This window comes from Rhizobium sp. BK376, assembly GCF_004341625.1.
Taxonomy (GTDB): Bacteria; Pseudomonadota; Alphaproteobacteria; order Rhizobiales; family Rhizobiaceae; genus Rhizobium.
The window spans coordinates 1-57,671 of sequence record NZ_SLZG01000014.1; the positions used below are offsets into that span (position 1 = coordinate 1).

The window sequence follows — 57,671 nt, forward strand, 5'->3', positions numbered from 1 at the left end:
TCCTGAAAAGCCCGGTTACTACAGGCAGCGCGAAGGGTTGGCCTCGGTCGTACAAGCTGCTGGAGAACGTAGCACGGGCGTCAGGAAGACCGCAGCGTTGGCTCAGGCGCCTGGTTCCAATATCACTTATCTCTTTGCAAAGACGGGTGAAGAAGGCGAGTGAACAGTCGTGCGATCGCGCCGTTTTCCATTTAGGGTGTCACGGGTGGGGCGGCGCGATAGGTGAGTATGTGTCATTGCACGATGGGACCTCTGCGACGATGACCAAGCATCTCGGAAGATCACCAAATCGAGCAGGCGTGAAAAGGTTTGAGCGATCGGTCACGATCCGTAAGACTGAAATTCCCTTCATGCTTCATGTATTCCCAGACGGATCTTTCGGCACCAGCAGCCGATCCGGAGGATGAGCGTCGTCGCGTTTGAAGATTAGCGTGTTTATCGGTCCGACCTACAAACCTTCAAGGCCGCGAAGTCAAACATCCCGATTGCAACAATCGAGGTTATCAAGAGGCTTGAGCGCGCGACGCCTTCGATAAGCCTGCTGTCTACAAGTGTCGGAACAGTAAAGGGCATTTTTGCCCAGCGGACTGAAAACCTTTAGGCAGAAGAGGCATCGTCGATCGCGAAGGCACTCTTCGATACTCGGTACTCCGCGGCGCCTGAGGTAAGCTTTTTGTTTGCAGGTTTTGGAGCAGTAGCAAGCGGTCTTTCGGAGCGATGTGAAGGCTTCACCGCATAACTTGCAATGGGACACGATAAGCGATCGGCTTCGACTTTCCGACCTATGAATTGTATTGTGGCGCACCTTGCATTTCCGGCTACAGACGTAAACGACAGGAGCAACATACCGCCGATGAGTACGAACCAGCCTACCGCAAACCTGGCACGGCAAGGGTTCGCGCCATTCGTCGTCGTCATGAGGATGGCAGGAAGAGCAAAAGAAAGCATTGCGCTTGCGAAAAACGACACTGTCCGAACCGACCGTTGCAGAACACTGGGAGTTCGAGCATTGCATCGCAATCACCGCTGTTATTGCCTCCTACAGAGTTGGCAGCATATCTTTCAATAGTTTCCTGGGGAAGGTTGCTTCAGGCGGAAAGCCGCCGGGACCTGAGCTAAGGGCCAGTGATGCGTTATGTTGCGGCTTCTGATGATCTCAAAACCTCCCAATGTAGACACTGGATTAGTCGATGCGTTCGCCGCCCGGATCCTTCCTGAAGAAGTCACACTCCTAGGCGAAACCGTACGAACATCTAACCGTTTCCCTTTCATGACAGACGGGCACAGCGAAATGAACGAGGCGGTCGAACCGTCGCAGGAAACGGTATCCTTCCCGTTCGACAGGATGACGGTCTCTAGGTTCCGGCAGACGTTTCCCAACGCTCGCTGGAACGACACTCTCCTGGCATGGACGGTCCCCGGCAAGACTGCGCGAAAACGTATCGACCGATGGCTCGCGTCCGAAGCCGACCGCCGGGCGCCATACGAAGAAGAGCGAGGCCGCGATGCCTACGAGTTCGAGCCGATTCTCAGCCCATACTTGCAGGTCTATGACCGAGGTTTCCGCATTAGGACCCCGTTCTCTCGAACGGTTGTCGACGAGATCCGACAGATACCCTTCTCCCGCTGGAACGGCGAGGAAAGGGTTTGGGAGATCCCATTCGCTTCCTACGACGATCTTCAGCACCGCTGGCAAACGATAGAGGAGGCGGCTAAGCGATCTGAACCGGAAGAACGGCGACGACGTGCTGAGGCTCGCAAGGGAACCGAGGAGGAGGCCAAGGCCAAGAGGAAGACGTCCGAGCGGAGAAAGAAGCGACTGCCTGTCCCGAGCGACGATTTTCCGCCGTTGGAGCGGCCGGTCGCAACGACGGCATACGGGATCGTCGTCCTAACTGAAATCACGGGAGAATTCGTCGATGCCGACCAAGTGGCCGAGCATTACCCTGATGTCGCCGACGATCACGTTTGGGCACAATGGCGGGCGGCGACGCTGGAAGAGCTCGTCCACACATGGCCGGCGCGCACGGGACCGGGCGATTACGAGAGGCTTCGCGGGTGGTGGCAGCCGACACTCGACGAGCTGCGGGCTGCCAGGAGTTCCGCAAAATACAGAGAGCGGCGGCCCGGCCGTCGCAAGATCATATAGGACACGATCGCGTTGAGCGCGTCGACCCGTCCACGAGGTTCGATCGCCGAGACGGTTTGATGCAAGAATACAACAGCCCGCGGGATCGCGCAGACAGTTCCCTGGAATTTAGGGGTAAGCGACTATTCAAACTCGACCGTGGTATTTGGTAGGTTATGGCTGTCCGTGTCTCCGCGAACGCTCACACGCCTGGGACCTGGACGGCCATTTTTTCTTACGAAGGTGTTTTGCCTCATGGAGCGAGTGGCGCGCAGCTTCGGGCATCATCAAAGTCGAGTGGGTGTTAGGCGTTATCGCAGGGATTTGCAATCGGTGTTGGGAGATGTTGAATGACCAGACTTGCGGACACGGTAGCGGTCGTAACAGGCGGCGGCAGAGGTATCGGCCGGGAGATAGCACTGCAGCAGGCCCGGGAGGGTGCAAGGGTAGCGGTGCTTGCGCGGACGGTTCCCGAGATCGAGGAAACCGCTTCGCTTATCAGGGGAAATGGTGGGACAGCAATTGCTCTTGCGACTGACCTGACACAGCTTTCCGAGGTGCAGAACGCCTTCGCCCGCATTGCGACTGATTTGGGACCGGTAGACATTTTGATTAACAATCATGGCTCGTTCAGCGCTTTCGGCCCAATATGGGAATGCGATCCCGCTGTCTGGTGGCAGGACGTGGAGATCAACCTGCGCGGAACCTTTCATGCTTCCCGCTCAGTGGTTCCGACGATGCTGACCCGGGGCAGGGGACGGATCGTAAACCTGGTCGGCGGAGGAACGGGCAACAGCTTTCCGCATGGGTCCGGCTACGCGTCGAGCAAGGCCGCCATCATGCGATTCACGGAATGCCTGAACGATACGACCCTCTACCGCTGCGTGCGTGCGTTCGCGGTAGACCCTGGTCTGGTTCGCACCTCCATGACAGAGCAGCAACTGTTCTCAGAAGAGGGGAAGATGTATCTGCCGGGGATCCAGCAGCTTTTCGACGACGGGGTCAACGTAGAACCGTCGCGGGCTGCGCTTCTGATCTCCGACATCGCTGCGGGCCGCTTCGATGCCCTTGCAGGTCGGCTCCTTCGAGGAGTTGATGATCGCGATGCGCTCGAAAGCGAGATGGACGACATCGTCGCGATCGACGGGAGAACGCTTCGTTTCAGCGCTGTCGAGCAACAGAAGCTCTAAGTCTGTTCCTCGCCGTTCATGCCGGATTTCCCGGTATCGGCGTCAAACCGTTGGAGCGATCGCATCGCGCCTCGCAGCCGGAGGGCCGACACATCGGCATAGGGGAGGCAACGGCGGAGTTGAATGCTGCTATTTTTATGATGCGCGAAATGCCAGGCGTGTCAGCTATCGTCTTTTGCTCCGATGCCGTCGTCTGGTACCTATCTCGCCGAGCGTGCGGTCGGCTACGCAAGGAAGGCCCGGCCCACTCGAGCACTTTTCCTGGAGTTGCGTAGAGGCGCCTATGCCCCGTTGGGCCCTCATCATTTCCGTCGCGCCCACTCGGAACGCATCACGGAAAGCAGGACCCTGGGGGGGCCAGCCGGATACCCTTGATTAGCAGAGCTTTTAAAAGCGTGACGTATCTGAGCTAGTCAATCGTGACACGATTTCCGGGATTCGCACCTTTGACCAGCGGGCTACTCACAAATCCGCTCAATAGGTACCCGAAGCCTAGTCGTTCGGGTATTTTTGCGCTTCCCGCGCATTGCTCAGGGCGGTAATGGCATCGTGATTGCCTGTTTCCGCTGCCGCCTCGAAGATCCTGATCGCATCTGGATAGCGCTTCATGTTGAGGTAGGCATAGCCGCGCAGTACCATGAGGTCGATCCGCTCGGGCTGGATCTGGCGAAGCTGGTCGAGATAGAGAATGGCCTCGCGATAGCGCTTGGTACCGAATGCGTTGGTCGCGCGGTTCGTCAGAATTGCGGTTTGAAGCTCGAGGGCGCGCTGGCGGTTCTGTGGTGCCTTGGCTGCGGAGACTGCCGCCTGGTTGGAGAGGCCAAGCCGGAGATAGGCGAGGCTCTGGCCGTAGGCGGCGTCCTCGCGCGCCTGGGGCACGTTGCTGCGCAGAGCGACATCGAAAGCCGCCGCGGCCTCTGTTGGGCGGTTGAGGTTCATCAGGCACCAGCCGCGCGGGAGCGCAGCAGCAGGGGCCAGCGTTTCGGGGTCGATCGTGGTCGAGCAACCCTGTGGAATTGCCGGACGTGACGTACGGGTGGCGACGACCCTTGCTACGCTACGCGAAGCCGCAGTCCCTGATACATCCGGCGATTGCGGCGCGTTATAGATCGCCGGCGTCGAGGGCTCACGGACTTCCACCCGCCTCAGATTTTCGATTGCCTGCGTATGGTCGCCATCGACATTTGGCCTGGGCAGCGGAATTCTCAGGTCCTGCTTGGGTTGCTCGACTTCGCCGAGATGCTCGATGCGCGCGGAATGTCCTGCCCAGAGCCGCTGGATCTCGGTGACACCCGCCTTGTCGTTCAGCTGCTGTCGGGTTATCGCCAATCCATAGGCGGAAGGTTCATCATCCGGCTTCCAGCGCAATGCGGTTTCGAACCATTGCGCAGCTGTCGGAAACTGCTTGAGCGTGCGTGCATACCAGCCGAATTGCTGTGCCGTCGGAACATTGCTCTCCTTCAGAACAACGGCCGCGATCCGTTGCAGGATCTCCGGCTGAAGCGCTGGGGGCGGATCGAGTGCAAGCAGGTTTGCCGTGGCTGCGAGATAGGTCGACGTCGCATCCTTCGAGGCATCACGCCAGCGGTACATGACGTCCTCGGCCTCCTGCGGGGACTTGCGTGCAATCAGCGTCAGAGCAAGGCCTTGAGAGGCCGATGCGGTATCCTCTTTCGCACGCGCGGCGCGGAACCACTTCTCGGCTGTCGGCATGTCTTCGCGGCGCAGGGAATACCAACCGAGCAGGAGCGCGTCGGAAGCAAGCCCCTGGGTCTGGGCGATCTGCTCGACACGGCTCAGGTAGTCCGGCGAAATCACGAGCTTCGGATCATCGTTGGCTTCCGCTACGAAACGGCGCGCGAGATCGTCCCTGATGGCGTCGAATTCGCGGCTGCCGTTGGGCAGTGGCCGTTCCAATGCGACAAGGTCCTGCATGGCAGTGTAGGGCAATAATGCGGATGCCTTCTGGACGGTCGCCAACCGCTCGGAAGGATTGTCGCAATTCTTCAGGATATAGACATAGGCGTCCCGTGCCCTCGGCAGGCGATCGGTGTGAGCAAAGGCTTCTGCCACGCGCCAGAGCACGTCCACTTCGCTGCAGGTCAGTAAGCTTGGCGTCGCAGCACCGAGTTGCACGACCATTTCATACTGCTTCTGGTCCGAGGCGGTGATGAGGTGCGCTCTTGCCTCGGCCACGCTCAGACGGTCAAGCAGATCGGCTGGCGGTTGCCAACCGGCTTCTGCGGCTTGCCTGTTCGCGATCGCCTTGCGTAGATCGGCATAGCGGGACTCGGAATAGAGTTGCCACATCGCCTCCAGCTGCTGATCCCGATTTTGCGGAACGGCAAGCGGATCGGTCGGCGGCGTCCAGGTGGGATAAAGTGCGCGCAGGCGCGATATCTCCGCCTGCAGGCGGGCCTTGTCACCGCGGCTTGCGAAATATCGCAGCGCACTTTCATCGACAGTAGGCTGTTGCGCATTGGCCTGGGTCGGGGTTCCGGCTGGAGCGGGCGCGGCGGGCTGAGGATTGGCCTGGGCGACTGCGGAGGCGTCAGCGTCCGCAGGAGCTGTGGTTTGCTGATCGACAATGGCTTCCGCCCGAGGCTTTGCATCTTGCTGCGCATCGGGCTCAGATTGCGCCTGGTCCGCTTGGGCTAGTTCCTGCTGATCTGATGGCTTTCTATCGAGCGAGCTGAAGTCGGGACCGCTGATCCGTCCCATCCGCATCAGTTGAGCATTCTGCACAGGCTCGCTGCTGCCCAGAATTCTGTCTCTCCATTCCGCTATCCGCTCACCATTTTTCAGGCCGACGAAAGCGGCCGTTCCGATGACGGCGACAGACAGCAGAATGAAGGACAGCTTCATAGGCACCTCGATATTTTCCCTCAAAGGCGAGCCCAAACCGTTGAAGTGCGGACAGACATATGTGCGTCGAACGAATGACCTGACGGACGCAGGAGGTTCCGCCCCGCTACCTAAAAGGTCATAGTATGGTTAATGATCCCCTAAGATTTCGGCGTTGCACACGACTTGCATTTGATTTCGCTACTATAATCTCCGACCGGCATTTTCATCGGCGCCTGCCGAGGTTGGATAGAAGCGCTGCCGTCGCCAGCCCGAGCAATATGGAGGAACCGACGAATAGCACGGCATAGGAGAGAATGTTGGTCGACAGCCAGTTGGCAGCGATCAAGCGATAATTTGCCAGAGATGGTTCCTGCGACGGGATGAAATCGAAGCGAGTGACCGGCACTGCGGCGATCTTGTTCGTTCCCGCCGTATAGGTGGTGATATGCCCGGCGATCTGCGGCCAGCTTGTCTCGGTCGACATCGCCGACAGACCGTCCTTGAGATCTCCGCTTGTGGGGGCGGCCACAACCGTCCAGGTGCCGCCGCCGTTCGGGCTTGCGCCTTGGGCGACCATCAAAGTCGTTGCGTTCTGCGGCGTGAACGTCTCTTCCGCGCTGGGCACGAATCGCAAGGAACTTAGCGATATGTCGAAATTCCTGCGCATCCAGTCTTCGAAGACCGATATCTGGCCGGTCCAGCTGCCGCCCCTGACTTTTGAACGCCACTGGTCGAAGGTGGCACGCGTATCGGCGTCAGCCGTTTGCCCGCTCGCGGCGGGCCGCCAGGAAGCCTGGGTCGTCGTTGCGATATTGAGTTGCGAGAGCGCGATCGATGGTATTTGCGAAATTGCACCGATAAACAGTGCATTGCGATCGCCGATCGCAGCGGGCGACGCCACGGCATCGACCGAAATGGGTCCGCCGGCCATCATCGCCAGCCGCCCTAAAAAGGTCGCCGTCGCCGAAAGCGTGTTCTCATCGGCTCTGTCGATGAAGAGCGGCAACTCGTCTGTCGCGCGGTTATAGGGATAGGCGGTGCCTGCCATCGCCGCCAGATTGGGCCGCTGTCCCACGCGAGCAAAATCCGGCATGTGAAAGACCGAGGTGTCGAATAGCGCGAAGCGCGGCTCGGTGGAGGCGGTCGCTCCCGGGATGCAAGCCTTGTCGTCACTGGTTTGCAGCACCGCCTCGAACGAAATCGCATTCAGACCGGGCTTGAAATGGCGCAGCGTCACCCGGATCGGCAGATGGCGATAGATGCCGCCCCCGGGATTTGTAATCGGAACGGTCGAGGCAATGCTGCCATTGACGTAGATATCTATATGGCTGCCCGGCAATACAGAAGGTGCGTAGGCCGCGTCCAGCAGGATCGTCGCCTCGCCATAGGCGTTTGCATAGAAGTCGGAAGGAACTGCGATCTGGAAATCGGTACGGAAGCGTCGGCCCGAAAATTGCGTGGTGGCGACGCCAAGCTGTGAAAAGGGAACATCCGTATCGGAAAACAGAAATGGCGCATCCGGAGCCCGCCACCGTTGCGTTACCAGGACATCCCGGCGCACGTTCGGAGAACGGTCGGCGGGTTGGACAAGGCTTTCAATCGCCGAGCCGATGGCCTGCCAGGAAGGGCCGCTGACCAGCAGCACGGGCGCTCCGGTGCGCGGATCATTGATGAAGGTGACAAGCGGCCCCGCTTGAGCCGCAACGGGCAGAGGGGAGATCAGCGGAGCGATCTCCTGGCTCGTCCCGACAATGACAGCAAGTCTTCCTGATCCGGCCGAAGGCATGCCGCTACGATGGAAAACGAAGGACTGGTTGGGCATGCCGCTGAGGACCGCGATCCCTTGAACCAGCCGCATCAATGGCTTCGTGGTCCCCGGCTGCTCGAGGGCCGGCACGATGAAGTCGAATTCGGTCTTGCCCTTCTCGTCCACCCCGATGGCGCGCACGCCATCGACACTCGATAGCCTCGCGGCGTCGGGCCCCCCAAAGCTCAGATAGGTGTGGGCCGGATCGACGGCGGTCCACAGTTCGTAGGTGGACTCAATGCTGCAATCTGTCCTGTGGCGCTGATCCGCCATCATAGTGATGAGATTGGATCCCGCCTGAAGCAGACCTGCGGGAACAGCAAAACCGACCTGCGAGGGGCCATCCGGCGACCGGATCGGCACGTCGCCGACCTTCTGGTTGTTTATCATAACGGAAAGCTTTGAGATTTCCGGCGCCACCACGATGGCGTTCTGATAGGCGAGATTGAGCTTTGCTGGCGCGCGCGCCTGCTCCGGCGTCAGATAGATCGTCCATGTTCGCCGGTCCAATTCGCCACCAAGGCTGAAGTCAGCGTCCGGGATCAGAAACCGATGAAACTCGCCTGCCTTGGCCACTGATGCGGTATTTTCGGCAGGCGGCGCGGGAATGACCGGCGCGGGCCGCGGTTGAGCCGCAGGAGGCGGTGGCGGCGGAGCGGCGGGCTGCTGAGCCTGTTGCGCTTGCGGACGAGGAGCCACGGCGGGCGCAGGCGACGCGGGAGCCGGGGGGGGAGCGGCAGGCTGCGGCTGTGGAGCCGGGCTTGCCTCCTTCGGCCGCTCGGTCGACATGTCAAAAGGCGCCGGCTGCTGCTGGGCCATGGCCGGCGAGCAGATCAGCACAGTGTTCAGCGCGAGTGCCGAGACAAGGACGATCGCCTTCATTCGCCCGGTACCCCTACGGTCTGACGTTGATCCTCCTCCTTCGGCTTGAGACTGCGGAAGAAGTAAACGAGCCCTCGGCTTGTCTGATAGAAGGCGACGCTCAGGAACCAGATAGTGCCGCGTATCAAGCCCGGATTGCGGCGCCGCGACAGCTGGAAGCGAGTCCACTGATCGGAGTTGGCGAATATGAGATCGGCGATCAGCCTGTGGTCGCGGGCGTTATGGGGCAGATAGAGGCAACCGATCGACGTAATCTCGCCGGACGCCTTTATATTACGCACCGCGATTGGCAGCGTCTCCTCGTCGGCCCCGCTATAGGGCCTGAACTTGATGGCGCCGCGGGCATCGATTTCCAGCGGATCGAAGGTCTTACTGAAGACATGAAGACGGGCGCCATGCACCGATACGTCTTCGATGGAGGCCGGATGCCACTTGTCGCCGATGCCGAATTCGCAGCGGCGGTTGACGCGCACGCGGCGGGAGGACGATCGCTCGCCTCGCTCCGATACCACACCAAGCGCACAGCCGGCCATGATCAGGTTGAGCAGCGTCCAGCCTCCGACGACAAGCGTCACATCCGCCTTGTAGGGTTCGGCATAGACGCGGTAGATCGCGACACAAAAAGCGACGAGCAGCACACCGAAGATGACGAAGAACGGCCGGCTGATCTCAGAGAGGCGGCTCACCGAGATGGATTCGTCCTTCGCCGTCACTTTGAAGGTCGGTTTCCTCGGATTGAGGATAACCGACACGACCGCCGGCAAGAGGTGCACGGTCTGCACATATTCGTAGAGCTCGGAGATCCACGGCCAGCGGAACGAACCATAGAGATAGTTCTGCATCATCAGGTTCACGAGCATGTAGGTGAGCGTATAGGCCAGAAACTCGCCGCCCGACGACGTGAAGATTTCGAGGTTGAAGAAGAGATAGAAGAGCGGTGCGAAGAGGAAGATCGTTCGCGGGAACGGAAACAGCCAGAACAGCGTCGACGACATGTAGCAGAGGCGCTGCGGAATGGAGAGGCCGCCCTTCAGCAGAGGGAAGCGGAACCGCAGGATCTGCATCATCCCCTGTGCCCAGCGGCTACGCTGACCGATGAAGCTTGCAAATGTCGCCGGCTGCAATCCTGCGATCAGCGGCTTGTCGACATAGATGCTGTTCCATCCGCGTGAATGCAGCGCGATGGCCGTCTCGCAATCCTCGGTAATGCTGATGCCGCTGAAGCCCTTGGTCTCCTCCAGCGCCGTGCGCCGCAGGACTGCGGCAGAGCCGCAGAAGAAGGCTGCGTTCCACTTGTCGAGCCCGCGCTGAATGATGCCGTAGAACATTTCGTTCTCGCTCGGCATCTTGTCAAAGGTCTGCAGGTTGCGCTCGACCGGATCCGGATTGAGGAAGAAATGCGGTGTCTGGACTAGAAAGAGCTTCGGATCATCATCGAAATAGCCGACGGTCTCGAGCAGAAAATCGCGCGCTGGCGCATGATCCGCGTCGAAGACGGCGATCAGTTCGCCCTTCGAGTGTTTCATGCCGTTGTTGAGATTGCCGGCCTTGGCATGCTCGTTGCGGTCACGGGTCAGGTAGTGTGCGCCAAGCTCCTCGCAAAGTTGCGATAGCTGCTCATGCCGGGCGGTGGCAGCCTGTGATTCCAGGAGATTGTGGGCATTGCGCTTCTGCAGCGTGCCACCGTCATCGAGAAGCCAGACATCGATCCTGTCCGAGGGATAGTCCATGCTTTTGGCCGCAGCGAGCGTATTGGCAAGCAGCGCCGCTTCCTCGTTGTAGCTCGGCACGAAGACATCGACATGCGGAAATCTGTCTTCGGATGCAGCACGAGAGGGACGTGGAGGCAGGGGCATGGCGACGACGAAAAGGCTGAGCGCGCCCATCATCACGCTGTACATTTCTGCAAGATAAAGAAGGAAGCCAGGAATGAAATTCTCCGGCTGGTTCAGCGGCGGCAGGGTGCTTGTCGTTCGCCAGAAGACATAGCGCAGAATGATCGAACTGCCGAAAGCGAGCGCTATCAGCCGCCACGAACCCTCGCCCTTCATGAACTTGATCAACGCCATCAGGATCACCACCGAAACGCTGGTGATCAACTGGGTCTGAAGATTGATCGGCAGCGTAATAAGGGTGACAACGCTGATCACGACTATGAGCCAGACGATGACACTGCGGACTTTGCGCATCTCATTTCCCTTTGCTATCCGAGGCGTTGTCGTTCGAAATCAATGCTCCGGGCGGGTGGGATATTTTGGATGACAGGTGGCGAACGATTAATCACTTGCATGCAGTTCCCTCCGCCGCGGTCGTCGCACAACCCGGTCCGGGAACGACGACCGAGGCCGGCTTGGCGCCCTGCGCCGCCGTCGTCGGCAGTGGGACGATCGGGCCCGTCGGAGAGCTTGCCGCTACCGGCTGTTGCCGTGCGGCGGATGGCGTCGATACTGCTGTCGCCTGCCTGTAGATCACGGGCGCTGTCTGTGGCTGAAGAGCAGGCGGCAGCTGGCTGGCATTGCTTGATGGTATGCCGGGATAGATGGGGCTTTCCGTCCCGCCGAGAGACGCATCGATCTTGGGCGGCGCGTCATACGGGTTCCATCCCTCTGCAGGAAATGTGCCCGTTATCGTGTAGCGGTACATGACGCCCAGCAGCTGCTGCTCGGTCGAATGGGCATCGCAGAGCCGCAAGCGCACCTGGATCGTCCCCCGGTTCTGGAAGGCCGACTGGGAATTCGCATTCGAACGGATTTGCTGCCAGGCATAAAGGCATGTGTCGCCGGTCCGGCTTCTGCCTGTAGCGTAACCGAATGGCCCATAATTGTTCTGCACATAATAGGGCGAACGGGACATAACGACGCCGGGGAACTCATGGCGCATTTCACTCGCGATGCTGGAGTCGCGTATCGCGGTGTAGGACATGCTCTTCTGGTCGTCATAGTCGAGACCGACCGGACCGAAGAAGGATATGCGCAGCACGTTCTGGCCCGGAGTAGAGGCCGATGTGAACAGGAAAATATCCTGCCGTACCGCATTGTTGAAATGGTGCTGAATGACGTTGACGATCGCCGGGCCGCCCGGGGGAGGCAGAGCGAAGGCCTGATCGTTGGACACGGTTGCGGCCCCGTCGGGAACGCGGATACCATCTTTCGATGCACAGCTTGAAATTGCAGAGGAGGCGGAGACAAGAAATACGCCGCACAACAAGCGCGCCGCCATACCCTTCGCTTTATCGCCAATCGTCCGCCGCGACGAAGGCTGTCGAATCAGGTGGTGCAAGTTCATGCCGTAGACATAACTAATTACGCTTCATAAGCAATTGCGAAATCACATCAATTCGAAGTCTGTCCCTTCAAATCCGTGACGTGGTTAGGCGTAGCCGATCACTTGGACGAATTGTTCTATTTTGAAGCGAACCGATCCGCTGAAGCCATTTTCGCGATGCGAGGCTGCACCCGATGCCTGAGGCGCGGATTTCTTGACAAGCCCGTCGAGAAAGAGAAGATGCGTGCTCGTCAATTCTTCGCCTGTCCCACAGAACGAAGGACGGCGCGGTTTCGTACTTCCGGAGGAAATACATAGATATTGGATGCTCACCCGTGATTGGGGTCTGGATGAGCATGATACGCCGCGACTGATATTGGGCCGTGCGCTTTCACTGAAACACAAATTTTGAGACGGCATTCGAGGAGAATTTGGAAATGACAAGCGGGATGGAGATTTTCGGCACTGGCACATTCGTCGGCCGTGTCTGGCGATCGGACGTAAGCGGCCCTTCGGTCGTGGTGGTACGGGATGGTGCAGTTGTTGACATCACCTCGAAGGAAGCGCCGACCGTGCGCGATCTTCTGGAGAAGGATGATCCGGCCGCCTTTGTGCGCCAACAGAAGGGCGGGGCTCTCGGCAGTCTTGAGGGGCTGCTAAACGGCACGGAAGTTTCTGTCCGGCTGCTGGCTCCGGTCGATTTGCAGGCAGTCAAGGCCTGCGGCGTCACCTTTGCCCGCTCCATGGTCGAACGTGTGATCGAGGAGCGCGCGGCCGGCAATCCCGATCTGGCGTTGAAGATTCGTGAAAAGGTGAGTTCCATTATCGGCGACAGTCTGCGCAATCTGAAGGCAGGGTCGCCGGAAGCAGCAAAGGTCAAGGCTGCACTCATCGAGGAAGGCGTGTGGTCGCAATATCTTGAAGTTGGCATCGGTCCGGATGCCGAAGTCTTCTCGAAATCGCAGGTCATGTCGTCAGTCGGCCATGGCGCCGATGTCGGCCTGCACCCGATTTCCAGATGGAACAATCCTGAACCGGAAATCGTGCTCGCCGTCGACAGCCAGGGCCGCGTCAAGGGCGCGACACTGGGCAACGACGTCAACCTTCGCGATATCGAGGGTCGCTCGGCGCTGTTGCTCGGCAAGGCGAAGGACAACAACGCCTCTTGCTCCATCGGTCCGTTCATCCGGCTCTTCGACGAGACCTACTCGCTCGACGACGTGCGCAATGCGGATCTCGCCCTTAGGATCGAAGGTGAGGACGGCTATGTGCTCAACGGCTCGAGCTCTATGAAGGAAATCAGCCGTGATCCGCTCGACCTCGTATCGCAGACGATCGGTCGTCATCACCAGTATCCGGATGGTTTGGTGTTGTTCATGGGGACGTTGTTCGCCCCCGTAGAAGACCGCGACACACCCGGTCAGGGGTTCACCCACAAGGTCGGCGACGTCGTCACCATTTCGAACGACAAGCTCGGTGCACTCCGAAATCGAGTACTCTTGTCGACTGAATGCGATCCCTGGACGTTTGGGACCTCTCATCTGATGCGGAACCTCGCTCAACGCGGATTGCTCTAAGCCTCCCTCAAGTACCGCCATTTGCGAATTCTCACGCCGAATAGGGGACCAGACTGTCTGGTCCCCTATTTTTTAAGGGGCATCCAGATTCCTCTGGAACCATTTGGGACCTGCAGCGTTGTTTGGGGCTTGAAGTGTAATTGTCAAGCTCGACGGCAAAACCGATGACATGAGAGCGGGGGGCATTCAAAGTAATGAATATGCGACACTTCATATGAATCGCAATGACATGGCTGTTGGAGTTGCCTGGAGCGTGGAAGACCGTTTCCGGCTGTTGGTCGATACGATCACAGATTATGCGATCTATATGCTCAACCCTGAGGGTTATATAGCGACCTGGAATGCCGGTGCGGAGCGCTTCAAGGGCTACAAGGCTGACGAAATCTTAGGTGAGCATTTTTCCCGCTTCTATCCCGAAGAGGATCGGCAGGCCGGCCTGCCGGCCAGGGCTCTCGCCATTGCCAAGGCCGAAGGCCGATTTGAAAATGAGGGCTGGCGGATCCGCAAGGATGGAAGCCGTTTCTGGGCGCACGTCATCATCGATCCCGTGCGTACCCCTGATGGCCTCCTGGTCGGATATGCCAAAATCACACGCGACCTGACCGAGCGCCGGCAAGCGGAAATGGAGATAAAGCAGAGCCAGGAGCAGTTTCGCATCCTTGTTCAGGGGGTCACCGATTACGCCATCTATATGCTCGACCCGGAAGGCAAAATCGTCAGCTGGAACGCTGGCGCTCAACGCATCAAGGGCTATTCGTCCGAAGAAATTATCGGCCAGCATTTTTCCCGCTTCTACGCCGAAGAAGACCGGCTGAGCGGCGAACCGCAGCGGGGGCTTGCGATCGCTACACGTGACGGGCGCTTCGAGAAAGAGGGTTGGCGCCTGCGCAAGGACGGAACTCGCTTTTGGGCGAGTGTTGTCCTGGATGCCATCCGCGACGAGAGTGGCCGCCTTATCGGATTTGCCAAGGTGACGCGGGATATCAGCGAAAAGATGAAGACACAGCGTGCGCTGGAGAAGGCACGCGAGGAACTTTTCCAAGCCCAGAAGATGGAGGCGATAGGTCAGCTGACCGGTGGCATCGCCCATGATTTCAACAATCTTTTGATGGCCGTATTGGGCAGTCTTGAAATCGCTCGAAAGCGCCTGCCACACGACACGTCAGTCATTCCGCTGATTGATAATGCCATCCAAGGCGCGCAACGTGGCGCCGCCTTGACGCAGCGCATGCTGGCATTCTCCCGGCGTCAGGAGCTTCAATTCGAGCAGGTGGATGTCAATGCGCTGCTCAGTGGGATGAGCGAGCTGCTGCAACGATCTCTCGGTCAGACCGTATCTGTCGACATGGATTTGCCGGATCAATTGCCACCGATATCCAGCGACCCCAATCAGCTTGAAACCGCAATCCTCAATCTTGCCCTCAACGGTCGCGATGCCATGTCCGGCAAGGGACAGATCCGCATTTCTGCAAGGCAGCTGGCGATCGCTCAAGACGCTTGCTCCGGACCGGTGTCGCCTGGTCATTACGTCTGTATCGCGGTTGTCGATAGCGGGGAAGGGATGGATCCGGAAACCCTCCAGCGAGCAACAACTCCCTTTTTTACGACCAAGGGAATTGGCAAGGGAACCGGCCTTGGTCTCTCGATGGTGCTCGGATTGACGGAGCAATCCGGGGGAAAGCTTCTGCTGAAAAGCGAAAAGGGCCAGGGAACGACGGTAGAACTCTGGTTTCCCGTCAATGAGTTACCGGTTCTGGCTGAAGTTCCAGACGAGTCGCCGCTGGTGCGACCCCTGATATCAGAGATGCGTCTTCTTACCGTCCTGGCGGTCGATGATGATGGCCTCGTTCTCATGAATACGAAGTTGATGCTGCAGGATCTCGGCCATCGGGTCCTAGAAGCCGATTCCGGCCTCGATGCACTTGCCATATTGCAGCGGGAGCCGGTCGACCTGGTGATTTGCGACCATGTCATGCCGCGTATGACGGGGTCGGAGCTCGCGACCGCCATCCATGACCAATGGCCTGATGTGCCAATTATTCTCGCGACTGGCTACGCGGAATTGCCGACAGAGGTCCGGGAAGCGTGGCCCAGACTTGCCAAGCCATTCTCACAGAGCCAACTGGCCGAAGCCATCGCCCGCACCATCCATTGACGGGCATCAACTGTTGGCAAGCAGCGCGACGGGGAGGCGATCCAGGATTGCCGCCAACGGAAATTCCCGCCCCGCATCGATCTCATTTTCCAGAATGACATTCCGCATGCCCTGACCTCGGCAGGAGGCTGGGAGCAGGACAGCTGTGTCGCCCCAGAAATCAGCGCAGGACCATTCGTCGTCCCCTAGGTAGAAAACCAGACGTGGTGCCAAGACTATGACGAACTGATCGCCGAGCCGGCGCAGGAAAGCGATGACATGCTCGCTCCCCGCGCCGCGAGCCTGCAACGGTTCATAGTTTCCGTCACGAAGCAGGGCGGCGTTCTCTCGCCGGTACCGAAGCGTGCGAGCAATAATTTGCTGTTTCAACACGCCGCTCGACAGTGCCGCCTCATTTGTCGAGGTTTCCGATGTCATCAAGTGCCGAGTCAGTCTCGGGAGATCGGGCATGCGGCGATTGTCGGGATCGACGAGGCTGAAATCCAACCCTTCCGAGCCTTGATATATGTCCGGCACACCTGGAGCTGAGAGCTTGATCAATGTTTGCGACAGCCCGTTGAAAAGCCCGGCGCGAATGAAGGGGCGAAGGGTTCTGCGGAAATCCAGCTGGAACGCGCTGTTTTCAGATGACAGCAGGGACCGTGCGTAATTCTTGACGGCCGTCTCATATGGTTCGTTCACGGCGCTCCAATCGGTGCGCAGCTTTGCCTCCCGGAGCGCCTTTTCGACGTAACCCAGGAATCTGGCCTCAAAATCCGTCGGCAATTGGTGTCCGCTTTCCAAACCGGCGGGCCAGGCGCCCGCCAACGCCTGATAGAGCATCCATTCCGTCTCGGCATCCGGGGCAGGGCCGTCGGACAGATGCCGAACTCTGGATTTGTTGATCTCGCGCCATCGCCGAACTGCCGCTTCCCAGACATCAGGAGCTTCGCTGATGGCGTAGAGGCGTGCCCGCGCGTCCTCTCCGCGTTTCGTGTCATGAGTAGAGGTTGCCGAGAGGCCATGGGGTTGAGTGGCTATCCGCTCAATCATCAATTGGTGGAAACGGTCGAGACCGAAATCTCCGCCATCCACCTCACCGCCGACTTCATTCAACCCAAGCAACCGATTGAAACGATAGAACATTGTGTCTTCGATCGCCTTGGCAGTCAGCGGCCCCGTCAGTTGCTGCAGGCGGCGGCGGAATTCAGCGGCTATCTCCAGGTCTGCCGTCGGTGTTTCACCGCGAAAAACACGATCGAGGAAGGCGAGAGCTCGAGGGTCCGGTGGCTGCCGCAATTCACGGACGCTGATGATGACGTTATTCCAGAGACAGAGGTTCGCGTCATCGAGCCCATTTTTCGTCCCGTAGGTGCGGTAGACCGGGAAGGCGATCAGGATCTCCATTAGCGCGTCTTGGATCGCTTTCTCCGATGGGCCGTCTTCCCGCTGCGTGCCGGCGATATCGAGAGCCAGCTTGAGCAGGTTGTTTGCCTCGACCGCAAGATTTGCGGCAATGAGCTGCTGTTTCGCCTGCCGGGCGCCATCCTGAAAATTCAGCCTCTGGCCTGTGACGTCGGCATAAGCCAGATCCAACCTGTCCAGGCCGCGAGTGTCGACCAAGGCGTTGCTGAGAGCTGTGATGAATTCGTAGCCAGTGGTGCCGGAGATCGGCCAATCAGAGGGTAGTTGTTCGTCGGCCGCCAGTATTTTTTCGGCGACAATATAAGTGTCTGGGCCGACCTCCTGCCGAAGGCGATCGAGATAGGCCTTCGGATCGACGAGACCGTCGATATGATCGATCCTCAGTCCGTCGACCTGACCGCTTCGGACCAAATCGAGGATGAGACGGTGCGAGTCTTCGAAGACCTTCTCATCCTCGACGCGCAGTCCTGCCAGACCGGTCACCTCGAAGAAGCGGCGATAGCTGAGTTCATTCGGTGCATCAAGCCAATAGAGCAACTGCCACGACTGGCGATCAAGGACGCGCTGTAACGCTTCGCGATCTCCCGACAGATGATCGAGTGCCGTCTGAAGAGACGCGGTTACTCCCTCTCTCGCAAAGAGGTCCCGCAAGCTCTTATGAAAAGTTGCCGCATTCTCAGGAGTGGCGGCGACGGCTCGCTCGAGGATTTCTGCGGGAAGGGGTAACCCTGCATAGGTGGCGGGATGGAGCGGAATGAGATTGTCGAAATAGGCGATCGTCAATGCGCCCGCGGCTGCGTCGAGAGCAAATTTCAGATCGCCCGCTTCGATGACCTTATCGAGTGGCTGCCCAAGGATCGGCAGGGTGAGACGACGCCTCCAGTTGATGTCGAAGTAATCGGAAAACGGGCTTTCAGTTCCCCATTCCACGACGCTGCGCCACCAGGAGTTTTCAAGCGACGCCGCCATGTGATTGGGGACGATGTCGATGATGAGGCCTAGTCCGGCTGCGTGCAGGCTGTTTGCCATCGCCTCGAAGCCGTGCCGTCCGCCGATCGCTGGATCAATCTCATTGGGATCGATGATATCGTAACCATGGGTCGAGCCCGCGGTCGCAGTGAAGACTGGGGACGCATAGAGATGGCTGATGCCGAGGCGCTTGAGATAGGGTATCAGCGCGGTCGCCCGGTCAAAGGTCATGCCGTTGCGAAATTGAATGCGGTAGGTCGAGCTCGGAATGGTCATTGCGCGTGCCGCAAGACAATTGCCGATGGGAAGGTGCGCTCAGTTGCATGCGCACGCGGCAACTGGCGCGCAAGCTTCGGCGCCCGTGTTTTCAGTGGCGGATGGGACATGTTCCAGGATCGCTCGACGGTTAACTTCGAACGTAGAAACTTGCAGCCCTGATTTAAGTTCCCTGCGGCAAGGGACACAGAGATGGGCGCGACGCCCTTGGGCAGCCAAAATTCAGTGGGTCGAAACCGGCTGAAGTTGCGATTGGCGGCTGCGGGCGGCGGTCAATTCGCTGGTGGTGTGGTTCAGCCTGTCGGCCAAAACGCGCATGATCTCGACCGCCATTTCCGGAAAGTCGCTGAGCAGCTTCAGAAAATGTTCCTTGCTGATACGCAGCGCTTCGAGACGCGAGGTCGCCTTTACGGTTGCCGTACGTGAGACGTCGCAAAGGATTGCAATCTCGCCGACAATGGAATTCACCTCGACGTCAGCGACCTTGATCTGGCCGGCCGGACTGTCGACTAAAATATCCGCTGTGCCGGTAAGGATCACATAAGCAGCGTCGGCCATGTCGCCCTGATGGAACAACGTCTGACCGGACTGATAGGTAACGCGATCGGAGGTGAAGGCCAAAAGTTTGAGCTTTGCCGGTGCAATGCGGGCAAAGATCGGCACCCGCTTCAGCATTTCAACTTCATCTTTCAGAAGCATAGACGTTCAAACCCCCAGTTTACGCGCTCTTCTAGATTATTACGATAACAGTTCTTTGAACATACCGTTCTTCTCTAAAAGATCGTTGCTTGTGCCGCTTTCGACCAGGGCCCCATGATCGAAAACGAGAACGCGCTCGAAGAGTTCCGCCAAGGTCGGATTGGAGAGAACCCAAATGACCGCCGGCTTGTAGTCGTCCCCGTGCAGATCGTTCAGAACGGTACGCACGATCTGGTCCTGAAAGCGGTGATCGAGGCCAAGCAGTGGACGATTGAAAACCATGTAGTCCGCGCGCTTCAGCAAGGCGCGGGCAAGATTGAGCTTTTGCCGTTGGACGATCGTCAGCCGCTTGCCGCCCGAGCCGACATCGAAGTCAAGGCCGATGGACAATACGCTATCCTGCAGCCCAAGCCGATCGAACAGATCGCGCATGATGGAATGAATTCGCTCCGGCGCATCCGCCTGCTGATGAGCGATCCTTCCGAAAAGCACGTTATCCATCAATGTTGCCGACGCGATGAAGCGTTCGGGATCGTAGCGCTCTATGACAGCATTGAGATCGGCGGGGATATGTTCATGGAATTCGGCGCGCGCTGCGACGATCTTTGCCATCAATGCGTCGGTTAGCAGGCCGAAGCGATGCCGGGGTTCGATATAGGAAAAACTCAGGCGGATGATCGCCGCGCGTTCTTCGGGCGTTGCCACCTCGAAACCGCGGCCGTTGAGCTTCTGCAACAGCGCCTGATAGTCCGGAATATCGTCAGCCGTCATGAATGTCAGTTGCTGGAAGAACGGATGGTCCGGCGGCAGATCGTTGAACAGTTCCACCGTGTTCTCGGCGATCTCAAGACCCATCGTATAGAGCTCGACGTCGAGCCCCGTCTTCTTGAAGAGTGCCTGAAAATAGGGATGGGCTGCCAATTTCCTGTTGGTCATCAGCGGCCGCTTGAGCGTCCCGAACAGAAGGTTTTCGCCGACCGTTGCCTGCGGATTGTAGGCCGTGAACTCGAAAGGCACGACGAGCCCGTCAAGATCTTCCTCCTTCAGCTTCTCCAACAAAGCATGACGCAGTTCGACGATGCGGTCCGTCATATCAGCGTGAGCAATCGTATCCACGGAGGAGCGTAGCGCCATGTCGAAAATGTCTTGCGACATCAACACTGCATCGAGAACCGGGCGAATGACGGTATAGATATCATCCGGGCCGGTTGCGCCGGCCGACTGATAATCAACCCAGTCACTCTTCAGATCGAGTTCGGGATTGGCGGCCCTACGCGCCTCCGCCATGGCCCATTTGAAGCGCGTTGCCTCCGCTCCTTCGTATTCATAAGGCTTCAGCGGTGCGTGCTTGAGGCCATAGAGAATATTGTCGCGCAGCGTGCCGTGGAAGAAATAGGTATCGGCGGAAGCATAGGCAATCCGCCGGCCGGCCACAGCCTCCGGCATCTCCAACACATCACGGCCATCGATCGCGACGCGGCCGGTATCCGGCCAGACCAATCTGGCGAAGGCTTCCGCAAGATACTCGCCGCCGCTCCCACTTTCGCCGACGATCGCCACGCTCTCGCCCGGGTTCATTTCCAAGGAGACATGGTCCAGAACGCGAGCGCCGGTATCGTCGGAAACAGTCAGGTTTACCACCGTCAGCGGGTGCTTCAGATGCGGAGCCGGCTCCGACGAAACGCACTGGATGGCCGGATCGATCAACCGATCGACACTGAACTGCTCGACCACCTGATTGTATTTGACCTGCACGTCCTGGCGCGACTGATCCCAGTCGATCAATTCCTTCAACGGACCGGGTAGATCCTTATAGGCGTTGATGACGGCGACGAGCTGACCGATATCGAGCCTGCCCTGAAGCGCAAGAAAACCACCGATGGAATAGAACAGGAACGGCGTCACCTGGGCGAGGAAGTTGTTGATGAACTTGACCAGGAACTTCCACTGGTAGAGGTCGTAGCGGATCTTGAAGATCAGCCCGAGACGCGCCGCAATATCGGCCCGCTCGAAATTCGAGGTATCATTGCCGTGGATAGTCCCAATACCGTCGACGATTTCGCCGACGCGACCGGAAAGCTCACGCGCGGTCAACTGCCGCTGCCGGCCGAGATCAAGGAGGCGCCTGCGCATGCGTGGGATGACAATAGCCTGAACCGCGACAATCCCCGCAGCGATCATACCGAGCCAGAAATTCTGCATGATGATGAAGACGAGGGCGGTGACCGCTTGCCCGCCAAGAAGCGCAGGCTGGACGAAGGCGTCGCCGGTGAAGCCGCCCATCGGCTCCACTTCATCCTTGATCATCGTGGCGATCTCGGCAGCCTTGACCCGCTTGAAATGCGCCGGCGGGAAACGCAGCACGCGATCGACCAGCTCAAAGCGGATGCGACGAAGCATGCGCTCGCCAAGCCGGCCCTTGTAGGTGTTGATGTAAAGCTTGAAGAGACCGTTCAGGACCACCAGCGCCAGAAAGACCAGGCTGAGAGCAATCAGCATCTGGAAGCGTGTGAGCTGCAGGCCGTGGAAGACCTCGACATGGCCAAACAGCGGCAAGTCGTAGGCGATGTGCATGAAGGTCTGGGTGGCGCCCCTGGTCTCGAATCCCTTGCCCTGGATAGGGCCGTTGACGATCTGCTTCGGCAGATCGAAGGACAGGAAATAAGGCACCATCGACGCCGCCACGACGAGCAGAATCCAGATCTGCTCCAGGCGGGTATTTGACCAGATATAGCGTGCTAGGCTTTTTTCCATTGCAGATCACATACTTCCATAGTCGGCGGTCCGCACGGCTCGGTGTCTGAAGAACGTCGTAAAAATGTAAAGGAGGTTCATCGCAGGTACGTGCCCCCTACCGCGGGAAACGAGAAAGGGCGATTGTCTGCCCGACCGATCCCGATTCCCTGAGATCTCAGTTTATATCACAACCTCCTGCAAAACGAGGAGGGATTGATCTTATAGGATAATTCGCAAGAATCTCAAACAGCGGTACGGATTATATGCGACGTTCGCTCCGAACCTTTCAAGTCCAGACCGTGGCCGGAGGGTTTCGGCTTTGCGAGCGCTTTTTCAACGGCGCTACAAAGCAGCTCGACGGTCAGTCCTGCCTCGGGCAACGCGATTGCGAGGCCCATTCTCTCCAGCCGTTCAGCGCGAACTGACTGCTCGGTTTCACCGCCTGATGTAAAGGGCACGAGAATGGAACGGCAGCCGGTGATCAAGAGATCGCAGACCGTATTGTAGCCCGCCTGCGAAATCGACAATTCAGCGCCGCGGAGCAGGGAAGGGAAATCCTTGCGGAAACGGACGAGGCTGACATTTGTCGGCGCCTCGGCGCCCAATGCTACGAAATCGGCCTCTGGCAGGTTGGGGCCGGTGATCAGGCACCAGCTTTGCCTGGTTCCAATGATCCGCGCAGCTTCGAGCGATGTGCGGATCAGGTCGCGCCCGACAGCGCCCCCGCCTGCAGAAACCACTATGTCGAATAGCTCGGTCGGCTCGGGCGGCAGGGGAGGAGCGACCAGCCCGGTATAGCTGATACGGTCCGAGATCCGTTCGGTCAGCGGAAATGTTTCCTCCAGACGGACGAATGTCGGATCGCCATGGACGAGAATGCCGTCGAAATGATCTCTCAGGAGCGACACGGTCTCTTCGTCACGCCCCGGCTTTTTCTGTTGCTGCAGGATGTCACGAACCGATGTGAGCAGCTTTGGTCTGGGCGAGGTGGAGGCAATTGCATCGAGAAGCGGAAGCAGCTCGAAACGCATCTGCCGCCTTCCGAACGGAAAGGCCTCGATGATGACGACATCCGGGGCCGCCGTGCGGAAGGCGTCAAGCAAGAGGTCGCGACGCGCAGCAAGGAAGCGCTCGTCGACCGCATTGCTCTTCTCGTCGGCAAGACCCGAAAAGCCGGCGCTGCTTGCGACGACGGCGGGTAGCATCACTGACGTGACATCCGACCCTGGAAAACCGGGAACCGGAATGCCGCCGGTGACGATTGTCACGTTGCAGCCATCCTTTGCCATGGCGCTGGCAATGCGGCTCGCGCGGGCAATATGACCTATTCCGAGGAGATGCTGGACATAGAAGAAGACACGAGGGCCGGTCATGCGGATTTCTGCCATCCTTCTTCTTTCTGCCACTCCTCTTCGAAAAGGCGCGTGAGCTGGCGGATGCTGGCGTGGTGGTCGAAATGCTCGCGCACCCGCCGTTCCGCGGCCTTGCCGAGTTGCCTGCGCAGCTCCGGATTTCGGATCGCCTCCTCAATTGCCTTTGCGAGGGCGGCAGGTTCCTCCGGCGGCACGACCAGGCCATTCTCACGGTCGGTCAACAACTCGGGCACGCCCGACACCGAAGTGGAGATGCAGGGCAGCCCCTGGCTCGACGCTTCGACAAGAACATTCGGCAATCCGTCGCGATCGCCATCGGAGGCGACGCGACAGGCAAGCGCGAAAAGATCGGCTGTGCGATAGCGGGCAAGCACGTCCTTCTGCGCCATGGCGCCATTCCAGGTAATACGGTTCCCGACACCGAGCTTCTCGGCCAGCGCCTTGAGTTTCGGCAGCTCATCGCCGCCGCCGATATGCTCGAAACTCCAGGCAATATCCTTGGGCAGAAGCGCCAGCGCGCGCAGGAGCACGTCATAGCCTTTCTTCTCGACAGCCCGGCCGACGCTCAGTAGCCGGACGGGATCGGAAGATTGAGAACCGTCCCGGTCCGAATGTTCTCCCGAAAACGGTCCGAAGCGCGCGAGATCGAGACCATGGTAGCTCAGGTGCACCTGGCTCTTCATCGGCGTCAGTTCCCGCATATGCTCAAAGCCGCTGCGCGTGCAGGTAACCGTCCAGCGCGCATCGGCAAGTTTCTCGGAAATCTCCCAGTCCGGTGATGTCCAGATGTCCTTAGCATGCGCCGAGCAGGTCCAGGGGATGCCCGTCATGATGCTGGCATAGTAGGTGACCGATGCGGGCGTATGGATAAAGTGCGCATGCAGCCATTCGCCGCCGTCGGGCCACTCGTGCGCAAGGACCAATGCCTGGCCGAGGCGCCGTACGCGGTTTGGCGTGAGATCGCGTTTGAGGTCGGTCCAGAAACGCTTGATGAGCGGCTTGAAGCCGGGCTTGGAGAGGCCGGCGAAGAGGGCTCGCAGGACGCGCAGCGGCTCCTCGTAGAGATATTCCGGCAGGTAGACCACCCGAGCCTTGATTTCATCATGGACGGGATGACGCTTTTTGTCGGTCGGTCGGCGCATCGAAACCAGAGTGAGATCGAAGCCGGCCTGTTCCAGCCCGAGCAATTCCTGTGCGATGAAAGTCTCCGACAGCCTGGGATAGCCCTTCAGGACGACCAGGAGTTTTTTGCGGATAGCCAAAGTAGGAAATCCTATTCCGCAACCGCAGTAAGCGGCGGATAGTTATCGCGACGATCCAGCCAGTCGCCGACAGTCCGCGAAATATGGACAAGCCCCTCCAGCTGCATCTCCGACGTGCCGCTTGCCGAAGGTGGCTCACGGTTTACGAGCTTCTTCAGCGCTTCCGCCAGGCGGCTGGGATCGGCGGATTCTTCCGGCAGCAACATGTCGATCAGGCCGAGTTCGCTGGCGCGCTGCGCGCGGATCAACTGTTCCTCGCGCGGCCGCGTGCGCGGAATAATCAGCGCCGGCTTGTCGAAAGAGAGGATCTCGCAATAGGTGTTATATCCACCCATGGCCACGACCGCCTTGGCGCCGGCGATCAGTTCCTCCATCTTGTTGTCGAATTCTATGACCTCGAGACAGGCGATCTTGCTGCTGCGCTCCAAAAGCTCAGCGCGCTCGCGAGCCGGCATGTAGGGGCCAAGCACGATCAGAGTCCGGCACTGAAGCGTGGTGTCGTGCTCGTAAGCGCCGACGACATCGCGAACGAGATCGGCACCGTCGCCGCCGCCGCCCGTCGTTACCAGGATATAGTCCTCGTCAGGCACATGTTCGGATTTGGTACCCAGCCGCGAAACGCTGCGTTGAAGGAAGCCTACAAAATCCATTTTTCTTCTGACACCGGCAGGTACGTCCAGGCCGACGAGCGGATCATAGAAATCCGGCGGGCCATAAACCCAGACCGCATCGTAGAATTGATCGATCTTCTGCAACGCGTTGTTCTTTTTCCATTCGACATCAAGGAGATGCGGCGCGTCCATGACGTCGCGCATGCCGAGCACGAGCGTCGTGCCGCGCGCCTTCAGATATTGCAGGGTCTCCTCGACCTCGCCCTTGAGCCCCATGGGCTCCTTGTCGACGATGAAGATATCCGGCTGAAACGTCTCTGCTGTGTGGCGGATGATCGACTGGCGCATCTTCAGCGTTTCCTGAAGATCCACGTGGCTCGCCATTGACGTATATTCGCCGTCTCTGAGCTTGATGACGCTCGGCACCTTCACGAAATCGACACGAGCACGATAATCAAATGCGCCCGCAATCGTTGCGCCCGAAATGATCAGTACATTGAGGCCACGATAGTCTTCGACCAGTGAATGGGCGATCGTCCGGCAGCGGCGCAAGTGTCCGAGACCGAATGTGTCGTGGCTGTACATGAGGATACGAGCATCTTCTACACGCCGCGTCATGGGCAAAACCTCAAGAATGGAAGTCATTTTCACGGAGGAACCGCAAAAGGCATCTGCAACCGCTACCTGAACAACTATGCGTCAGGGAAGCGATTCCCAGTCTATTTGTAGGGATCGGCGGCATCACGCAAGCCATCTCCTAGAAAGTTGAATGCCAGGATCACAAGGATTACCGGAATCATGGGAAATAGCAGCCAGGGATAGAAGGCAATAACGCTGACGTTTTTTGCCTCCGTGAGCAGAATTCCCCAGCTGGTGATCGGTGGACGCAAGCCGAGACCAAGGAAGCTCAGAGCCGTTTCGCCAAGGATCATGCCTGGGATGGAAATGGTTGCCGTTGCAATCAAATGCGACATGAAGCCGGGAATGAGGTGGCGACCGATGATGCGCTGAGCTTTCGCGCCCATAAGCTGCGCTGCCAGAACGTAGTCCTCCTCGCGCAGCGAGAGAAGCTTGGATCGCACCGCTCGTGCCAGACCCGTCCAGTCGAGGATACCGAGAATGATCGTGATGCCGAAATAAACGAGGATCGGGCTCCAGGTAACCGGCATGATGGCTGCAAGCGCCATCCAGAGCGGAAGGCTCGGCAATGACTGCAAGACCTCGATGACGCGCTGGACGAGAAGATCAAACACACCGCCGTGGTAACCTGCAAACCCGCCGATGACGATGCCGAGAACAAAGCTGATAGCGATGCCAATCAGGCCGATCGTCAGCGAGATTCTTGCGCCGTAAATAATGCGAGACAGGACGTCGCGCCCAAGCCTGTCTGTTCCGAGCAAGAACATCTGGCCGCCGACGGCCGGGCAAACCAGGTGGAGATTGGACGGTATCAATCCCCAGAAACGATAGGAATCACCACGGCAGAAGAATCGGATCGGCTGCACGTCGTTTGGTCGATCCGTGTAGCTGCGGCGCAATGTTTCGATATCCAGCGTCATTTGCCGGCCGTAGACAAAAGGACCGATGAACTGGCCATCGTGGAAGAAATGGACCTGTTGGGGCGGAGAATGGATGTATTCGACATTGCGCGTATGCAGACCGTAAGGCGCAAGAAATTCGGAAATCAGGATCGTGCAATATAGTAGCAGCAGGAAGATGCCCGAAACGACCGCGAGCCGATGCTGTTTGAATTTCCACCACATCAGCCGCTTCTGCGACGCAAGATGATAGCGTGCCTGACCGGCCGACATCGCTTCGAACTGCAGTGGATCGAACGGCGCGGTCGAGACGTAATGTTCCAGTGGTGCGCCGGGCTGTGGCAAGGAGAGGGTCATTTCATGCTCCTGCCTTGCAAGCGAATACGGGGATCGAGGAAGCCAAGGGCGATATCGGAAATCAACACGCCGATGACGTTCAGGAAGGCGAGGAACATAAGGAACGACCCCGCCAGATACATATCCTGGCTCTGAAGCGCCTTGATCAGCATCGGTCCCGTTGTCTCAAGTGACAGCACGATGGCCGTGATTTCGGCGCCTGATATGATCGATGGCAGGATGGAGCCGATATCCGCTACAAAGAAATTGAGCGCCATCCGCAGCGGATATTTGACCAGCGCGCGCAGAGGATGAAGCCCCTTGGCGCGTGCAGTGATCACATATTGCTTCTGCATCTCGTCCAGCAGATTGGCACGCAGCCGTCGGATCATGCCGGCAGTTCCCGCCGTTCCGACGATGATCACGGGAATCCAGAGGTGCGAAAGGATGGAGCTCGCCTTGGCCCAGCTCATTGGCTGGGACAGGTATTGCTGGTCCATCAGATGCCCGATCGATACGCCGAACCAGACGTTTGCGAAATACATCAAGATCAGCGCCAGCATGAAATTCGGAATGGCGATGCCGAGGAGGCCGAACAGCGTGAGCCCGTAATCGCCCCAGCTGTACTGATGGGTTGCAGAATAGATGCCGATCGGAAAGGCGATGAACCACGTCACGAGAATGGTCGTGAAGGAGACGAGGATCGTCAGCCACAATCTGTCGCCCACGACATCGGAGACCGGCAATTGATATTCGAAGGAATAGCCGAAATCGCCATGCAGCATGCCCGCGACCCAATAGGCGTATTGCAGCACCATCGGCCTGTCGAGACCGTACTCATGGCGAAGATCCTGGATCTCCTGCAGGTTTGCCGTCTCGCCCTGCGCCTGCAGTTCGGCGATCTGGCTCTCGAAGAAATCTCCAGGCGGAAGCTGGATGATGGTGAATACCAGCACCGAAATGATGAGGAGGGTCGGAACCATCGCGGCGATACGCCAAAGTATATATCGCAACATCCTATGCGTCCCTTCCCATCCAGAAGGTGTCGGGCATGTAAACGCCAAGGTAACAGGTAGGATCGAAGCCGTAGAGAGCCTTATCCGGAATGTTGCGGAGCTTGGCAGAGCGCATGATCGGTTGCAGAGTACTATTGATCAATCCGATGGAAAAGACCTGCTGCGTGTAGATCGACAGCATCTGGTGCCATATCTCTGTCCGCTCGCCGAAGGAAGCGGCTTTGCCCCAGCGACCGAGAAGCGCGACAAGCTCGGCCGCCTCCGGCACATCCGGCGCTACACCCTGGCTGCCGCCGGAGAGAAAGTACATTCCCCAAAGCGGCCATTGCAGCTGGTCGTCCATGGTCGGGGCCAACTGTCCGGGGTTCATATCGGCAGTAGGCACGCCGTTATCGAGGCCGTACCACACTGACATCATGGTACGCCCGCCCATTGCTCGGCTACGGAAAATGTCGCGCTGCGACGAGCGGCTGAAGAGCGCGATGCCCACCTGCCGCCAGTGATCGGTGATCAACTCGAGGACGTCGGTGTCGAGCGTGCTCTCACCCGCCGTCTCCACTGTGATCTCGGCGGGGCGTCCATCCGGTAGAATCCGGATCCCATCCTCGTTCCGCTTGTCGAGACCGGCTTCGTCCAGAAGCGAATTCGCCTGTTTGGGATCATAGTCGATCCAGGCGCTTGCATATTCCGGCTTGAAGAGCGGACTATCCGGCAGAATCGTATCGGCGCTTTCAACACCAAGACCGTAGAAAACCGCCATGTTGATTTCGTGCCGATTGATCGCCAGCGACAAGGCGCGACGGACACGCACATCCCTGAAGACGTCACGCCAGACGGTATCGGCGCAATTGAGATTCGGCATGAGCGCCACGCGCGATCCGCGGATCGCCTTCCAGAGATCGACCTTCACTGGATGGCGCTTTTCGGCATCCTTGAGGAACGTGTAATCGTCAAAGTCGATACCCGTCGCCTGCAAGTCGCTCTCGCCGGCGCCTGCCTTGGCGGCGATGATCGAGGAGGAGCTGACATTCAATATGAAGCGATCGAGATAGGGCAACTGCAGGCCGTTCTCATCCACACGATGGAAGAAGGGATTGCGCTCGAAAACGAACTGTTCGGCCGGAGGAGCCGTCGTGTTGCGCCAGGGATCGAGAACGGGCAGATCCGGATTTTCGGGCCTGTAGCTCCGTCCCATCTTGATGTGCAGGTCCTGCCACTTCTTCGCGCGGTATTCCTTCATAAGGGCGGACAGCCTGATATCGTCCTGATATTTCTTGTGGAATTGTTTCAGGTAATGCCCAGGCCCGGCAAGGACCAGAGGTTGCGGAGCCGCAAGCGCGGCCAGGAAATTTGGATTTGGCTGATCCCAGGAATAGCGAACCGTCAGCGGATCGATAACCTCGAAGCGAGGCAGAGTGCCGTGAGGCCGCAATTCTAGCGCTCCGCCTCCGGGGGTCAGCTGCTTGTTCAGAATGACGTCATTCCACCAGTAATGGAAATCGTCGGCGGTAAAGGGTTTACCGTCCGACCATTTATGTCCGGGACGTATCCTGAACGTAAAGACGGCATCGCTCTGCGATTCGAACCCTTCAAGAATGTCCGCTTGGAGCTGCAGCCGCTCATCGTAGCCGACCAGCCTCGCATAGCCATAGATCGTCATGAAGCGAAGATCGCTTTGGCCGCCTATGATCGTGCGAACCGTGCCGCCATATCGGCCGGGCTCCCGACCCATCCTCTTGACGTAGACGATCCGCGGCCGATCAGGGAGACGCTCAGCCAGGGGCGGCAATTGTGCTGCTCGCAGCCATGGGCGGAGATATTCGGGCTCGATGTCGCGATCCGTCGCCCGCGCTGCTGCTGGCGCCAGCACTGTCGATGCGACAAGTCCTAGGAAAGAGCGGCGCGTTACCACGTGCGGAGCTCCTCGACAGCAACATCGCGACGGGCGCGGACAAAGTGGCCCGAGCCGAGGTCGGCGTAGGAAAGGTCGTTTTCTTCGCCGGTCTCGGTAAAATGCGCACCCCAATTGCGCTTGGAAGATGGTCCGAGCGCCTGCAGCGTCTCAAAATCCAACGGCCGGTCGAGATCCGGGAAAGGCACGGCAGCCAGCAGCGACCGTGTATAGGGATGAACAGGGTCGCGCAGGATGATTTCGCGCGGAGCGATCTCGACGATGCGGCCGCGATACATGACCGCAATCCGATCGGCCATATAATCGACGACGGCGAGATTGTGCGAAATGAACAGGTAGGTGAGGCCCAGTTCCTTTTGCAGGTCTTTCAGCAGGTTCAGGATCTGGGCCTGCACGGATACGTCAAGCGCGGAAACCGGCTCATCCAGAATGAGAAGCTTGGGGCCGAGCGCAAGCGCCCGCGCTATGCCTATGCGCTGGCGCTGACCTCCGGAAAAACTGTGAGGGTATCGGCTAAGGTAGCGTTCATCGAGGCCAATCGCCCGCATCAGCGCCTTGACCTTCTCCTTGCGCTCGTCGTTGTCACCCCGAGCGTGGATTTCGAGGGGTTCGCTCAGGATGTTGCGAACGGTCATACGGGGAGATAGCGACGAAACGGGATCCTGAAACACCATCTGGATCTTTGTCCGAAGATCCATCAGTTCATCGCCGCTGACGGAAATCACGTCGATTTCGCCGTGGCCATCATTGAATGTCACAGAACCACTGTCCGGACGAAACGCGCGCATCAGGATCTTGCTGACGGTCGTCTTGCCGCAACCGCTTTCGCCTACGAGCCCCAGGCATTCTCCGCGACGAATGTCGAAGCTGACATCGTCAACTGCGCGTAGAAACGCGGTCTCTTTCTTTGCGAAGATGCCGCCGCTCTTGCTGACATAGGTCTTGCGCAGGTTGCGCACGGACAAAAGAACATCCGGTGCGTTTGCTACCGGCTTCTTTTTGCCGAGCAGCGTATCGATGTTGACCGGGACCTCGCGAAGGGCCTTCAGACGCTCCCCCGGTTTCATGTCGAAGTGTGGGACTGCCGACATCAAACCTTTGAGATAGGGATGCTGCGGGTTGCGGAAGATCGTCTCGACCGGCCCGGCCTCCATGATCTCGCCGTGATAGATCACCACGACTTCGTCAGCCATGTTTGCAACCACCCCAAGATCGTGCGTGATCAGCAGCATGGCCATGTTGAACTTGTGCTGCAGGTCACGCAGAAGCCCGAGGATCTGCGCCTGTATTGTGACGTCGAGCGCAGTCGTCGGTTCGTCGGCGATCAGAAGGGCGGGATTGCAGATGAGCGCCATGGCGATCATAGCGCGCTGCCGCATGCCGCCCGACAGTTCGAACGGGTACATCTCATAGGTGCGGCTGGGATTTGTAAAGCCGACCAGTCCCAGCATCTCTTCCGTCTTCTGGCGCTGTTCGGCCTTGTCGGCGTGGCTATGGATGCGCAGCGCTTCGCCGATCTGATTCCCGACGGTGTGCAGGGGCGAAAGCGATGTCATCGGCTCCTGGAATATGGTTGCCATTCGCCCGCCGCGCAGCGCTCGCATCTCGATACTGTCGCGCGAATATTGGAGGAGATCGGTCGGCGTGCCGTTCAGGGGATCAGTGAACAGGATTCGGCCGGCAGCCTGAGCGGGCGTGGGCAGAATGCCCATGATGGCCTGGCTTATGATCGATTTTCCGGAACCTGACTCGCCGACCAGCGCAGTGACCTTGCCGGGGAGAATTCTCAGATTTGCGCCCTTGACCACACGTATCTTGTCCCCGAAAGCCGAGAACGACACGTCAAGGTTTTCGATACGCAGCAAGTCCGTCCCTGACGCCATGCAAAGAATTTCCCAGTGATAAGACCTCGTGATCCGTCGAGGCACACTAACTTAGGCCATAACCGGTGTCCAGTTACCCGACATAGGGTGTCACTGGCAAAAATCCCGTTACTTCCAAGCGATTATCGTAGAGAGATACAGTAGCGCCGTATCAGTATTATTGCATAAGTTTCTCTAGCAGCGGCCGCTCTTCGCGCTTCTTTGCGTCGCGATGAAGCAGTATCACGCGTTCTGCCTCCGACAGTCCGTCATGAACGGCATCCGCATCGGGCTCCAGCGATTGCAATTCGACCAAGGGAGCGGGATGAAGCACCGTCAGTTTCTGGCGCACGCCACGCAACTTTTCCTCGCCGAGGGTGACCCACTCGCTGCCGGTGTAGCCTGCGAACGCCTGGCTGGCGACGACTTCGCGGGAGTATTTTTTCGTCAGGTTCTGCAGACGCTGCACCTCGTTGACGGCTGCGCCGAAGGCGGAAAAGGTGAGCCGGTCCTTCAGCCCAACATTGCCGAACATGACATTGCCGACATGGAGGCCGATACCGTAGCGAACAATGCCCAGGCCTCCTGCCTGCCGCTCCTGATTGAGCCGTGCAACACGCGCCTGCGCCTGGAAGACCGCCGATAGAGCGGCTTCGCAAGCAACCTTGGATGGGTCCTTGTGGCGTCCGCATGGGTAGACCGCGAGGAAGCCATCTCCGAGAAAGCTCAGGATTTCTCCCCCATTGCGGTTAAACGGGGCGGCGATCGCGTCGAAGAATTCGTTGAGCGTATCGATATAGGCCTGCCGGCCTTCCTTCTCCGCATACATCGTCGACTGGCGCATGTCGCCCATGACGAGGGCCGCGCGAATGGTCTCGCCGTCGCCGCGGCGAATCTGTCCGTTCAACACCCGCTTACCGGCGTCGCCACCGAGATAGGTGGTCAGCATATTGTTGGCGAGCTTTCCGAGCACCGCCATCTTGGCGGCCATCGCCAGATGGTTCTGCAGGCGCAGCAGTGCTGCAATCATCTCCTCGGAAAAACCATTAAGGCTGTCCGTCGACCAGGAGCCCATCATACCCTGAGCCGAACCGTCTCCGAAGGCCTGCACGAAAGAGATATAGTCCGTGATCTTTTCCTTGCGCAGATCTTCAAAAATCGGAAATTCCAGCGGGCCGTCGACATCGATGCGGCGGCGGAGATAATCCAGATTGTTCGTCAGCAGATAGTAATAGGGGCTCTGCAGGAAACGCTCGGGCTTGTCCTGCGAATGACGATAGCCCTCGATCGTGAGGCCACTGGCGCGACGCCAGGTAAACCCGAGCGCGTCGTAGAGCGGATGCAGCATTGAAAAAGTCAAATGGACGCGAGCAATCGGCAGGCCGGAGGCAGCCATGCGGTCGCAGAACCCACGGACGATATTCTCGAGATTTTCGCCTTTCAGCGCAGACTGCGTGAGCCATTCGGCAACTTTATCAAGAAAGATGTCGGAAACGCTTGAGTGGATGGTCTTCATTCCTGGGCTTCATCCCTTTGATGAACTGGCCGTTATCCCCCGCGACCGATGTAGATAGGGCAGTAAGGCAAATTCCTTAGCCCGATGCCTTCCTTAAGTAAGCTGACGACGGGAGCGAGACAATGGGAGGACAAGCCGACTGCAGCGAAATCATTGGAAGCCGGCAAAGTTTCACGGCGATCCGGCGGAAGGCAGCACGGCGGGCGTGATGGCTTCCGTGATCGAATCCATCGTTGAATTCAGCTTTGATTTCAATCGGGATGCGGCCACTGCGTAGCCGCCATCCGCGCCGTCGATAAAGTGCATGTGATCGCGCGATAGCGGCGTGGCAACGAAACAGGTCATCAGAGCCGACGCCTGACGGTGCAGTCCAAATCGGCAGATACCCTGTCGCTCGGCTTCTTCGAGCCGCTTCTCGATTCTTGACAGATGATCGCCGTCGACGTCGATCGTCATTTTCAGTCCATCATCGAATTTTCGGAAGTCCGAATTGGCTGCCAGATCACGTCTGTAGATGCTGACGTCGAACGTGGCGGTATGGATGCCGAGCTTATCGAGAAGATAGACAAGACCGATCTGGGCAATGATGAAAAGTCTCCGGAAAAAACGCATTTTCCCGACCGTCTGAGCCCGTGCCTCCACATCGGCGCCTTCGAAATCCAAGGCGGGAGTCGGCCCTTCGACGGGCACCGGGTGGCCGTCGCGGGCCTGCTCCATCGAGATCGCGATGATATCGGTCACCAGGCGCTGGAACTCAGGCCCGTTGCCGGCGGTGCCTGGCACGGCGATGATGGAGACGATCTCGCCATTGCGTGCGTCGATCGGGTTCCAGCGGCAAGAAAGGCCGGTAAGATCAGGCCGAGTCTCGGGAGGCGCCGGGTCGACCACATATTTCCCGGCTTTCATCTGCGCCTCCGCCCAGCTCGTGCCGCCGCCGGAAAACATGGCGTAGGAGACAAAATCGCTGGGACTGAAGCGGGCGACGCGAACGTCCAGTCCCTCGTTGCGAATGGCGGCCATTGGAACAACCGCCGTGCGCAGATCGAGCTGCAGCTCTTCCATGACCCAGGTCCTGACGGCTGCCAGCGCCTTGCGGACAGGTTCGATACCGGAGGAGGGGATTGCGACCAAGGCCCCATCGCCGCCGAACGCGAATGGGTAGTCACCCTTGCCGAGCGCGTTGATGACGGCAGAAATCACGCCTGCGCCTGCCATGTTGACGGATTTGTAGTGACCAGCTGCAATGGCGCCTGTCGAGCTGACGATATCCGCCAATGCCAGACACCAGTTGTCCGGAAGCGGGCGATAGTTGCTGCTGTCAGTCACGCCTTCGAATCGCTTGAAGACCGGCACGCTGCCAAAGAAATCGTCATTCGTCGGTTTGAGCATGAAAGTTCCTATCGCATTTTCTCAGGCGCAGGAGACGGACCAAGGCCGTTCTTCGAGGCTGCGCCATCCCAATCCTTAGCCTAACCATCGCGAAAGACCAGTTATCGTCAAGGATAGGGGCGAAGCGGTCGACGCGCGTCCCATGATTATGATACGTCGGCTAGATATTAATAGTTTCAGGAACGCAGATATCATGAGCCGTCTGGATAGCTTCATTCGCCGTCTGACCGCACAACGCGACATTCTCAACCTCATTCTCGAAGAAGTTAGCCATATCGACGGCCCCATACTGGAATTCGGACTGGGAAACGGCAGGACATTCGATCACCTTCGCGAACGTCTCCCCGATCGCCGTATCGTCGCCTTCGATTGGGATGTCCATGCCCACAATTCGTCGGTCCCCGAGGGGGAAGACATGGTCCTGGGCAATATCAGGGAAACGGGCCAGCGTTTCATTGGCATCGACGCTGCTCTTGCCCATGCCGATATCGGAACCGGCTATGACGACAAGGATGCGATTACGCTGACATGGCTGCCGCAGCTGATAGCCGGCGTGCTGGCGCCCGGCGGCATCGCGCTGAGTGGTCTGCCGCTCGATCATGCGCAGTTGCAGGCCATGCCGTTGCCGCCAAGCGTCAAGACGGGCCGGTATTTCCTCTATCGCCGCCTCAGCGCATAAACAGCACGTCGAACTGTTCGCCTTTGGTGGGCAAATCAACCACCTTCATTGGCGTGCTTTTGTCTTCGACAAAGACGATGCATTCTTCATAATAATCTGCGAGGGACCGTGCGAAGGCCTGGCTCCCGCTGCTTCCATAGAAGGATGGCGTAAACTCCATATAGAGAGGCGTCTTTTGCGCCATCAAAGCCTGCATCGAACGGCAGGCGACCGGCTCGTATCCCTCGATATCGATCCAGATAAGGCCGATTTCATCGATCGGCGTTTGCGCCCTCTCAAGGATATCCGGCACTGTTCGAACAGGCACCAGGATCTTCTCATCAGCCGCATTCTGCTGCAGAGCGCTGCTCTTGCCGTGATTGTTGTGATGGAGAAAAAAGTCCAGCTCGCCACATCGGTCGCCGGCGGCGCAGTTGATGGCGGTGACCCGATCCTCAAGGCCGTTCTGTCGGATGTTGGCGGTAAGCAGACGAAAATTGCGTGGATCGGCTTCGACCGTGATGATGCGGCGGTAGGCCTGGCTGAGCGCGAAATAGATCGTCTGTGTTCCGATATTGCCGCCGAGCTCGAGCAGGGTGGTGCCCTTTCGCATCAGGCCCTGTTCTCTCAGTACGGCGAGCAGCCTGTCCACGTTGTCACGCTCGAAATGGCCCTTCCGGAATATCTTGCGACCGATATAATCCGACGGCGAAAAGCTCATGACGTGATCGCCGCAATCCACCGTCATCGTCAGTACGCGTGAGCCGATGCCGCCGATGAGAAGATTACGGCCGTAGCGGGTATCGAAAAATCGTTGGGCGAGTTGCTCCCGCATCTTGCGCAGGCGGCGTTTCAGGAATTTTCGAGTTGCGGTCGCGCGGCTGAATATCATGGCCATTTCATATCTATAGCCGCGGCGCGGCGTCATGCAAAGCGGGCGCTCTCTTCCTTGGGAACGATGAAGACGCGGAGCGGTACCGCACGACCACGCACGGCGATTTCCCTGCTTTCGATCCCTGACAGATCAGCGCCCGAAAGGGCGGCTACGGGCTCTGAAAGGACGAGTTCGGTGTCGAATTCCTTGGCCGCGCTTTCCAGACGGCTCGCCACATTCACCGTATCTCCGATTGCCGTCAGGTTCTTCACATTGCCGTAGCCCATGGAACCGACGACGGCGAGGCCGCTATGGATGCCGACGGCTATTCTTAGCGGTACCGAAAGCTCTTCAGCCAGCTCTTCGCTCAGGCGATCGACTTCCCTGATGATCGTGGCCGCAGCCTTCAAAGCCTGACGGCAGGCTTCGTCAGGCGGATGGCCAAGGCCAAAAAGTGCCATGGCACCGTCACCGATGAATTTGTCGACCCGGCCACCTGCATCCTCTATCGCCTTGCCGACGATGGCGAAGTACCGGTTCAGGAGGAAAACGATGTCGAAAGGCAGCCGTTCCTCGGTCAGTGAAGTGAAATGGCGCAGATCGCAGAAAAAGACGACAATCTCCCGCTCCCGGCCGGGACTTGTGGTCTGACTATAGGTCGGAATAGCGGACTCCGACATCGGGACGAGCAAGGGCACCACGGCAACGTCGTGCGTCGGACGAAGCTGGCAGGCGAGCCGGATGTCGGGCGTGGCGCGAATGCGATTGAGCGTTTTCTGCTCGAGCGGCTCCGGCGACGGTAACGAGTCTACGCCGTCGACGACCTGGACTCGGCATGTCGAACATTGGCCCTTTCCGCCGCAGACGGAATAATGCGGTATTCCACCGAGGCGGCTTGCCTCCAGCACCGTAAAGCCACGAGGCACCCGGATGTTCTCACCGCCGGGATAGCGGATCGATATCTGGTGCGCCCGTTCCGACAATCGGCGCGTCACGCGCAATCCAAAGAGGGCGATGAGTGCAAGGGAGAACGAGCCATAAAGCGTCACGCGATAGGGCTGGATGTCGCTACGTATTTGGTTTCCAGGGACCGACTGGCTTTCTCCGAAGCTACGCACATCGCTGTAATAGCCGCCGACGTAACCGCGCTCATCCTCCTCGGTGGAGATATAGATAAGCGTCCGGCCCATATTGGCGAAGCCGAGCAGCGCAAGCACCGGCAGCAAGATGGCGACCGTCAGCACGACGGGCGTGATACGCGTGTACCACGGCCGATATCGCAGCCAGAAATGGACGCCGATACAGCCGTGAATCCAGACGGCGAGCAAGGCAAGCGTCTGGCGAATGCCATCGACCGGCGAGCTGATCCAGAGCGTACGGACAATCGAGTGATAATTGTCCACGTAGCCATAGATGTCGTGTACGATGCGCGTCCCGAGGACGTGATCGATCAGCAGGAGAGGGATCAGCAGACCGGTGACGATCTGAAATGCTTCTCCGAGCGGCATCCGCAGCGTGCGCCGCACATAGAGCGTACGCAGGACCAGAAGCACGTGCACGATGACTGCGCCATAGAAAACGACAGTTCCGATCGGGTTGCGCCAGATGGCCAGAAATACGCCGCGTCCTGCCTCCGCCGCCTTGAGCGAAATCAGCCCCAGCGAATGGTTGCCGAGATGCATGGTCACGAAAAGGAATATGATCAAGCCGGATCCGAGGCGCGCCTTTCGGATGAACTGATCGGAGAGGAAAGGGTCTGTCTTTGTGGTCATCAAATTCGTTCTGGTGGCCTGTTCACAAGGCAGAGGAAACTGAATAATGACCGCCGGGCACCCTTTGCAGACGACACGTCATTTTTCATCTAACTTCTATGAGAGATTCTGTCGAGAATGCACGGCTACGCCGAAGTGATAATTGCGATGAATATGCCAAAATTGAGTGCTATTGTCACGTTTGCGGCCCGAGCCTGCCTGATGGCCCCTATCACGCAGTCGGCTCCATGAAGATCGCTTTCTACGCTCCCTTGAAATCGCCCAATCACCCCGTCCCCTCTGGAGACCGGCTGATGGCGCGACTGCTGATCGCTGCCTTGCAGATGGCCGGGCATGATGTGGAGGTCGCTTCGGAGCTCCGGGGTTTCATGGCAGTACCGGTCGATGATCCCGGCAACGAGGTGGTGGAAGCGGCACGGCAGGAAGTAGATGGCCTGCTCGATCGATGGAAGAAGACCGGGGCGCCTCCCGATCTCTGGTTCAGCTATCACACCTACTACAAGACGCCGGACCTGCTGGGGCCTGTCATCGCCTCGATGTTCGGTATTCCCTATATCACCGCCGAAGCCTCCTACGCGAAACGGCATGACGCGAGCGGCTGGGCGGCAAACCAGCGTCTTGTGACGGAAGGCGTGCGCCAGGCAGCGGTCAATCTGTGTTTCACCGAACGCGATCGGGCAGGTCTCGTTGCCAATACTCCCGACGGCCGCTATGAGCGACTTCTTCCCTTCATCGATGTCGAGCCTTTTCGCCAGGCGAATAGTCAGGGAGATGATCGAAGACTGGTCACGGTGGCGATGATGCGCCCGGGCGACAAGTACGACAGTTACGTCATGCTCGCCAAAGCCCTTGAGATGATCCGCGATCGCGACTGGACGCTGACTGTTATCGGCGGCGGACGGGCGTTGGCAGAGGTGCAGGCCTTGTTTTCTTCGTTTGACCCTGGCCGCATCCTCTGGCTGGGGGAGCGCTCGGCCGATGAAATCAGGATCGAGCTGCAAAAGGGTGGCATCTACGTGTGGCCGGGTTGCGGCGAAGCCTATGGGCTTGCTTATCTCGAGGCGCAGGCAGCGGGTTTGCCGGTCGTGGCTCAGTCGACCGCCGGGGTTCCGGAGGTCGTCGTCGACGGGGTAACGGGGCTGCTTACACCGGAGGGGGATGTGAAGGCACTGTCGCAAGCCATAGCGCTCTTGCTCGAGGACCGGGCACGACGACGCGAAATGGGAGACGCCGCTTTCCGCTTCATGCACGAGGAGCGATCTCTGTCTGTCGCGTCGCAACGTCTCGACGCCATCTTGCGACAATATCTGGGAACACATCATGGCCAATGAGACAATCTGGCAGCCATTGCTGGACGAACTGAAGCGATGGGAAGATGCAGGCCGGGTGGCCCGCTTCTGGTTTCGCGACGATGACGCAATAGAGCCAACGGAGGCGCTTGATCAGCTGCTCGCATTGTCCGATCGGTTTTCGGTGCCGATGACGCTTGCCGTCATACCTGCTTCGACCGGCGAAGCGCTGGCCGTCCGGTTGGCGGATCAGTCCAGGATTTCCGTTGCCGTACATGGCTGGACGCACAAGAACCACGCGTCCGCTTCAGAAAAGAAGCAGGAACTTGGCTCCCACCGCCCCGCGGACCAGATGCTTGACGAGCTTAGCCGTGGCTACGAGAGGCTACGATCGCTTCACACCGCGCGTTTCGTTCCTGTCTTCGTGCCGCCCTGGAACCGGATTGCTTCCGATCTGCTGCCCGAACTGCCTGGCATCGGCTATCAGGCGCTGTCCGTATTCGGCATTGCCAAACCGGGGGCGATCGCGCAGGTCAACACCCATGTGGATATAATGGACTGGCATGGCACCGGCGGCTGCCGACCGCACGCCGACATCGTCCGGGATATCGTGAGGCAGCTCGATAACCGCTTCCAGGGCAACGAAGAGCCGATTGGCATTCTGACCCATCACCTCGTCCACGATGCAGCCGCTTGGGACTTCATCGAGACCTTGTTCGACGTGATGTCGGTCAGCCGCGCCGGCAGCTGGCGGCCCCTTGAGGAGTTTCTCGACTAAAGCTGCAGAGTTTGCTCGTCGAAGGCGACGAAAGCGCCGGGGAATTCCGCTTGCGCCGCAGCCTGAATCTCGTCCAGCTGATCGTCTGTTCGTTCGGGCGCATGATGGAACATGGCAAGGCGTTTTGTTCCGGCGAGTTTGGCCAGCTTTATGCCTTCCTGCCAGGTCGAATGACCGAAGCCGAGACGCTTCGGCATTTCCGCATCGGTATAGGTTGCGTCGTAGATGGCTACGTCCGCATCCTTCATCAGGAAAAGCGCGGCATCATCGGCTTTGCCGGCCATATGCTCGGTGTCGTAGACCAAGGCAACAATCCTGCCTGCCCATTCGATGCGGTAGCCAATGCATCCGCCGGGGTGATTAAGCGTCACGGTCCGCATAACGATGCCGGGATGCGGCTTCAGGACGTCGCCGGCCTTGAAGTCGTGAAAGCCCAGCGTGGCACGGCATATTTCCGGATCGACCGGGAACCATGGCGGACGCATGAACTGATCGACGAGCTCATGCGTCGTGCTCTTGCCGGCAAGGTGGCCGGACCAGAGATTGACGGTCACGTCAGAGGAATAAATCGGATCGAAGAAGGGAAGGCCGATCATGTGATCGTAATGCGTATGGGTGAAGAAAAGGTCGATCTCGCCGATGCCGTCGGTCCGGAGCGCGGCAGCGGCTTCCCGAACACCCGTTCCAGCATCGAATAGAATTCTTCTGCCGCCGTGCCGCAGCTCAATACAGGACGTATTGCCACCATAGCGATCAAACTCCGGGCCTGACACGGGAATGCTGCCCCGTACTCCCCAGAATTTGAGTTCGAAATTGTCGTGTTTCATGCGCACGTTGTTACCAGTCCAATCCCCGCCAACTCAATCACACTTTCGTCGTCGTGCGAAGAGTGCATTTTGCGCAATATTTGGTGTCAGGTGCAAAGCGCGTTCGCAAAATCCCTGTTTGGAAGCAATTGTGGCATGGGCAGGTTAGGATTCCACAAACGCTTCATTGAAGCCGATGTCATGCAACTGTCATTAAAATGTCGCCAAACTGTCATTTCGCCTGTCTAAATGTCGCCTTAATTGATCATATCAATCCCCGGTTTCCGATGAATGTTTCGACACGCCCGCCGCTTGCCGCAGTCTCAGCGGCGGCCCTCGAATTGAGCTATGGGGCGACATCTATCCTGCGCGGGATCGACTTCTCCTTGCCCTCGGGAAAAACGCTGGCGTTGCTCGGCCCCTCCGGCTGCGGCAAGACAACCTTGCTGCGATTGGTGGCTGGCCTGCTTGCGCCGACCAAGGGCCGCATCTCGATCGCGGACCAGCTGGTCGCCGATGCGTCCAACGGCACTTTCCTGCCTCCCGAAAAACGTGGTCTCGGCATGGTCTTTCAGGATTATGCACTCTGGCCGCACATGACGGTCGGTGGAAATGTTGCTTTTCCCTTGGAAATGCGCCGGCTGAACAAGACTGATCGCGAAACCCGCGCGATGCGGGCCCTGGAGCGCGTTGGTCTTGCTGCCTATGCGACACGCAGACCGAGCGAGCTCTCAGGCGGCCAGCAGCAGCGCGTCGCGATTGCTCGCGCGATTGTCGCCGAGCCTGCGCTCATCCTCTTCGACGAGCCGCTCTCCAATCTGGACCGCGAGCTGCGCGAGACGATGGTCGACGAGATCGGCAGCCTCATCTCGGGTCTCGGCCTGACTGCTATCTACGTTACGCATGATCACAGCGAAGCGTTGAGCCTTGCCGACGAGGTCGCCATCATGCGCGCCGGCCGGATCGAACAGCTGGCGTCGCCTGATATTCTTGTCGATCAGCCGGCGAGTGCCGAGGTGGCCGATTTTCTCCGGCTTGGTTCCGTGATGGCCGTGGAGCGTCGTGATGGGGCCTGGTATCTGGCGCAAGGCGGAGTGCAGATTGCCGCCGATGATAGCGTGCCCGCCGATACCACCCACGCTCTTCTTCCTGCGCGCGCGATGGAAATTGCCGAGGCCTCGCAATCTGCGATCGCCGGGAAGGTCCTCAGATCGCAATTTCGCGGTGATGGCCACATGGCGACGGTCCTTGTCGGATCGCCCGAGAGCAACGCCGAACTGCAATTGATCAGCAGAACGAGACTTCGTTCAGGAGACCATGTCGGTCTGCGGATCGACCCCCAGCACATTCGCTGGTTTTCACGCCAAGCACATAAATAAGAGGAGATTTTCCAAGATGTTTAAATCGATCAAAAGCATGGCGCTTGCCGCCGTGGCTGCCGCAATGATGGCCGGCGTCGCCCATGCAGACATTACCGTCTATACCGCAGGTCCCCAGGACCTCATCGACAAGCTCTCCCAGGGCTTTACCGCCAAGACCGGCATCAAGGTCAAGGTATTCCAGGCGACGACCGGCAAGGTCATGGCCCGCATTGAGTCCGAAGCCGCCAATCCTGTTGTCGACGTTGTCATCTCGGCTTCGTGGGATACCGCAACCGATTTCGCCAAGCGCGGCTGGCTCGTTCCCTACACCAGCCCGAATGCCGCCAAGGTTCCCGACTTCCTGAAGACCGACACCGCCGTCGCCCAGGGTGTTTCCGCTCTCGGTATCGCCTGGAACCCGAAGAGCAACACGCCGAAGCCGACCGAGTGGGCTGATCTTGCCAAGCCGGAATACAAGGACCTCGTCAACATTCCGGATCCGGCCCAGTCTGGTTCTTCCTTCGAACTCACCGCCGCTCTCGTCGGCATGGACGGCTGGAAGCTGTTCGATGACCTGAAGGCCAACGGTGCCATCGTTGCCGGCGCAAACGCCGACGCTCTGAACCCGGTTCTGCAGGGTGCCAAGGCTGCCGTCTTCGGCGCAGTCGACTACATCGCGCTCGCAAGCAAGGCGAACGGCGAGAATATCGACGTTATCTTCCCAGCTTCCGGCACAGTCATTGCGCCGCGCCCGGCCATGATCCTCAACTGGTCCAAGAACCAGGACGATGCCAAGAAGTTCATCGACTACATGCTGTCGGATGAAGGTCAGAAGGCTGTTGCCGACGACTATCTGATGCCGGCCCGCACCGATGTTCCCGCCAACCGTCCGCTGATCAGCGACCTGAAGGTCATCAAGATCGACACCAAGGCGGTCTACGGCAAGCGCAAGGAAACGTTGAAGGAATTCGCGGACAAGTTCGCGAAGTAAGATTGAAGGCAGGCGAATGAAGACGAACGGCATCAGTGGTGCTGCACCCGCCGCATGGGTGGCAGCGATAGGACTTGTCGTCCTGGTCGGGGTGCCGTTCGTCGCAGTCGTCCTGCAGGGCATCTTTCCATCTCTTGGGCAGGGCTCCTTCGCGGCGCCCTTCTCGCAGCTCATCGCTACGCTGAGCGACAGCGCGCTCCTTTCGATGAGCGGGAACACGCTGATCCTCGGCGCGTGTGTCGTCCTGCTCTCGGCGCTTGTTGCGGTACCGCTCGGCATCTGCCGCGCGCTTTACAAGGTTCCGTTGGCGTCTTTCTGGGACGTCCTGCTGCTCGTCCCCTTCATGATTCCGCCTTATATTGCGACGCTTGGCTGGATACTCACCCTGCAGCCGCGCGGCTACCTGCAGCAGCTTGCCGGCTTCAATCTGGCGCCGATCCTGTTCTCATTGTTCGGCATGACCTTCGTCATGGCGATGAATACCTTTCCCATCGTCTATTTCGCGGTCTCGCGTACCGTCGAGGCCGTCGGTTCGCGCTATGCCGATGTGGGTCGCGTTTTTGGCGCTTCTCCGGCGCGCGCCTTCTGGCGCGTAACGCTTCCGCTGTCGGCGCCCGGCCTCGCAGGCAGTCTTATGCTGGTTTTTGCAGCCGCTATCGAGGAATACGGCACGCCGGCGGCGCTCGGGGGCAGGACGAAGTTTCAGGTGCTTGTCACCGGTATCGATCTGCGCATCTCCGATTGGCCGATTGACCTGCCTGGCGCCGCGATACTGTCGCTGATGCTGGTCGCCATGTCGCTGATCACATTCCTGCTGCAGCGCTGGATATTGGCGCGGCGCTCCTATGAGACGACTGGCGGCAAGCCGCAGAATAAGGACAAGCGGCCGCTTGGAGCACTAAGTGTTCCCGTCCTCATCGCCTTTGCGGTTGTGGCATTTCTCGCGACCGGCGTTCCTCTCCTCGCGATCCTTGCGACGGCGACATCCAAGACGATCTCCGGCGGCTTGGCGTTCGATAATCTCGGCCTGAAGAATTTCGTCGCCGTCTTCAACAATGGTGCCGGTGCCTTGCAAGCTCTCGGCAACAGTTTCGCGCTCGGCATCGGCACAGCCCTGCTGACCGGCATCATCGGGGTGCTGGCTGCCTATACTACCGTCAAGACGCGCTATCGTGGCCGCTGGCTGCTCGATATCATGACGATCCTGCCGAATGCGCTTCCCGGCATCGTCGTCGCGGTCGGCCTGATCCTTGCCTGGAACGCGCCGGGGCTGCCGTTCACGCCCTACAACACGCCTTTCATCCTGCTACTCGCCTACTGCTGCATCCTGTTGCCCCAGCCGGTGCGCTATACCACAGCGGCCTTTCAGCAGATCGGTGACAATCTGGAGGCCGCCGCCCGGGTCTGTGGCGCCAGCAGCTTCACCGCCTTTCGCCGGATCATGCTGCCGCTGGTTTTCCCGAGCCTGGCGACCTCGATGCTGCTGGTCTTTGCGGTCGCCTCGCGCGAACTGGTGGCCTCTGTCGTCATTGCGCCGGTCGGCATGCAGACGATCGCCACTTTCATCTGGCGTCAGTTCGAGCAGGGGTCTATTGGTCTTGGCATGGCTATGGCGTTCATCGCCATATTGATCACGACGGTTCTGCCGCTCTGCCTGATCGGCGTCATGCGCCGCAGCAGCGTTATCCAGGACTAAGAAATGAAGATCGAGGCAATTTCGGGCTATGGCGGCAAGACGCCGGCCTGCTTTCTGGTCGAAATCGAGGGGAAGCGTTTCCTGCTCGATCTCGGCGAAGGACCGGAAGCCGGCGTTTTCCCCGATCTTGCAAAGCTTGGTCGTATCGACGCGGTATTGATCAGCCACAGCCACAAGGACCATATCGGCGCATTGCCTTTGCTGGATCAGATCGGCTCCCCGCCGGTTTATACCACTGCCATGGTTCGGGAGATTAGCGCGCACTCCATGCTGGATGTCACACGCGATCTGCCGCTTCAGGGTGCGATCGATATTCTCGGTGTTGCCGTTGAAACGGGCCGCGCATCGCATGCTCCGGGAGGCATCTGGATGAGGATCGGCGGGGAGGGCGGCGTCCTCTATACCGGCGACTGGACGCGCGAAAGCGAACTCTATGGTCTCGATGACTTTCCACGGGCGGCGGCAGCCATCTGCGACGTTTCCTATGGCGATCACGAAGAGCCCTTGTCGATCGGGATAGATCGTATCGCCAAGGAGGCGCTGAGTGGACCGCTGTTGCTGCCGATGCCGCCTGCGGGGCGGGGTCTCGATTCTGCCGTCTTGCTGAGCGAGGCGGGTTTAAGGGTCGGCCTATGTCCTGCCCATCGAAAAATCGCGGAAAGACTTGCCGCGAGCGGCCGGGGCGAGGTGTCCGCGACAGCCCGGCAGCGCCTGACGGGACTTTTGGAGAAGGCGGCAACGCTCCATGGGGATTCTTCGGCCGAGGGCGTGATGATCGCTGCGGCGGCCGACGCCGGCGATGGCTTGGCTGCTAAGCTTGCTGCCCGCTTCGCCGATAACGACGCGGTCAGGATCATTTTCACCGGTCATGTTGCCGACGGCACGCCGGGAAAGGCGCTGATCGAGGAGGGCATAGCAGGTTTCGCCCGGTGGAATGTCCACCCGCGTGCCAGCGATATTCGCTGGTTTGCTGACCTCGTGCAGCCTCGTGTCATTCTGCCGGCCTTTGCGGGCAAGCCGGCGATGACCCGCCTTGCCGCGCTCTATCCCGACCTTTCGTTCAGCGGGCCGACAATCGACATCTGAAGCGGGACAATTGCGGAAGCGCCCTAAAGGCTCGTCGTGATGCCGCCATCGACCATCAGCATATGGCCGGTCACGAAGGACGACGCGTCGGAGCAGAGGAACACCGCCGCGCCGATGAGTTCCTCCACTTCGCCCCAGCGGCCCGCCGGCGTTCGGGCTTCCAGCCAGGCGGAAAATTTCGGATCGTCGACAAGCGCCTGATTAAGCGGCGTCTTGAAATAGCCGGGCGCGAGCGCGTTCACCTGCAGCCCGTGCCTTGCCCAATCGGTCGACATCCCCCGCGTCAGATTCCTCACTGCGCCCTTGGTTGCCGTATAGGGCGCGATATTGGGGCGCGCGAGTTCGCTTTGAACCGAAGCGATGTTGACGATCTTGCCACGCCCCCGGCGGATCATGTGGCGCGCCACCGCCTGGCCGACATAGAAGATGCTCGAGACATTCGTCTTCAGCAGCTCGTCAAACTTATCGACGGGAAAATCCTCGAGCGGCGTGCGGAACTGCATGCCGGCATTGTTTATCAATATGTCGATCGGTCCCAGCTCCGCTTCGATCCTCGCGACACCATCGGAGACCGCCTTTGGGTCGGTGACGTCGAACGCGACACAGTCAGTTTCATAGCCTTCCGCCTGCAAAAGTCGGGCTGCGGCCTGCGCTCTTTCCTCATTGCGCCCGTTGAGCACGATATCGGCTCCGTGCTGGGCGAGACCCAGCGCCAGAGCGAAACCGATGCCTTGGCTGGAGCCCGTCACAAGTGCGCGACGACCGCTGAGATCGAATAGGGGGAAGGCCACGATCTTATCCTTTGCCTTGCGAAGGCAGCTTGAGAAGCAGACTGCGACAACGACAGCTCTATCCGTTAAGATATTGAGCCGGCATGGCTTGTCGACCATGTCTGCGTAAAAACACACTGAATTAATGCAAGGATTTAGGGCATATCCGGGAGTTCCGAAGCGGCGCGGCCCAGATCCCGGATATTGTCGGCCTGGACGATCAGGGTCTGCCGAAATGGCCCTTTGGCCTGTGATCGAAGGACGTGAACGGCTCCGGCTGCGGTTCAGGAGCGGCATCCAGCTGCGGCTCAGAGGACGCATCGAGATAGCTCATTATGCTGTCCACGTGGTTGACCTGTGATTTCAGGCTGTCGAGCGACTTGCCTGTCAGGTTGGTGCCGGCCGGCAGATCGGCGGTCAGCGGATTTTCGTATCGGCCGTTGACGCGGAGCTCATAGTAGAGATGCGGACCGGTTGAGTAGCCCGTCGAGCCGACATAGGCGATCACCTCGCCTTGCTTGACACGCTCGCCGACCCTTAGATCGTCCGGCGTGGACGCAATATGAGCGTAAGTCGTCTCATAGCCGCCATCGTGGCGGATGCGAACATATTTCCCGTAGCCGGTCTCCCAGGAAATCTTCTCGACGATGCCATCGCCGGCCGCGAGGATCGGGCTTCCCATCGGTGCGCGGAAGTCGACGCCGTTGTGGAACTTCTTCACCCCGAGGATTGGATGGATACGCCAGGCAAAGCCGTCGCCGAGCTTGCCGCCCGGAACGGGCCGATGTGCCAATACCTTTGCGACCGAATGACCATCTTCGTCATAGAATTCCGACGCGCCGTCCGGCGTGTCCCGATGCAGATAAAAGCGGTGCGCCTCGTCGCCGGAATGGAATTCGATGAACATCAAATCGGTCTTGTTGTTGCCGTCGGACTTGCGGAAAAGAAGATCGACGCTGTCGGGCGCATCATCGCTGCCGTTCAGCGGCACGCCGTTGGCGTCGGCAAGCTTCATCAGATCGTTGGCCGTTACTTCGGAGAGCCCGGCTTTTTCGAGACGGTTGCGCAGCCCCGTCGGGTCGTCATCGTCCAGACCGTTCAAATCGATCGCGGCAACCTCCGAGGAGGAGGGCGCATCCGGCTGGCTTTCGCTATAGAGGGTCGAAAAAAGCCGGTCGTCGGAGACGGGTACGAAGCTGTCCGAATCGTCGCGGGCGACGACCTTCGCGTTACCCTTTTCCCCGTTCAGCTTTGCCATGATCAGCTTCGGGCGGCCGTTTTCCGAATTCTTCTCCATCAGGAGTTCGAGACTGTTGCCCGGCGCAACCGCATCCGTCGCGAGTGCCCGCTCCAGCTCTTCCCGGTTCTTGTCGCTAACGCCCGCCGTCTCGAGGATGTCCGCCAGCTCCTGGCGGTTCTTCGGCATAGAGACCACCCGTTTGAATTCGCGGGTTGGCACTACGCCCGCGTTTGCAACGCTGACATTGAGGGGAACTCCCCTTACCGGGAAGCGGGAGCGTCGCTGGGACACGAAGGCATCAGGCTGCGGATAGACGCCACTGCGAAAATCGGCAAAGACGGGCGTCGCAACGAGCGCGCCATCCTGCTGGCCTTCGCCTTCGTAATCGGCGTTGACAATGCCGCTGCGATCTTCGCCATCTTCCTTGAAAACGAGCGTCAGGCGATGGTAGGTAAAGATCTGCGTCTCGCCTGTCGACACCTGCTCGGCCACCTGGGCGAAACGCGCACCATCAAAACGACGACGCATCGCCAGCCGGCTCGTTTTCGGCATCGCCGGCAAGGACTGGACGATCTGTGCCGGATGAACGGCAACCGCAGGTGCAACGATATAACGATTTACCAGCGGGTAGAGAACTGAGGCCAGAAGGCCAAAAGATCCGATCGCACCCAGCCAGACTGCGATCAAATGCCGGGCATGTGCCGACCGCGGCATGAACGGAAGGTGAAACGTTTCATGGTGGGGCTGTGCAACAAGGGCCGGTTCCGCTGGGAATTGGATATAAAGCGGATTCTCGGCCATTTATCTGTGTAACCTTGCAGATTATATCGGCGCCCAAACTAGGGCGGAACATGGCAAAATGGGGGCAATTATTACGCAGCTATTAATTTTCCCTGGTTTTATCGTACCCAACCGTAATGTCAACAATGACCGCCTTTCCTTGCGTCAACCTGTGATCGTGTCGTAGAGCAGCTTGAAATTCAAAACGAGGATAACCCCGGCAACGCACCACGATAGAATCGCGACGCTTTTGGGAATCACGAATTGCCCCATCTTGCGCTTGTCGGTAACGAACTGGACAAGCGGAATGACCGCGAAGGGCAGCTGCATCGAGAGGATGACCTGGCTGAGAACAAGCAAGTCGGCAGTTCCCTTGTTACCATAGAGGGCCGTGACGAAAACGACGGGGATGATGGCAAGACCACGCGTGAGAAGCCGCCGGGCCCAATGCGGGATGCGCAGACGCAGAAAGCCTTCCATGACGATTTGACCGGCAAGTGTCGCCGTAACCGTGGAATTGAGACCGGAGGCCAAGAGCGCAACCGCAAAAAGCGTCGAGGCGATCCCAAGGCCCAGCAGCGGCGACAGAAGCTCAAATGCCTGGCCGATCTCTGCCACTTCGGAATGGCCGCTGTCATGGAACGCGACAGCTGCAACGATGAGGATCGAGGCGTTGACGAAGAGGGCCAGCATCAGCGCAATCGTACTGTCGGCGGTTGCCCATTTTATCGCGTCACGCCGGCCCTCGTCGGTGCGCTTGTAGGCGCGGGTCTGCACGATCGAGGAGTGGAGATAGAGATTGTGCGGCATGACGGTCGCGCCGATGATGCCCATGGCTATGTAGAGCATCTCGGGATGCGTCACGATCTCTGTCGATGGGATGAACCCGCGAAGGATCGCTGCAACGGGGGGAGCGGCAGCCGCGATCTGGATCGCGAAACAGATAGCGATGACGGTCAGAAGGGCGACCACGAAGGCTTCCAGGAAGCGGAAGCCCTTGCTCATCAACAGTAGCAGCAGGAAAGCGTCGAGCGCCGTGATGAGTGCCCCGGCGACCAGGGGGATGCCGAAGAGCAGTTGCAGTGCGATTGCCGTTCCGATGACCTCGGCGAGATCGCAAGCGATGATGGCAAGTTCGCATGCGATCCACAGCGCGATATTGACCGGCCTCGGATAACTGTCACGACAGGCCTGTGCGAGGTCGCGCCCGGTGACAATGCCAAGACGCGCCGATAGGGCCTGCAGCAGGATCGCCATCAGGTTCGACAGCATGATCACTGTCAGCAGCGTGTAGCCGAATTGCGCGCCCCCGGCGAGGTCGGTCGCCCAGTTGCCGGGATCCATATAGCCGACGGACACCATGTAGCCGGGGCCAAGAAACGCGATCAGCCGCCTGATCCAGGAGCCTCCTTGGGGCACATGGATGGAAGCATTCACTTCAGGGAGGCTCGGTCTCGCATCCTCCGCAGGATCGGAGAATTTCCACGTGCGCCGCGAAATTGCGGCATCCTGAACATCAGACATAAAACACCCAGGGGAGGATCAAATTGTACGGAACTAAATAAATATGATTCTTATAAACATTATGCAATAGGCTATATTCTATACCCATGGCATTTTTAGGCCATAACCGACCGAAGCCCGGAAACCCGGGAAGAAATCGTCACGCGCTTTCAAAATCGAAACCGGTGCTATAATGATGCAAGCCGTTTCGTGATTTGCTCAGAGGGGGAGAGGCTTGTCGGCTGCAAGACGATCCACACACCGGGACGCGCCGCTACCGGACGCGGAAACCCACTCGGAAGGATTCCGGCAGACCAGACAGGCGCGCCGTGGCGCCCTGGTGGAAGACTATGTGGAACTCATCGCCGACCTGATCGACGACGGAAACGAGGCAAGGCAGGTTGATATCGCCGCTCGCCTTGCGGTCTCGCAGCCCACGGTCGCCAAGATGCTGGCGCGGCTCGCGGATGAGGGCCTGGTTTCGCGCAGGCCCTATCGCGGCGTTTTCCTGACCGAGGCAGGCAACAGGATCGCGCAGGAGATTCGTGCACGCCATCAGACCGTCGAGGCATTCCTACGCTGGCTCGGGGTTAGCGCGGAAACGGCCAGAATCGATGCTGAAGGCATCGAGCACCACGTCAGCTCCGAGACGCTGCAGGCCTTCAGGCGGGCGATGAAGCGGTAGACGTCCGGCACGGTAAATACGTGCCGCCGCGCTCTCAAACTATTCTGCTGCCTTGTCGTGCTTCGAAATAGAGTCGCGCACGACGCCGTATTGGCTGCCCCATTGGTCCGTCATCGAGCAACGGATGTCCCAGAGTTCGGGGAAGAAGCGGTGGCGGGCTCCGGCCTCCAGCAGGTCGACCGGCCGGCCCTTGAGGGATTTCGAGCCGAGCCCGATTGAGCGATGGATCAGGTAGACGTGGTGGGCGCGGAATTTCTGGAATAACTCATCGAATTCGATCAGTGATTCCGCAACGACATAGCTGTCGTCGTGATCATATTTCGTATCGTAGACGTCTTCGACAGACAGGCCACGCTTGTCGAGATAACTTGCCTTGAAGGCCCGCCAGAGGTCAGGCGGCATGCGCAGCAGAAATTTGAAACCCGGCGATTCCTGGCCGCTGCCATTTCCGAGCTGCAGACGGATTTGCTGATATTCCTTCGGCGACATCGTCTCCAAGAGATCGAGCTGCGCCGTCATCATCCGCATCAGCCGATGCACACGGCCCATCAGCGTCACGATGCGGTGCGTGTTCTCCTCCTCGATATAGCCGATGACGTCCACGAGAGTGTAGGCCATCAGCTTCATCCACAGCTCTTCGACCTGATGGACGATCTGAAACTGCAGTTCATCCGCGTTGGCCATGTCAGCCAACGGCTTCTGACAGGCAAGCAGCTTGTCGCATTGAAGATAGACGCCGTAGTCGCGCATTTCCGGCTGTTCGATGCGAGCGTAGTATTCTTGCTTCTGCATGTTTCGTTGTTCCCCTTTGTCGGCGCTCTGGCCAGCGGCATGTTTGCCTAGAATGTACGATACGAAATTTTTCGCCGAACATTGTTCCTATTTGTCACTTTTCGTCTTGTTGATAGAGTACGAAAGATACCTTTAAGCCGAATACTGAGAACGATGTCCCTAAGCCCCATTGATCAGAAGATCGTCTCCGCGCTGGAAGCAGATGCGCGTCTATCCTTTGCTGCCCTTGCCGAAGCGGTCGGCCTGAGCAAGACGCCCTGCTGGAAGCGGGTAAAGGCCCTGGAAGAGGCCGGCGTCATTCGTGGATATAGAACGATGCTTGATCCCGCGCAGCTCGGCTTCGGGCTGGAAGCCTTCGTCCAGGTCTCGATCGATTTCGAGCTGTCGGAGGCGTTCGAGGCGGCCGTTCGCAAGCATCCCCTGATCTGGCGTTGCCATGCCACAACGGGCGACGCCGACTATCTGCTGCATGTTCTTGCCGCGGATATGGGAGCGCTTGACCGGCTGCTGCGCCAGGAGCTTAGCCGCCTTCCCGGCGTGCGCCGCACTGTAACCTCGATGTCTACCCGAGAAATCAAGAACGATGTCTCCTTCGCTGAAGCCGCACGGCATGTTGGCGATGGGAAAGCGCGCTGACGGGACTTTACGGATTGATCGGATGAGGTGATTTTCGGCTGAGCCCGAATCGAGCCACCGGGGCCTCGATCACCGTGCACAGGAATATCTTATGCCACTCTACATTAAGGATGACTCGATCGATCGGCTTGCGCGGCGGTATCAGATCCTCACGCAGTCACCGTCCAAGACCGAAGCTGTCCGTCGCGCCCTGCAGAAGGCGCTTGAGGAAGAACTCGCAAAGCCGACCCTGGAGGACGTTATTGTCGCATTCTGCCGCGATTTGAAGCGCAAGGCAGGCGCGGATAACAGAGCCTCCGCCGACGACGTTAGCGGCTCCGGAGAAGCCTGATGTTCATCGACGCTTCCGCGCTCATGGCGATGATGACCGATGAGGATGAGGCGCGTCGCCTTGCCGTCCGCATGCAAGCTTCAACCACCCGTATGATCTCGCCCCAGGAGGTTGCCGAAACGGCAATCGGCATCACGGCAATCCTCGGATTGGCCATCGAGGAGGCGAGTACCGCAGTGCGAACTTTCCTGCAACTTGCCAACATCCAGCTTCTCGCCGTTCCGCCGCGCGCAGCGTTCCTCGCTGCGGAAGCGTTTGCCGCCTATGGCGAAGGTCGGCATCCGGCCAATCTGAGCCTCGCTCAATGCATGACCTATGCCTGCGCGCGCTACTATCGGCAACCCCTGCTTTGCAAGGCCGAGGCCTTCGCCTTGACAGATATCGAGCGGGCATAAGCTGCCTATGCTCGATCGCTATCGACCATCGAAAACAACGGGTGATGCAAACAGACCCCCGCCAAACGACCCGCTTGATCGATCGGTCTCGACGAAAAACACCATAATATCATTGGCATCAACGCCTGCTTTCACAAGGTTCTCCACCAATTTCACGACCAGCTTCTTCTTTCTGGAGATCTCGGTCCCTGTCGATATAAGAACCTCGATCAGCAGCAGTTGATCGGTGCGTGGTTTGGGCAGGGCCGGATAGTGTGGATCCACTCTCAAATCACCGGGGTCGAGAGCAAGAAAACGCTGGAAAAAATCGTCTTCCGGATACCCCGCGGCGATGGTCGCCGCATGGATAGCCCTGGAAAGGCGATCCTTCTCGGGGGCTGACCGGCTTGACTTCATTGTCACGGTGAAAATAGGCATTGGAGCTATTCCTCGATAGACATCTAGCGCGCTCAACCGAGCCGCCACCTCGAATATCGACGAACGTGACCGTTCAGAAAATCAATAAATATCGAACCGTTGGTTCTCAAATCCGGGATAGTTCGATCACCGGCCCGCAGTTCATCCGCATCGCGTCACCCGGCAGAACATACCCAGGTTCGGGGAATTCCGGTGGACCGAGGACTTGGCAAAGCGCAAGCTTGGCTTTACGCCAGAGCTCGCCCCGTTTCGGGATCGAAGAGATGCGCCACATCCTCGTCGAATGACAGGATCAAGGGGGTGCCTTCCCTCACGCCCGTTCGTGGCGGCAGGCTGGCCATGATCCGCTGCGTGCCGACAAGCGCGGTAACGACCAATTCGGGACCGGTCAGCTCCGCCACATCAGCGCGTGCCTCAAGCGACAGTCCTTCACCGCCAAGCCGCATCGTCTCCGGGCGGACACCGAGGATGAGCTTCCGTCCATCCGTGGCAAGATCGCGGAAGCGGGCCGGCATCGGCAGGCTGGCCGAAGAACCCACAATCTGCAACCGACCATGCCCAACCGTCACCTCAAGCATGTTCATCGGCGGAGCGCCAACAAAGCCTGCCACGTAGAGAGTTGCCGGCCTGTTGTAGATTTCCTCCGGCGTGCCGAGCTGCTCGATACGCCCGTCGCGCATGACGGCGATGCGGGTTGCGAGCGTCATTGCCTCGATCTGGTCGTGGGTCACGTAGACCACTGTCGTCTTCAGCATCTGATGCAGGCGCTTGAGCTCCGTGCGGGTCTCCATCCTGAGCTTGGCGTCGAGGTTCGACAATGGCTCGTCGAACAGGAAGACCTCCGGTTTGCGCACCAGTGCCCGACCAATCGCGACACGCTGGCGCTGACCGCCAGAAAGTTGGCTCGGCTTGCGGTCGAGCAGATTTTCGATCTGCAGCAGGGCCGCGACCTCGCGCACGGCCTTGTCCCGCACGTCCTTTTGCACGCCGCGCATCTCGAGGCCGAAGCCGATGTTGCGGTGGACGGTGAGGTTCGGATAAAGCGCGTAGGACTGGAACACCATCGCGATGTCGCGATCCTTCGGGTGTACGCCGAGCACAGACTTGCCGCCGATCATGATATCACCGGCAGTAGCCTCTGCAAGGCCGGCAATGATGTTCAGCAGCGTGGACTTGCCGCAGCCGGACGAGCCGAGAAGCACGAGAAATTCGCCACTCTCCAGTGAGATGTCGATACCTTTGAGGGTCTCGACGTCCCCATAGGTCTTGCGGATATCGCGGATTTCCAGTGCACTCATCGCACGGCCTCTCCATTTTTCAGTGACAATGGGCCGCCATAGTTGCGTGGCAGGGTGGAGATTGCCTGCGAGGCAATGCGCGTGCCGGCTTCCAGGCAGAGAGACAGCGGTTCACCGGCCGCAAGTGCCGCGAGGAACCCGGCATTGAAAACATCGCCGGCCCCGATGGTGTCGACCACCGTTACCTTCGGTGCCGCAACCGACACCAATGTGCCATCGGCATCGATGCCGATCGCACCATCCGGGCCGCGTTTGACGACGACGATTGCGCCTTCAGGCATTTGTCGTTTCAGCGCGCGCGCGGCATCGACCGAGTCGCTGAGGCCTGTCAGCGTCGTCGACTCCACCTCGTTCATGATCGAGCAACTGCTGCGCGCGAGCCAGCCGCGCGTCGCCTGCTTGTTGGCTTCCGTCCAGCCGTCGAGCGGCCAGCCGGTATCGAGCGCGACGGCGATGTCGTGGCTGTCGGCCCAATCGAAGAACGCGGAATAGTCGGCTGTGAAATCGTCAGTCAGAAAGCAGCCGCAAAGTAGCGCATAGCCTCCCGCAAGGCGCTTGCCATCGAGAACGGTAAGGACGTCAGTGAGTGAAAGACGTGGGAGGTGGCCGCGGGTGGTGAAGAAGGTGCGTTCGCCGTCCGGATGCGTGATGCCGACGGAAAGCGTCGTCCCCTCGGGGCGTTCCGGCCATGTCTCGGCATGCGTGCCGAAGGACTGACGCAGCCAGCGGCCGAATTCGTCGGAACCGACATTGGCCGCAATCTGGAAATCCACGCCCAGCGCTTGCCAGGCGAGCGCGCTATTGCCCGCGGCCCCTCCGACTCGGAGTTCGTCATGGTCGACGATGATCTCGGTGCCGGCCTTCGGCCACGGCTCTGCCGGTCCTAAGATGAGATCGACATTGACGTTGCCGATGACTGCAAGCGGGCGCATTCACTCGCTCCGGGTGATCTTGGTGGAACGCACTGGCGTCCCCGCATTCTCGACGCGCTGGTCGGCAAACGCGATCATGAAGCGCTGTGCGACCGGCAGCATGGCGAAGATCGCCGCCATTCCCGTTGCGGGCTTGAAGCGGATGGTCATCGTTCCCGCAGCCGGCTCCTCGCCGGAGGAATCGAAGACGACGACGGGTGCGCCAGCTTCGACGACCGAGACCGCCATGGCGGTTACCAGGCTTGCCGTGTGATCCTTGCCTCTGAAGAGGACGACGCCGATCTCGGGACCAAGCATTTCCATCGGCCCATGGCGCAACTGCCCGCCTTCGAGCGAGAAGCAGGGGCGGCGGGACAGTTCGGTAAGACCGAGCGCCAGGGCTTCCGCGACACCCTGCAGACGACGGCCCGAGGTGACGACGGTTGCGACATTGGCAAAGGCTGCGAGCGCGCCATCGATATCTGAGGTCTCCGGCACATTGAGAGCGGCGAGTGCTGCTGCCGGATCCTCGCCGAGTTCGGCAAGGACGGCGAGATGCAGCGCAAAGGACACGGTGAGGCTTCGGGTCGCGGCAAAGGCGAGCTCCGTACCACCGGCACCGACCAGTGACGGGGCAGCCTTGGCCAGCGAGGAGCCCCCTTCAAGCGTCAGGCCGAACGTATCCTTTGTGCCGCCGCCAATCTCTGCGAACCATCTCAAGACTTCGGCACTTTCCCCGGACTGTGAGGTGACGAGGATCGTGCGCCCATCGAGCGACAGGGGTTGCCCGAGTTGCTCGGAAAGGGTGACGGCGATCGCTTCGACGCCGAGTGCGCGGTACAGGGGCTCGACGGCGCGACTGACCGCATGCGATCCACCCATGCCAAGCAAGAGAAGACGGCCGGTTTTCTTCAGGGAAGCAGCAATGGTCTTGGCCATATCGCCAGCGCCCTCATAGGAGGCGATGGCATCAGCGTGCTGGCGCGCCATTTCACGGTCGATGGCAAGAAGCCCCGCCGGGCGGTTATTGTTCGAGCTCATGGTCATCCCTTGACGCCGCCGCTGGTCAGCCCCGAGATCAGGGCCTGTTGCATGACGAGACCGATCACCACGGGCGGCAGGGCGGCAAGCACGCCCGCGGTCGCTATCAGTCCGTAATCGGAAACACGGCCGCCGGCGAGATCCGCAATGGCGACGGTGAGGGTCTTCGCGCGCTGATCCGAGGTAAAGAGCAGCGCGTAGAAGAATTCATCCCAGGCAAGCAGGAAGGCGAAGAGCGCCGACGTCGCCATGACGGGCGCTGCCAGGGGCAGGGTGATGATCCGCAGCGTGGCAAACAGGCTGGCGCCGTCGATCATTGCAGCGGATTCGATCTCGCGCGGAATGGAATCAAAACCTGATTTCATCAGCCAGGTCGTGAAGGGGGCAAGGATCGTCAGGTAAACCAGCGCCAGCCCGAAGACGTTATTGAGCATGCCGAAATAGGCAAGCGTCATATAGAGCGGCACGGCCAGCGCCACCGGCGGCAGCATGTAGGTCGCGATCACCATATAGAGCGACCAGCCGACGGAGGGCGTGCGGGATACCGCCCAGGCGGAAGGAATGGCAAGCGCGATTGCCGCGATCGTTGCCATGCCTGATACCTCGATGCTGTTGACCAGCGACGAGGTGAATGCTGCGCCGGCACTGTTTTCGGCTCTGGAGAGCAACACACCATAGCGAGAGAAATCGACGGCCTGCGGCCACCAGCGCAACGGCTTGGCGGCAAGATCCGCGGCGGGCGAAATGCTCATGACAAAGAGCCAGACAAGCGGCGCCAGGATGACTGCGGCCAGCAACAGGGCACAGACATA

General features: G+C 59.1%; 43 protein-coding genes (1 of these 43 running past the window's edge). 15 read left to right on the forward strand and 28 right to left on the reverse strand.

From position 1 onward, the window contains the following. Positions 1–1,291 precede the first annotated feature (1,291 nt). Both EV561_RS25255 and EV561_RS25260 read left to right on the forward strand, forming a co-directional pair. Positions 1,292–2,149 carry a hypothetical protein gene (locus EV561_RS25255; protein ID WP_245512917.1) on the forward strand — a complete coding sequence of 286 codons (858 nt, stop codon included), beginning with the start codon at positions 1,292–1,294 and terminating at the stop codon, positions 2,147–2,149. Between the two features lie 329 nt (positions 2,150–2,478). Further along, positions 2,479–3,318 carry an SDR family NAD(P)-dependent oxidoreductase gene (locus EV561_RS25260; RefSeq protein WP_132525662.1) on the forward strand — a complete coding sequence of 280 codons (840 nt, stop codon included), beginning with the start codon at positions 2,479–2,481 and terminating at the stop codon, positions 3,316–3,318. Between the two features lie 492 nt (positions 3,319–3,810). Here EV561_RS25260 and EV561_RS25265 read toward each other — a convergent pair whose 3' ends face one another. The 4 genes from EV561_RS25265 to bcsN all read right to left on the reverse strand — a co-directional run bounded on the left by EV561_RS25265 (position 3,811) and on the right by bcsN (position 11,968). After that, entirely contained in the window at positions 3,811–6,183 is a 2,373-nt protein-coding gene (locus EV561_RS25265; RefSeq protein ID WP_132525932.1) for a tetratricopeptide repeat protein, read from the reverse strand. Between the two features lie 205 nt (positions 6,184–6,388). Continuing rightward, complete coding sequence (locus EV561_RS25270; RefSeq protein WP_132525664.1) at positions 6,389–8,854, reverse strand: cellulose biosynthesis cyclic di-GMP-binding regulatory protein BcsB; 2,466 nt, start codon at positions 8,852–8,854, stop codon at positions 6,389–6,391. Beyond that, a complete protein-coding gene (gene bcsA, locus EV561_RS25275) occupies positions 8,851–11,043 on the reverse strand; it encodes a UDP-forming cellulose synthase catalytic subunit (protein WP_132525666.1) in 2,193 nt (730 codons plus the stop codon). Before bcsA ends, EV561_RS25270 begins: the two co-directional genes overlap by 4 nt. A gap of 91 nt (positions 11,044–11,134) precedes the next feature. Then, positions 11,135–11,968, reverse strand: a complete 834-nt coding sequence (bcsN, locus tag EV561_RS25280) for a cellulose biosynthesis protein BcsN (protein WP_165927912.1) — start codon at positions 11,966–11,968, stop codon at positions 11,135–11,137. Positions 11,969–12,555: 587 nt separating this feature from the next. Here bcsN and EV561_RS25285 point away from each other — a divergent pair. Together EV561_RS25285 and EV561_RS25290 are read left to right on the forward strand one after the other, a co-directional pair. Continuing rightward, complete coding sequence (locus tag EV561_RS25285; RefSeq protein WP_165927913.1) at positions 12,556–13,695, forward strand: fumarylacetoacetate hydrolase family protein; 1,140 nt, start codon at positions 12,556–12,558, stop codon at positions 13,693–13,695. A gap of 229 nt (positions 13,696–13,924) precedes the next feature. Next, on the forward strand, positions 13,925–15,850 hold the full coding sequence (locus EV561_RS25290; protein ID WP_245512919.1) for a PAS domain-containing sensor histidine kinase: 1,926 nt from the start codon (positions 13,925–13,927) through the stop codon (positions 15,848–15,850). A gap of 6 nt (positions 15,851–15,856) precedes the next feature. Here EV561_RS25290 and treY read toward each other — a convergent pair whose 3' ends face one another. The 12 genes from treY to EV561_RS25350 form a co-directional block, all read right to left on the reverse strand. Continuing rightward, positions 15,857–18,499, reverse strand: a complete 2,643-nt coding sequence (gene treY, locus EV561_RS25295; RefSeq protein ID WP_132525674.1) for a malto-oligosyltrehalose synthase — start codon at positions 18,497–18,499, stop codon at positions 15,857–15,859. A gap of 222 nt (positions 18,500–18,721) precedes the next feature. After that, entirely contained in the window at positions 18,722–19,198 is a 477-nt protein-coding gene (locus tag EV561_RS25300) for a cyclic nucleotide-binding domain-containing protein (protein WP_132525676.1), read from the reverse strand. Positions 19,199–19,237: 39 nt separating this feature from the next. Further along, the gene (locus EV561_RS25305; protein WP_132525678.1) at positions 19,238–21,952 is read right to left on the reverse strand and encodes an ABC transporter transmembrane domain-containing protein; all 2,715 of its coding nucleotides are present in this window, start codon (positions 21,950–21,952) and stop codon (positions 19,238–19,240) included. 224 nt (positions 21,953–22,176) lie between these two features. Continuing rightward, complete coding sequence (locus EV561_RS25310) at positions 22,177–23,307, reverse strand: glycosyltransferase (RefSeq protein WP_132525680.1); 1,131 nt, start codon at positions 23,305–23,307, stop codon at positions 22,177–22,179. Beyond that, positions 23,304–24,569, reverse strand: coding sequence for a glycosyltransferase family 4 protein (locus EV561_RS25315; RefSeq protein ID WP_165927914.1), 1,266 nt, complete (start codon positions 24,567–24,569; stop codon positions 23,304–23,306). The genes EV561_RS25310 and EV561_RS25315 overlap by 4 nt, the downstream gene beginning before the upstream one ends. Positions 24,570–24,580: 11 nt before the next feature. After that, positions 24,581–25,798, reverse strand: coding sequence for a glycosyltransferase family protein (locus tag EV561_RS25320; RefSeq protein WP_132525682.1), 1,218 nt, complete (start codon positions 25,796–25,798; stop codon positions 24,581–24,583). 101 nt (positions 25,799–25,899) lie between these two features. Continuing rightward, entirely contained in the window at positions 25,900–27,075 is a 1,176-nt protein-coding gene (locus tag EV561_RS25325) for an ABC transporter permease (RefSeq protein ID WP_132525684.1), read from the reverse strand. Beyond that, positions 27,072–28,070 (reverse strand): ABC transporter permease, encoded by a 999-nt coding sequence (locus EV561_RS25330; protein ID WP_132525686.1) that lies wholly within the window; start codon positions 28,068–28,070, stop codon positions 27,072–27,074. The genes EV561_RS25325 and EV561_RS25330 overlap by 4 nt, the downstream gene beginning before the upstream one ends. 1 nt (position 28,071) lies before the next feature. Then, positions 28,072–29,982, reverse strand: coding sequence for an ABC transporter substrate-binding protein (locus tag EV561_RS25335; protein ID WP_132525688.1), 1,911 nt, complete (start codon positions 29,980–29,982; stop codon positions 28,072–28,074). Continuing rightward, the gene (locus EV561_RS25340; RefSeq protein WP_132525690.1) at positions 29,976–31,865 is read right to left on the reverse strand and encodes an ABC transporter ATP-binding protein; all 1,890 of its coding nucleotides are present in this window, start codon (positions 31,863–31,865) and stop codon (positions 29,976–29,978) included. Before EV561_RS25340 ends, EV561_RS25335 begins: the two co-directional genes overlap by 7 nt. Positions 31,866–32,022: 157 nt before the next feature. Continuing rightward, positions 32,023–33,360, reverse strand: a complete 1,338-nt coding sequence (locus tag EV561_RS25345; RefSeq protein ID WP_132525692.1) for an adenylate/guanylate cyclase domain-containing protein — start codon at positions 33,358–33,360, stop codon at positions 32,023–32,025. Between the two features lie 171 nt (positions 33,361–33,531). Continuing rightward, a complete protein-coding gene (locus tag EV561_RS25350; RefSeq protein WP_132525694.1) occupies positions 33,532–34,749 on the reverse strand; it encodes a DUF3095 domain-containing protein in 1,218 nt (405 codons plus the stop codon). Positions 34,750–34,942: 193 nt separating this feature from the next. Here EV561_RS25350 and EV561_RS25355 point away from each other — a divergent pair, with 193 nt between their 5' ends. Continuing rightward, the gene (locus EV561_RS25355; protein ID WP_132525696.1) at positions 34,943–35,428 is read left to right on the forward strand and encodes a class I SAM-dependent methyltransferase; all 486 of its coding nucleotides are present in this window, start codon (positions 34,943–34,945) and stop codon (positions 35,426–35,428) included. Here EV561_RS25355 and EV561_RS25360 read toward each other — a convergent pair. Further along, entirely contained in the window at positions 35,418–36,305 is an 888-nt protein-coding gene (locus EV561_RS25360; protein WP_132525698.1) for an FkbM family methyltransferase, read from the reverse strand. The two genes, EV561_RS25355 and EV561_RS25360, sit on opposite strands and share 11 nt — an antisense overlap. 26 nt (positions 36,306–36,331) lie before the next feature. Then, positions 36,332–38,053: an adenylate/guanylate cyclase domain-containing protein gene (locus EV561_RS25365; protein ID WP_132525700.1), complete on the reverse strand. Its 1,722-nt coding sequence runs from the start codon at positions 38,051–38,053 to the stop codon at positions 36,332–36,334. 227 nt (positions 38,054–38,280) lie between these two features. Here EV561_RS25365 and EV561_RS25370 point away from each other — a divergent pair, with 227 nt between their 5' ends. Next, the gene (locus EV561_RS25370; protein WP_132525702.1) at positions 38,281–39,384 is read left to right on the forward strand and encodes a glycosyltransferase family 4 protein; all 1,104 of its coding nucleotides are present in this window, start codon (positions 38,281–38,283) and stop codon (positions 39,382–39,384) included. Next, positions 39,374–40,120 (forward strand): polysaccharide deacetylase family protein, encoded by a 747-nt coding sequence (locus EV561_RS25375; RefSeq protein WP_132525704.1) that lies wholly within the window; start codon positions 39,374–39,376, stop codon positions 40,118–40,120. Before EV561_RS25370 ends, EV561_RS25375 begins: the two co-directional genes overlap by 11 nt. Here EV561_RS25375 and EV561_RS25380 read toward each other — a convergent pair. Then, the gene (locus EV561_RS25380) at positions 40,117–40,947 is read right to left on the reverse strand and encodes an MBL fold metallo-hydrolase (protein ID WP_132525706.1); all 831 of its coding nucleotides are present in this window, start codon (positions 40,945–40,947) and stop codon (positions 40,117–40,119) included. The two genes, EV561_RS25375 and EV561_RS25380, sit on opposite strands and share 4 nt — an antisense overlap. A gap of 266 nt (positions 40,948–41,213) precedes the next feature. Between EV561_RS25380 and EV561_RS25385 the strand changes: the two genes are divergently transcribed. From EV561_RS25385 to EV561_RS25400, 4 genes are read left to right on the forward strand one after another with little or no spacing between them, the layout of a single operon-like run. Beyond that, positions 41,214–42,305: an ABC transporter ATP-binding protein gene (locus tag EV561_RS25385; RefSeq protein WP_132525708.1), complete on the forward strand. Its 1,092-nt coding sequence runs from the start codon at positions 41,214–41,216 to the stop codon at positions 42,303–42,305. 16 nt (positions 42,306–42,321) lie between these two features. Continuing rightward, positions 42,322–43,278 carry an ABC transporter substrate-binding protein gene (locus EV561_RS25390; RefSeq protein ID WP_132525710.1) on the forward strand — a complete coding sequence of 319 codons (957 nt, stop codon included), beginning with the start codon at positions 42,322–42,324 and terminating at the stop codon, positions 43,276–43,278. A 16-nt stretch (positions 43,279–43,294) separates the two neighbouring features. Continuing rightward, the gene (locus tag EV561_RS25395) at positions 43,295–44,974 is read left to right on the forward strand and encodes an iron ABC transporter permease (RefSeq protein ID WP_132525712.1); all 1,680 of its coding nucleotides are present in this window, start codon (positions 43,295–43,297) and stop codon (positions 44,972–44,974) included. Between the two features lie 3 nt (positions 44,975–44,977). Further along, the gene (locus EV561_RS25400) at positions 44,978–46,060 is read left to right on the forward strand and encodes an MBL fold metallo-hydrolase (RefSeq protein WP_132525714.1); all 1,083 of its coding nucleotides are present in this window, start codon (positions 44,978–44,980) and stop codon (positions 46,058–46,060) included. 23 nt (positions 46,061–46,083) lie between these two features. Here EV561_RS25400 and EV561_RS25405 read toward each other — a convergent pair whose 3' ends face one another. The 3 genes from EV561_RS25405 to EV561_RS25415 form a co-directional block, all read right to left on the reverse strand. After that, complete coding sequence (locus tag EV561_RS25405) at positions 46,084–46,851, reverse strand: SDR family oxidoreductase (protein ID WP_132525716.1); 768 nt, start codon at positions 46,849–46,851, stop codon at positions 46,084–46,086. 199 nt (positions 46,852–47,050) lie between these two features. Then, on the reverse strand, positions 47,051–48,871 hold the full coding sequence (locus EV561_RS25410) for a M23 family metallopeptidase (protein ID WP_132525718.1): 1,821 nt from the start codon (positions 48,869–48,871) through the stop codon (positions 47,051–47,053). A 144-nt stretch (positions 48,872–49,015) separates the two neighbouring features. Next, positions 49,016–50,374 (reverse strand): Nramp family divalent metal transporter, encoded by a 1,359-nt coding sequence (locus EV561_RS25415; protein ID WP_132525720.1) that lies wholly within the window; start codon positions 50,372–50,374, stop codon positions 49,016–49,018. Between the two features lie 214 nt (positions 50,375–50,588). Between EV561_RS25415 and mntR the strand changes: the two genes are divergently transcribed. Continuing rightward, positions 50,589–51,038: a manganese-binding transcriptional regulator MntR gene (gene mntR, locus EV561_RS25420; protein ID WP_132525722.1), complete on the forward strand. Its 450-nt coding sequence runs from the start codon at positions 50,589–50,591 to the stop codon at positions 51,036–51,038. A gap of 39 nt (positions 51,039–51,077) precedes the next feature. On the opposite strand, the gene EV561_RS25425 is transcribed toward mntR, so the two are convergent. Then, positions 51,078–51,830: a tryptophan 2,3-dioxygenase family protein gene (locus EV561_RS25425; protein WP_132525724.1), complete on the reverse strand. Its 753-nt coding sequence runs from the start codon at positions 51,828–51,830 to the stop codon at positions 51,078–51,080. Between the two features lie 153 nt (positions 51,831–51,983). On the opposite strand from EV561_RS25425, the gene EV561_RS25430 reads away from it, so the two are divergent. The 3 genes from EV561_RS25430 (at position 51,984) to EV561_RS25440 (ending at position 53,192) form a co-directional block, all read left to right on the forward strand. Further along, complete coding sequence (locus tag EV561_RS25430) at positions 51,984–52,466, forward strand: Lrp/AsnC family transcriptional regulator (RefSeq protein WP_132525726.1); 483 nt, start codon at positions 51,984–51,986, stop codon at positions 52,464–52,466. Positions 52,467–52,557: 91 nt separating this feature from the next. Beyond that, complete coding sequence (locus tag EV561_RS25435; RefSeq protein WP_132525728.1) at positions 52,558–52,797, forward strand: type II toxin-antitoxin system VapB family antitoxin; 240 nt, start codon at positions 52,558–52,560, stop codon at positions 52,795–52,797. After that, positions 52,797–53,192: a type II toxin-antitoxin system VapC family toxin gene (locus EV561_RS25440; RefSeq protein WP_132525730.1), complete on the forward strand. Its 396-nt coding sequence runs from the start codon at positions 52,797–52,799 to the stop codon at positions 53,190–53,192. The genes EV561_RS25435 and EV561_RS25440 overlap by 1 nt, the downstream gene beginning before the upstream one ends. Before the next feature lie 18 nt (positions 53,193–53,210). Here the strand turns inward: EV561_RS25440 and EV561_RS25445 are convergent, their stop codons facing one another. The 5 genes from EV561_RS25445 to EV561_RS25465 form a co-directional block, all read right to left on the reverse strand. Then, a complete protein-coding gene (locus EV561_RS25445) occupies positions 53,211–53,609 on the reverse strand; it encodes a tautomerase family protein (protein ID WP_132525732.1) in 399 nt (132 codons plus the stop codon). Between the two features lie 227 nt (positions 53,610–53,836). Then, entirely contained in the window at positions 53,837–54,907 is a 1,071-nt protein-coding gene (gene ugpC / locus EV561_RS25450; RefSeq protein ID WP_132525734.1) for a sn-glycerol-3-phosphate ABC transporter ATP-binding protein UgpC, read from the reverse strand. Next, entirely contained in the window at positions 54,904–55,839 is a 936-nt protein-coding gene (locus EV561_RS25455; RefSeq protein ID WP_132525736.1) for a PfkB family carbohydrate kinase, read from the reverse strand. The genes ugpC and EV561_RS25455 overlap by 4 nt, the downstream gene beginning before the upstream one ends. Continuing rightward, positions 55,840–56,859 (reverse strand): SIS domain-containing protein, encoded by a 1,020-nt coding sequence (locus EV561_RS25460; RefSeq protein WP_132525738.1) that lies wholly within the window; start codon positions 56,857–56,859, stop codon positions 55,840–55,842. Positions 56,860–56,861: 2 nt separating this feature from the next. Further along, positions 56,862–57,671, reverse strand: the 3' portion of a protein-coding gene (locus EV561_RS25465; RefSeq protein WP_132525740.1) for a carbohydrate ABC transporter permease. 36 nt of this gene lie beyond the right edge of the window; only the last 810 of its 846 coding nucleotides appear in the window; its start codon lies off the right edge, out of view; it ends in the stop codon at positions 56,862–56,864.

Bases quoted from the DNA above. Each gene is read 5' to 3' on its own strand.
- EV561_RS25255 (WP_245512917.1), top strand. From the start codon at position 1,292: ATGAACGAGGCGGTCGAACCGTCGCAGGAAACGGTATCCTTCCCGTTC.
- EV561_RS25260 (WP_132525662.1), top strand. From the start codon at position 2,479: ATGACCAGACTTGCGGACACGGTAGCGGTCGTAACAGGCGGCGGCAGA.
- EV561_RS25265 (WP_132525932.1), bottom strand. From the start codon at position 6,183: ATGAAGCTGTCCTTCATTCTGCTGTCTGTCGCCGTCATCGGAACGGCC.
- EV561_RS25270 (WP_132525664.1), bottom strand. From the start codon at position 8,854: ATGAAGGCGATCGTCCTTGTCTCGGCACTCGCGCTGAACACTGTGCTG.
- bcsA (WP_132525666.1), bottom strand. From the start codon at position 11,043: ATGCGCAAAGTCCGCAGTGTCATCGTCTGGCTCATAGTCGTGATCAGC.
- EV561_RS25285 (WP_165927913.1), top strand. From the start codon at position 12,556: ATGACAAGCGGGATGGAGATTTTCGGCACTGGCACATTCGTCGGCCGT.
- EV561_RS25290 (WP_245512919.1), top strand. From the start codon at position 13,925: ATGGCTGTTGGAGTTGCCTGGAGCGTGGAAGACCGTTTCCGGCTGTTG.
- treY (WP_132525674.1), bottom strand. From the start codon at position 18,499: ATGACCATTCCGAGCTCGACCTACCGCATTCAATTTCGCAACGGCATG.
- EV561_RS25300 (WP_132525676.1), bottom strand. From the start codon at position 19,198: ATGCTTCTGAAAGATGAAGTTGAAATGCTGAAGCGGGTGCCGATCTTT.
- EV561_RS25305 (WP_132525678.1), bottom strand. From the start codon at position 21,952: ATGGAAAAAAGCCTAGCACGCTATATCTGGTCAAATACCCGCCTGGAG.
- EV561_RS25310 (WP_132525680.1), bottom strand. From the start codon at position 23,307: ATGACCGGCCCTCGTGTCTTCTTCTATGTCCAGCATCTCCTCGGAATA.
- EV561_RS25320 (WP_132525682.1), bottom strand. From the start codon at position 25,798: ATGACGCGGCGTGTAGAAGATGCTCGTATCCTCATGTACAGCCACGAC.
- EV561_RS25325 (WP_132525684.1), bottom strand. From the start codon at position 27,075: ATGACCCTCTCCTTGCCACAGCCCGGCGCACCACTGGAACATTACGTC.
- EV561_RS25330 (WP_132525686.1), bottom strand. From the start codon at position 28,070: ATGTTGCGATATATACTTTGGCGTATCGCCGCGATGGTTCCGACCCTC.
- EV561_RS25340 (WP_132525690.1), bottom strand. From the start codon at position 31,865: ATGGCGTCAGGGACGGACTTGCTGCGTATCGAAAACCTTGACGTGTCG.
- EV561_RS25345 (WP_132525692.1), bottom strand. From the start codon at position 33,360: ATGAAGACCATCCACTCAAGCGTTTCCGACATCTTTCTTGATAAAGTT.
- EV561_RS25350 (WP_132525694.1), bottom strand. From the start codon at position 34,749: ATGCTCAAACCGACGAATGACGATTTCTTTGGCAGCGTGCCGGTCTTC.
- EV561_RS25355 (WP_132525696.1), top strand. From the start codon at position 34,943: ATGAGCCGTCTGGATAGCTTCATTCGCCGTCTGACCGCACAACGCGAC.
- EV561_RS25360 (WP_132525698.1), bottom strand. From the start codon at position 36,305: ATGGCCATGATATTCAGCCGCGCGACCGCAACTCGAAAATTCCTGAAA.
- EV561_RS25365 (WP_132525700.1), bottom strand. From the start codon at position 38,053: ATGACCACAAAGACAGACCCTTTCCTCTCCGATCAGTTCATCCGAAAG.
- EV561_RS25370 (WP_132525702.1), top strand. From the start codon at position 38,281: ATGAAGATCGCTTTCTACGCTCCCTTGAAATCGCCCAATCACCCCGTC.
- EV561_RS25375 (WP_132525704.1), top strand. From the start codon at position 39,374: ATGGCCAATGAGACAATCTGGCAGCCATTGCTGGACGAACTGAAGCGA.
- EV561_RS25380 (WP_132525706.1), bottom strand. From the start codon at position 40,947: ATGAAACACGACAATTTCGAACTCAAATTCTGGGGAGTACGGGGCAGC.
- EV561_RS25385 (WP_132525708.1), top strand. From the start codon at position 41,214: ATGAATGTTTCGACACGCCCGCCGCTTGCCGCAGTCTCAGCGGCGGCC.
- EV561_RS25390 (WP_132525710.1), top strand. From the start codon at position 42,322: ATGTTTAAATCGATCAAAAGCATGGCGCTTGCCGCCGTGGCTGCCGCA.
- EV561_RS25395 (WP_132525712.1), top strand. From the start codon at position 43,295: ATGAAGACGAACGGCATCAGTGGTGCTGCACCCGCCGCATGGGTGGCA.
- EV561_RS25400 (WP_132525714.1), top strand. From the start codon at position 44,978: ATGAAGATCGAGGCAATTTCGGGCTATGGCGGCAAGACGCCGGCCTGC.
- EV561_RS25410 (WP_132525718.1), bottom strand. From the start codon at position 48,871: ATGGCCGAGAATCCGCTTTATATCCAATTCCCAGCGGAACCGGCCCTT.
- EV561_RS25415 (WP_132525720.1), bottom strand. From the start codon at position 50,374: ATGTCTGATGTTCAGGATGCCGCAATTTCGCGGCGCACGTGGAAATTC.
- EV561_RS25425 (WP_132525724.1), bottom strand. From the start codon at position 51,830: ATGCAGAAGCAAGAATACTACGCTCGCATCGAACAGCCGGAAATGCGC.
- EV561_RS25430 (WP_132525726.1), top strand. From the start codon at position 51,984: ATGTCCCTAAGCCCCATTGATCAGAAGATCGTCTCCGCGCTGGAAGCA.
- EV561_RS25435 (WP_132525728.1), top strand. From the start codon at position 52,558: ATGCCACTCTACATTAAGGATGACTCGATCGATCGGCTTGCGCGGCGG.
- EV561_RS25440 (WP_132525730.1), top strand. From the start codon at position 52,797: ATGTTCATCGACGCTTCCGCGCTCATGGCGATGATGACCGATGAGGAT.
- EV561_RS25445 (WP_132525732.1), bottom strand. From the start codon at position 53,609: ATGCCTATTTTCACCGTGACAATGAAGTCAAGCCGGTCAGCCCCCGAG.
- ugpC (WP_132525734.1), bottom strand. From the start codon at position 54,907: ATGAGTGCACTGGAAATCCGCGATATCCGCAAGACCTATGGGGACGTC.
- EV561_RS25455 (WP_132525736.1), bottom strand. From the start codon at position 55,839: ATGCGCCCGCTTGCAGTCATCGGCAACGTCAATGTCGATCTCATCTTA.
- EV561_RS25460 (WP_132525738.1), bottom strand. From the start codon at position 56,859: ATGAGCTCGAACAATAACCGCCCGGCGGGGCTTCTTGCCATCGACCGT.